Origin of the sequence: Methylobacterium iners (genome assembly GCF_022179305.1) — a bacterium.
In the GTDB taxonomy this organism is placed as follows: domain Bacteria; phylum Pseudomonadota; class Alphaproteobacteria; order Rhizobiales; family Beijerinckiaceae; genus Methylobacterium; species Methylobacterium iners.
Genome location: NZ_BPQP01000006.1, coordinates 57246 through 114235 on the forward strand (window position 1 = coordinate 57246; position 56990 = coordinate 114235).

Genomic DNA, 56990 nt, shown 5'->3' on the forward strand with positions numbered 1-56990 from the left:
CGAGCTCCACGGACTGCGGGAGCTCCGGTCATGCCCGTTCGGTGTTGCGCGATGATGTGAGCAGGTTTCCGGCAGAAACAATGCGCCCGATCGGAGCACCGACCCTGGTCTGGGTTGCGGTGCTCCGGCCTCGTCACACGTCATGCGCGGCCGCGAACGGCCCTGCGTCGCGTACCCGGCCTGCGCTCAAGCCGCCTGTCGCGTCTTGCCCAAAAGCTTCCGGTTCACCAGCATCTCGGCGATCTGCACGGTGTTGAGCGCGGCGCCCTTGCGCAGGTTGTCCGACACGCACCAGAACGACAGGCCGTTGTCGACCGTCGAATCGGCGCGGATGCGCGAGATGTAGGTCGCGTCCTCGCCGGCCGCCTCGTGCGGGGTCATGTAGCCGCCGGGCTCGCGCTTATCGACGATCAGGATGCCCGGCGCGGCGCGCAGGATCGCGGTCGCCTCCTCGGGCGAGATCGGGTGCTCGAACTCGACGTTGACCGCCTCCGAATGGCCGATGAAGACCGGCACCCGCACGCAGGTCGCCGTCAGCTTGATCTTGGGATCGAGCATCTTCTTGGTCTCGGCGACCATCTTCCACTCTTCCTTGGTGGAGCCGTCGTCCATGAACACGTCGATCTGCGGGATGACGTTGAAGGCGATCCGCTTGGGGAACTTCTCCATCGTCATCTGCCCGGCCGTGAAGACGGAGCGGGTCTGCTGGAAGAGCTCGTCCATGGCGTCCTTGCCGGCGCCGGAGACGGATTGGTAGGTCGCCACCACCACGCGCTTGATCTTGGCGACGTCGTGGAGCGGCTTGAGCGCCACGACGAGCTGCGCGGTGGAGCAGTTCGGGTTGGCGATGATGTTGAGCTTGGAGAAGCCGTTGATCGCCTCCGGGTTCACCTCGGGCACGATCAGCGGCACGTCCGGGTGATAGCGGAAGGCCGACGAGTTATCGATGACGATGCAGCCCTGCTGGCCGATGCGGGGCGACCATTCCTTCGAGGTCTCGCCGCCGGCCGACATCAGACAGATGTCGGTGTCGGAGAAGTCGTAGGTGTCGAGCGCCTTGACCGTCAGAATCTTGTCGCCGAACGAGACCTCCTGGCCCTGGCTCCGCCGCGAGGCGATCGCCACGACCTCGTCGGCCGGAAAGGCGCGCTCGGCCAGGATGTCCAGCATCTCGCGGCCCACATTGCCCGTGGCACCGACGACGGCGACCTTGTAACCCATCTCACCCACTCCGCTTCGCACGCATCGGACCGAAGGTTTCCGGGCCTCGATCCGACACGACAACAATGCTCTCGCCTCGATGCCGAGCGACGCTCGCCTTCGAGCGGGATCGGGCAGCATGAAGCATTCGATCTTGGGGCATCGCGCCCGCGCCGAACCTGGCGGATCAGGGAGGCGGCACGGTGTCCACCGCGGCCCCGCATCCGGGTCCAGGCCTTCCCGTCGCCCGACACGCGACATGGGACCTTCGACGGCGCGGAGCAAGACGCCGCGCTCTCGCGGCTGTCAAGGGTGCAGCCGAAGGCGGGGTTCAGCGCTGGCGCAGGGCGAGGGCCGCCGACACACCGGGACGCGAAGGCAGTTCGGGTGACCCTCGTGCTGTGAGACGCCGGGGACCGGCATTGTCCTACATCCCAGGTGGTTCCGCGGCGTCCCGCGTCACCCCTTGCCAGCCATCCCTCCGGCGCCACCGGCGCGCGGAGCCGACGGCGCGTGCGGCACCGATCTCCCGCCGCAACCCAGCGCCGCGACAGCGGCCGAAACCTTTCATTTACCGCAAATCGGGAAATGCCCGCGCCGCGCCGCCCTTCGAAACCGGATCGCCGCATCCCCCGGGCGATGGTGCGGCCAAGGCCGGCCAAGCCGGCGCGCCGCGGCTGACGAGATGATGCATCGAACCATCGAGACCGAGACCGACGCCGCGGAAGGTGCCCCGTCGCGCGGGCTTCTGGCGAAGGCCGGGGCTCCCCGCCTGCTCGGCCGGGTGGTCGCGGCGGCGGGTCTGATCGGCGTTCTGAGCCTGCTCGCACTCGAAGGCACGCCGCCCGGGCAAGTCGCTCGCGCCGTGCCGGAGCCCGTCACCACCGGCGCCTTCGTGCCCTCGTCGGCGGTCGTGCGCCCGGCAATACCGCTGGCGGCCTCCGCGCCGCGCTACCGCATCGACGACGCGCAGGCCTTCGAGCCCGTGAGGCTCGGGCCGAGCCGCCTCGACCCGACGACGGGCCTGCGCGAGGACGTCCTGATCCAGGGCGCGTTCGACGCGATCGAGGCCCCGTTCATGCGCCTCACGGTGACGCACGGCCTGGCCGCCGGGGCGGCGCCGAAGCTGTTCCTCACGCTCGTGCGCCGCGCCGCGGACGGGCACGGCCTCGCCGTCGCCCGGACCGGCCAGCGTGGGCGCCTCGAGACGAAGTTCGGTCCCGTCGAGACCCTCGAGGCGACGCTCGCGGGGGAGGGGCACAGGATCTGCACGGCGTTCGCCGGGATCGGCACCGCGCCGATTCGGATCGACGGCTGGCTCTGCGCGCCGCTCGGCCAGCCGCCGGAGCCGCGCGCCGTCGCCTGCACCCTCGACAAGCTCGTCCCGAACGGCCAAGCTGAGCCGTTCGTAGAGGTTGCGTTCAAGACCTACGAGACCCGGCGCGATCCCCTCTGCCGCGACACCTCCGCCCCGCCGGTCGGGGCCGGCGAGGGTGCCCTCCGCCGCACACGAAAAATTGAGGCGCAATTGCGGCAATCCGCGCAAGCTCGGCCATAAGTCGGGAACAACGGCTCCGCTAAGACGTCTTCTCACCAACGCCGCGGGCCTCCCTCGGGAGGGCTCCAGGCTTCCTGATCTTCAAAGAGGTGCCCCATGCGCTCTGCCACCCTCGCCCTGATGGGCGCCCTGACCCTCACCGCTGTCGGCATGAACACCGCCGCCGAAGCCCAGGGACGCTACGCGCCGGCCGGCTACCGCGTGAGCGAGCCGCTGCCGATCCGCATCCGTCCCCGCAGCTGGCTCGACGCCGGCAACGTGGTCGAGCGCGGCAACGGCTCGGTGCGCAACCCGGCGACCGATCCGCAACTCATCACCGCGAGCTACCTCGCAAACCCGCCCTACGGCCGCAACGACCGCTTCGGCGGCGGCATCCTGCCGGATCCGATCACCAACGGCCCGTTCATCGGCGCGCGCTCCAGCGCGATCCGGAACGTGGACTTCTCGGGCATCGACGTGATCGACCCGACCTCCTACGTGTCGCGCTACGGCGCGCCCTACTAGGCGCGCGGCCCACGGTCTCCACGCATGAAGAGGGCGCCGGCTTGAACCAGCCGGCGCCCTCTTCGCGTTCTCAGGGCCTGCGTTGCGGAAAGCTCAGACGATGCGGGCCGCGAGCGCCGCGACGATCACGTCGCCCATGGCGGCGGTCCCCACGGCCTGCGCGCCCGGCGCCGCGATGTCGCGGGTCCGGGCGCCGCCGGCGAACGCGTCCTTGATCGCCCCGTCGAGTAGGTCGGCCGCCTCGCCGAGGCCGAAGGAGTAGCGCAGCGCCATCGCCAGCGAGCCGATCATCGCCAGCGGATTGGCGAGATCTTGGCACGCGATGTCGGGCGCCGAGCCGTGCACGGGCTCGTAGAGCGCCTTGCGGCTGCCCTTGGCATCGACGGCGCCGAGGGAGGCCGAGGGCAGCATGCCCAGCGACCCCGTCAGCATGGCGGCCACGTCGGAGAGCACGTCCCCAAACAGGTTGTCGGTGACGAGCACGTCGAACTGCTTGGGCCTGCGCACGAGCTGCATGGCGCAATTGTCGGCGAGCACGTGCTCGAGCTCGAGCTCGGCGTAGTGCGCGGCATGGACGGCCGTCACGACCTCCTTCCAGAGCACGCCCGACTTCATCACGTTGTGCTTCTCGGCCGAGGCCACGCGGCCGGAGCGCTTGCGGGCGAGGTCGAACGCGACATGCGCGATCCGCTCGATCTCGCCCGTCGTGTAGACCTGCGTGTCGACGGCCCGCTTCGTGCCGTCGGGCAGGACAGTGATCTCCTTGGGCGCGCCGAAATAGACGCCGCCTGTCAGCTCGCGGACGATCATGATGTCGAGACCCTCGACGAGCTCCCGCTTCAGGGCCGAGGCGTCCGCGAGGGCCGGGTAGCAGATGGCGGGCCGCAGATTCGCGAACAGCCCGAGGTCCTTGCGCAGCCGCAGGAGACCGGCCTCGGGCCGGTTGTCGTAGGCGACGCCGTTCCATTTTGGCCCGCCGACGGCACCGAGCAGGATCGCGTCGGCCGCGTCCGCGCGCGCCAGCGCCGCGTCCGTCAGGGGCACGCCATGCGCGTCGATGCTGGCGCCGCCGACGAGGTCGGTCTCGGTCTCGAAGCGGGCGATCCCGGCCCGGCCGAGCGCGTCGAGCACCTTCGACACCTGCGCCATCACTTCGGGACCGATGCCGTCGCCGGGCAGGAGGAGGAGGTTGTAGGTGGTCATGGAGTTACTGAGCCCATCTCGACAATCGGGTAGTGGCGTCCGGCCTGTCGCCTCGCGCTTCCCTCCCCGCAAGGGGGAGGAGAGATCGCCTCACACCTTACGCGCCACGGTGAACCGCGCCGCCTCGCGAAGCGTCTCGGCCTTTCCGCCCCAGGCCGCGACGGCCTCCTCGCAGAGGCCGACGAGACGGTCGCATTCGGCCCGCGCCCCGTCGAGGCCGAGCCGGTCGACGAGGGTCGCCTTTCCGGCGTCCTTGTCCTTGCCCGTCGCCTTGCCCATCGCCTCGGGCGAGGCCTCGCGGTCGAGGATGTCGTCGGCGATCTGGAAGGCCTGGCCGAGCGCGAGGCCGTAGCGCTGCAGGGCCGCCCGCTGATCCGCCGTCGCGCCACCGACGAGGGCGCCGGCATCGACCGAGAAGGCGAGGATCGCTCCCGTCTTCATGGCCTGGAGCCGGAGGGTGTCGTCGACGTCGAGGGAGACGGGGCCGAAGCGCCCCTCCGCGCCGAGGTCGAGGATCTGGCCGCCGACCATGCCGCCGAGCCCTGAGGATCGGGCGAGGCCGAGCACGAGGTCGGCGCGGATCGCGGGGTCGGGCTGCCAGGCGCGATCGGCCAGGATCTCGAAGGCCAGCGTCTGAAGCGCGTCGCCGACGAGGATGGCGGTCGCCTCGTCATAGGCCTTATGGACGGTCGGCTTGCCGCGGCGCAGGTCGTCGTCATCCATCGCCGGCATGTCGTCGTGGACGAGGGAGTAGCAATGGACGAGCTCGATCGCCGAACCGGCCGCGAGAGCGCCGGATTCCGAGCCGCCGAGCATGCGGGCGGTCTCGACGGCGAGGAAGGGGCGTAGCCGCTTGCCGCCGCCTAGCACGGCGTGGCGCATGGCCTCCATCAGGCGCTGAGGCCGCGCGATCTCGCCGGGCTGGACCTCGTCGCTCAGGCGCTCGGCCAGGAAGGCCTCGACGGCGTCCGCCACGGCTGCAAGTCTGTGGGAAAATGCATCATCGCCGGCGGGCACCTTGACCGGAGCGTGCGTTCCTTGCGTTGAGGTCATCGTCAATGGCGCCTTCGGGCTTGTCGGATCACGTGGGAGGGCGGCATTCAGGAGGCGCAGGAGGACGCCGCACCCCTCGCCAGGCGCGGGCCGCATGCGCTGAAGCCCCCCGGGCGACCGCGCCGAGGCTGGGGCGTGCGGCGGGTCGTGAGCCTGATCATGCTCCTGCCCGTCATCGCCCTCGCCCTCACGCTTGCCCTGGCGCTCGTCTATAGCGCGCTGACCCCGCCCTCAACCCTGATGCTCGGCCGATGGTTGACGCTGCAGCCCGTGGCACGCAGCGCGGTAGGGTTCGAGGCGGTGTCGCCCTTCCTCGTCCAGGCCGTCATCGCCTCGGAGGACCAGCGCTACTGCCTGCATAACGGCGTCGACTGGGACGCCCTGCGTGAGGTCGTCGACGACGAGGAGGGGCCGAGCCGAGGCGCCTCGACCATCACCATGCAGACGGTGAAGAACGTTTTTCTCTGGCCCGGCCGCTCGTTCCTGCGCAAGGCGCTGGAGATTCCGCTCGCCGTCGCGGCCGACGCGGTCTGGGGCAAGCGCCGCACCATGGAGATCTACCTCAACGTCGCCGAATGGGGGGAGGGCGTGTTCGGGGCGGAGGCCGCGTCCCGGCACTGGTTCGGCAAATCCGCGCGCGACCTGACCCGTGGCGAGGCGGCGCTGCTGGCGGCCACCCTGCCGAATCCGATCGCCCGCAGCGCCGGAAAACCCTCGCGCGGCGTGAAGGCGCTGGCCGGCCGCATCCAGTCCAGGATGGGCGGCGTCTCCGGCCTGATGGGCTGCATGCGCTGAGGCTTCGTGCCATAGAGCCCCCGCGATGGATGGGGCAGGGCGCAAGGCATGGACGACGCGAGAACCTTTGAACTCACGCTGGAGCGGATCGCGCTCATCCGCCGGATGGTGATTGCCTGGAACGGCACCGAGGTCGGGGCGCCGATCGTCCACCCGGACGCCCCCTACGGCAGCAGCGACCGGGACGGCGACATCTTCAACGTCACCGGCGACGACGAGGGCGCGGACGAGGAGCACCGGGCGCTGGGCGATGCGCTGGCCTTGTTCCTGCAGAACGCCACGCTGAAGCCGGGTCGCTACGCCTACCACAACACCCTGGCGAAGCTCCCGGAGAGCGACGTCTTCGATGTCTTCCGCGACGAGGAGACGGGGGTCACGCCCGAGCACATCACCTTCGACGTGACCGACGAGCACCTGAGGCTGATTCCCCATCTCAGCCTCACCTGGGACGACGAGTACGAGGTTCCGGGCGTCGATCCGAAGCGGCCCTACGGCCACATGACCTGGCACACGGTCGAGATGGCGGTCCATTTGGGCGAGCCTCCGGACAAGGATGCGGAGGGCCGCGCCATCATGTCGGAAGAGTTCGAGCTTCGCCTGCGAAACCTGCATCGCGAGATGCAGCCGGCGCTCCAGATCTTCCTGCGCTACGCCGATCTCGGGCCCGGCGCGTTCCGGCAGCCGGCGGGGAGCGCTGGCTGGGAGCCGGTTTGACGAGTGAGAGCTGCCCGCTTTCACACCTAACCTTGTCATTCCGGGGCTGCGAAGCAGAGCCCGGAACCCACAACCGCTGACGGTCTCCCAGCCTGCCACGGCGGCGGCTCTGGATTCCGGGCTCGCCTGCGGCGACCCGGAATGACATCGAGGGCGGCCCAACGGCGAGGATCATCGCCGCCGATGCGTGTCGTTACCCTGCCTCCGGCGTCTCCGCGATGATCGCGGAGATCGCGTCCAGCAGCGTGGTGTCCTCGCCCGCCATGGCATCCATCGAAGCCATCCGGCGCAGTACCGTCGCGGTGATCGCCTCCTCGACCGTCGCCTCCGCGAAGGCGAAGTAGATCGTGGCCGCCTCGCCGTCGCGGTGGCAGCGCCCTTCGATCTGCGCGAGCTGGATGGCGCTGTGGCGCATGTCGTGGATCACGAGGGCGCGCGGGCGCTCGCCGCCGGGCATCTCGTTCCGGTGGAGCGAGATCGACTCGCTCACCGTGAACACCACGACGTCGAGGCCGCCGGTCTGGAAGGCGATCCGCGTCGCCTCGTTTTCCTCACCGCTGCGGATTCCGTCGATCCGGCCCGCGCGCCAGCCGCGGCGCTCGAAGGTTTCGACGAGGGCGGTCGCCGTCTCGAGGAACGCCACCGAGACCGCGATCTGGAGCCCGTCGTCGAGGAGCGTCTCGGCGAAGTCGGCCGTACCCGCAACCCGGAGCAGGCTCGCCTTCTGCCGGAATCGGAGGTCCGCCGCCCAGCCGGTGGGGCGTCGGGTGCTGCCGCCGGCCAGACCCCATTCCCGCCGGAACTCCCGCCAGGTCGCGTCGTAGAGCCGCCGCTCGTCCCGCGAGAGCGCGGTGGGCGCGAGTTCGCGCAGCACCTCGGGCCATCCGGCGATGTCGGCAGGCCTGCGCCTCATGCCGATTGCCCGCTCGCCCTTGTAGAGGAGGTCGGCCATCACCGCGCAGTCGCGCGCGTTCGCGGTCCAAGACCAGTTCGTCCAACGGCCCCTGGCACGTCCGATGCCGAGGCGCTTCATCAGTTCGCGGAACTCGGCCAGGGTCCCTGCCGGCGTCCCGGCGGCGTGGCCGAGCAGCGCGCCGAGATAGGACAGCTCGTGGGGCGCCTGGCCGGCCGTCGCGCTCATGTAGATGGTGAAGGCCGCGCCATCCGCGATCTGCCGGCAGACGAGGCTCTGCTGCGCGTAAGGGTTTCGCAGGCGGTGGCTCTCGTCGAAGACGACGAGGGCGAAGGCGCGCTTCGGACGGCCGTGGCGGGCCAGCTCGTTGTTCTTCGCCCGCGTCGAGCGTCGGCTGCTGGCGGGCGGCGGCGCCATCAGGGACTTTGTGCGCTCGTAGTTGACGAGGGTCACGGACTTCGCCGCCAGCCCGGACAGCGCGATCGTCCGGCGCCATTGCGGCATCGCACCCTTGGGGCAGACGATGAGCACCTCCTGCTCCGGCATCGCGGCCAGCGGGGCCCAGACGGAGAGCGTCTTGCCCAGCCCCGTCATGTCGCCGATGAGAAAGCCCGGCCGTCCGGCGGCACGGGCCGCGAGGATCGCCCGGCAGGCCTCGACCTGATGCGGGCGCGGGATCATCGGCGGAGGCATGGCGACGGCGTTCATCGGGATCGGAGCTACTCTCGTGGTCGTCGGCGCTGGCTCGCGCGGATCTGCGGCTCTCGCCATCGCCTGAACCGGAGGATGACGGAAGTGCGGGACTGGACAACCGGCCCGCAACCCGCATGGATGCGGCGCGATCCCCCCGGGGGCGCGTGCGGAGCCCGTCATGACCCTCGATACCGAGGTTTCCTCCCTCCGGCAGGTCCCCCTGTTTCGGGGGGTCGAGCCCGCCCGCCTGAAGCTCCTCGCCTTCACGAGCGAGCGCGTTCACTTCGAGGCCGAGCAGCCCTTCTTCGCCCGAGGTGATGCGGCGGATGCCGCCTACCTGATCCTGGAGGGCGCCGCCGCCGTGACCATCGACGGCCCGGCGGGGCCGTTCCGGCTCGCCCTGCTCGGCGCGAACGCCCTGGTCGGGGAGATGGGCATCCTGGCCGACCAGCCGCGCTCGGCCACGGTCACGGCCGAGGTCGCGACGACGGCCCTGCGTATCGACCGGGCCGTGTTCCTCGAACTGCTCGCGCAGTTCCCGCCGATCGCCATCGCGGTGATGCGCGAACTCGCGCTTCGCCTGGAACAGACGAACCAGCAGCTCGCGGCGCAGCGGCGCGACTGAGGCGTCACGGCTCCGGGTAGGTGATGAACTCGATCACCGATCCGTCCGGATCGCGGAAATAGACGCTGAGCCCCGCTCCGGCCGCGCCCTGCCGCTCGACCGGGCCGAGCTCGACCTCCACGCCGTGAGCGGCGAGATGTGCCACCGCGCCCTCGATCGGTCCCGACCAGCGGAAGCAGAGATCGCTGCCGCCCGGCATGACGGGTTTTCGGGCCAGCGGCTCGACGGTCTTGCCGGGACCGTGCACGTTCAGCTGCACGCCGCCGAAACGGTAGGCCACGCCGGCGCCGACCGGGATCACCTCGGCGCCGATGACGTCGCGATAGAAGGCCGTCGCGCGGTCCCAGTCGGAGACGTGGATCACGCAATGGTCGAGGTGGACCGCCGGACCGAGCTGCGCCAGCGTCGCCTCCACCTCGGCGACGGGCAATGTCTCGGTGTCGGCCACCGGTGTATCGACCATGGCTCCGCTCCGTCTCCCGCCAAGGTACCGAAATAGGGCGGAAGCATCGCCGCAGCGAGGCGGGACCGTGACGATTGCCGCGGGCCCGCGGATGCCTTGAGCCCCTTCTGCGGCCCAAAGGTCACAGCCGATCGGGTCGCGAAACGCTACTCAAAGCCATGTTCCGTCGCCTCAAGAATGCCCGCGGTATCCCCATGACGACCCGCCGTCTTCTCATCGGCCTCCTCGCCATCGCCCCCCTCGCGGCCTGCCAGACCCACCAACCGATGGTCGCGGCCGTCGACGACGAGTCGGCCTGGTACATCGGCACGATGCCGGACAAGCCGCACGACGTGCCGCTCGTCGACACGAACCGGCTCGACGCGAAATATCGTCGTCAGGTGGTCCGCTACACGGGGCCGGAGCGGCCCGGCACCATCGTCGTCGACATCGACGACCGCCAGCTCCGGCTCGTCCAGAACGACGGCACGGCCGTGCAATACGGCGTCGGCGTCGGCAAGCTCGGCTTCTCGTGGAAGGGCCAAGCCACGGTCGGCCGAAAGGGCGTCTGGCCGGATTGGCGGCCGACCACGACGATGGTCTCGCTCAACCGTGACCTGCCGCGACTGCGGGAGGGCGGCGTCGACAATCCGCTCGGCGCCCGTGCCCTCTACCTGCACCAGGGCGGGAGGGACATCCTGTTCCGGATCCACGGGACCAACGAGCCCTGGAGCATCGGCGAGCAGATGTCGTCCGGCTGCATCCGCATGCTGAACGAGGATATCGTCGATCTCTACGAACGCGTGCCCGTGGGAACGACCGTTCTCGTGAAGCGCAACGGTCGCTATCGGGTCTGAGCCGGCGGCGCGCAGGGCACCGCCGGCGCGATCGCCTCAGCGCGACTTCTGGTAGAGCTTCGAGGCGATCTCGAACATCTCCTCGGGCGCGTATTCCGGCGCGAAGGCGGGGGCCATGCCCTGCAGATCCGGAACCCGGCCGCCATCGGGAGCGCCCTCGACCACCTCGAGTTCGCCGGGCGGATCACCGGGCAGCGCCATCTCGCCATTGCCCCAGATGCCGGCCATCTCTTTATAATCGCTCGGTGAATTGGTGTAGAGGATGCGGTGCTTGCCCTCGCCGAGGTACTTCCGGCACTCCGGAATCTTGTCGAGGTTGATGTTGGGGGTGGGCAGCATCTTCTCGATCTCGACGCCCGTGAGCTTCTTCAGCACCAGAGCGTAGGCGTGGGCATGGACCGAGCCGCGCACCAGGAGATAACCGCAGACCTCGCGGCCGACCGCCTCGGTCATCGTCTCGTAGGTCCGCAGCTTGTGCACGCGGGCGCCGCACTCGAGATGGAAGTTGAAGAGCATGTCCATGATGACGTTGCCCGTCGACGTGACGTAGCTGCCGTTCCACGGAATCCCGTTGCTGTCGGTCGGGAAGCCGCCGCCGCCGCGTGAGATGAAGGCTGCGGCATCGCGCATGTTCTTCATGTCCTCGAAGGGAGCCTTCGAGATATCGGCACCGCCCGTCTCGTCGCCGTCCGGACCGTTGTTGAGCATCGCGACGCCCGTCGTCACCAGCTCGACGTGGCCGAGCTCCTCGGCGGTGATGCTCGCAACCACATTGTAGATCGAGCGAAGCTTTGCCTTGCTGCGGAAGTTAAAACTCTGAAACATATAGTTATTCAGAGTCGACATCTCACCGTATTTTCCGCCGAGAAGTTCCTGAAGCGCGGAGCCCGCGTTCGGATCTTGCTTCTTTGGCATGGGAAGTTCGGTCAGAAGCTTATCTGTGCGAAGGAACATCGGGACTTTCCTCGTGAGCCGCGAGTGGACTCCGCGACCAATCTTTTCGGGAAGGCGTTGTTCCTGGTAATCGCCCGGCTAAAACACCTGCTTTCAGGTCGAGCGGCGGAGCGGGCGGCCCTCGGCAGCCCGCTCCGCGTGTCGGGTGAGGGGCTTAGCGCTCAGGCGGCCTTGCCGCCGGCACCGCCCTTCACGTTTATGCGCTCGGCGATCTTGCTGAGAAGCGCGTCGGTGCGCTTCTCCTCCTGAAGGGTCTCGTCGAGGAGCTTGGCCGCGTCGGCGTAGCCGAGTTGACCCGCCCAGGTCTTCAGGGTGCCGTAGCGGGCGATCTCGTAGTGCTCCACCGCCTGCGCGCAGCCGACGAGGACCGCGTCGGCGGCGGGAGTCTCGCCGAAATCCTCGAGATCCTCTTCCATCTCCGCGGTCAGCCCCTGCATCGCCTCGCAGGTCTTGCCGCGGGCGGTCTTGCCGATGATCTCGAAGACCTGCTGCAGGCGCTCGACCTGATGCGCGCTTTCCTCGGCATGGGTCTCGAAGGCCTGACGCAACTCGTCGGATTCGGCGGCCTTCGCCGATTTCTTGAGCGCCTTCACCGATTGCCGCTCGGCGTAATAGACGTCCTTCAGGGTCTCGTGGAAGGCGTCGTGAAGCGTCTTTTCCTTGGCCATGATCGCTCTCCTTCGGTGTCAGGTCGAACGCGCACCGCGGCTCGATCGGATGTCCCTGCGGGCTGCTCTCCGGGCGTCGGCCAGCCGGTGCGCCGTCGGGGATCGAACCGGCCCTGCCGCGCGAAGTTCCGGTCTGCCGCCAGAGTCCTGTGGAAGGGCATTCGAGGCGGCGTCGGGCCGGATCGGCTGTTGCAAGCGGCGCCGCCAGGCGCGACAGGGAGCCTCCTTCGACAGAGGCACGTCATGACCATCACGCTCTCAAGCCTTCAGCCGATCATCGCGCTCGCCGCCGGCGTGCTCATCCTGATCATGCCCCGCCTGCTCAATTACATCGTCGCGTTCTACCTCATCGCCGTCGGGCTGATTGGCCTGGGCGTGTTCCGCGCCCTATCTTGAAGCTCGGCTGCCGGCGATCAGGTGCCGACGGCCGAAGGTGAGGGGCGTCGCACCTTTTGATTGCGCGGCCATGTTCATCTTGCGTTGCAACATGACATGATCCAAGCCGCGCCTGGAGAGCTGTGACGCTCGCATCTCTCGTTAGAAAAGCGGACGGACGATGATGGCGAAGTGGGTCTATTCCTTCGGTGACGGCAAGGCCGAGGGCCAGTCGTCGATGCGCAACCTTCTCGGTGGCAAGGGCGCCAACCTGGCCGAGATGTCCAATCTCGGCCTGCCCGTCCCGCCGGGCTTCACCATCACGACCGAAGTCTGCACCTGGTACTACGATCATGGCCGCCAATACCCGGCGGAGCTGAAGGCCGAGGTGCAGGCCGCCCTCGACGCCGTCGGCGCGCTCACGGGCCGGGGCTTCGGCGACGCGGCGAATCCGCTGCTCGTCTCGGTCCGCTCCGGTGCCCGCGCCTCGATGCCCGGCATGATGGACACCGTGCTGAACCTCGGCCTCAACGACGTGACCGTGGAGGCGCTCGCCAAGGGCGCGGGAGATCCGCGCTTCGCCTACGATTCCTACCGCCGCTTCATCACCATGTACTCGAACGTGGTGCTCGGCGTGGAGCACCACGCCTTCGAGGAGGCGCTGGAGCACTACAAGGAAGCTCGCGGCGTCAGCCTCGATACCGAGCTCGGCGCCGAGGATTGGAAGACCCTCGTCGCGACCTACAAGAAGATCGTCCGCGACGAGCACGGCTCGGACTTCCCGCAAGACCCGGAGGATCAGCTCTGGGGCGCGATCGGCGCCGTGTTCAATTCCTGGATGATCCCGCGAGCCAAGAAGTACCGCGAGCTCAACAACATTCCCGAGAGCTGGGGCACGGCGGTGAACGTCCAGGCCATGGTGTTCGGCAACATGGGCGACACCTCCGCCACCGGCGTCGCCTTCACCCGCAACCCCTCGACCGGCGAGCGGGCGCTCTACGGCGAGTTCCTGATCAACGCGCAGGGCGAGGATGTCGTCGCTGGCATCCGCACGCCGCAGGACATCACCGAGAAGGCGCGGATCGAGGCCAAGTCCGACAAGCCCTCGATGGAGCGGGCGATGCCCGAATCCTACGCCGAGCTGGTGCGGATCTACGGGCTCCTCGAGACCCATTACCGCGACATGCAGGACATGGAGTTCACCATCGAGAATGGGAAACTCTGGATGCTCCAGACCCGCAACGGCAAGCGCACCGCGAAGGCGGCGCTGCGCATCGCCGTCGATCTCGCGGCCGAGTGCCTGATCACCCAGGAGGAGGCGATCGGCCGGATCGAGCCCGCCGCCCTCGACCAGCTGCTGCATCCGACCATCGATCCCAAGGCCGAGCGAAAGGTCATCGCCTCCGGCCTGCCCGCCTCGCCGGGCGCCGCGACGGGTGAGATCGTGTTCAACTCGGAGGATGCCGAGGCCGCCCGCAAGGCCGAGCGCAAGTGCATCCTCGTGCGCGTCGAGACCTCGCCGGAGGACATCCACGGCATGCACGCCTCGGAGGGCATTCTGACGACCCGCGGCGGGATGACGAGCCACGCGGCCGTCGTCGCACGCGGCATGGGCAAGCCCTGCGTCTCGGGCGCCGGCACGGTCCGGGTCGACTACAAGGCGCGCACGCTCACGGTCGCGGGCACCGTGCTCAAGGCCGGCGACAAGATCACCATCGACGGCTCGACGGGCCAGGTCCTGCTCGGCGAGGTCGCGATGCTGGAGCCGTCGCTGTCGGGCGAGTTCGCCACCCTGATGGGCTGGGCGGACAAGGTCCGCACCATGAAGATCCGCGCCAATGCCGACACGCCGACCGATGCTCGCGCCGCGCGCAACTTCGGTGCCGAAGGCATCGGGCTGTGCCGCACCGAGCACATGTTCTTCGAGGGCGACCGCATCCTGGCCGTCCGCGAGATGATCCTCGCCGACGATGCCGAGGGCCGGCGCGCGGCGCTCGCCAAGATCCTGCCGTACCAGCGCCAGGACTTCGTGGAGCTGTTCACGATCATGTCCGGCCTGCCGGTGACGATCCGCCTGCTCGACCCGCCGCTGCACGAGTTCCTGCCCCATACCGACGAGGAGGTGCAGGACGTCGCGCGGAGCACCGGCGTCTCCGAGGAGAAGCTGCGCCGGCGGATGACCGAGCTGCACGAGTTCAATCCGATGCTCGGCTTCCGCGGCTGCCGCCTGGCCATCGCCTTCCCCGAGATCGCCGAGATGCAGGCGCGCGCGATCTTTGAGGCCGCCGTGAAGGCCGCCAAGGATACGGGCGCTCCGGTGACGCCGGAGGTCATGGTGCCCCTCGTCTTCACCAAAATGGAATTCGACCTCGTCAAGGCGAGCATCGACGCCATGGCGAAGGCGGTGACCGAGGAGACCGGCAGCACGGTCGACTATCAGGTCGGCACCATGATCGAGCTGCCGCGTGCCGCGCTGCGGGCCGGCGACATCGCCGAGACGGCGGAGTTCTTCTCCTTCGGCACCAACGACCTGACGCAGACCGCGCTCGGCATCTCGCGCGACGACGCGGCGACCTTCCTCGGCCCCTACACGCAGCGGGGCATCCTGTCGGCCGACCCGTTCATCTCGATCGATCAGGAAGGCGTCGGCGAACTGGTGCGGATCGGCGTCGAGCGGGGCAGGGCGGTACGACCCGACATCAAGCTTGGCATCTGCGGCGAGCACGGCGGCGATCCGGCCTCGATCGAGTTCTGCCAGTCCGTGGGGCTCGATTACGTCTCCTGCTCGCCCTACCGCGTGCCGATCGCGCGGCTCGCCGCGGCTCAGGCCGCCCTGGCCAAGAAGGCCTGAGGGCGACAGGCGGCGATCAGGAGGACAGGCGCCGGAGCGCGTAGTGAGCGTGCTCCGACGCGACGTTCGTCCCCCGCGCTTCGATCCAGGTGTCGAGATCGCGCCGCGGCATCGGCCGGGCGAGGTGGTAGCCCTGTGCGATATGGCAGCCGTAGCGGGTGAGCAGCAGGGCGTCGTCCATGCTCTCGACGCCCTCCGCGACGACCTCGAGGCCGAGCGCCCGGCCGATGCCCAGAATGGCCTGGACGAGGACGCGGTTGCCCTCCTGTACGGCCATGTTCGTGACGAAGCTGCGATCGATCTTGATCCGCTCGACGTGGAGCGCGCGCAGCGAAGCCAGGGAGGAATAGCCGGCCTTGAAATCGTCGATGGCAATCCGCAGGCCGAGCGCGGACACGGCGTTGATCTCCCGCGTCGCGCTCTCGCCGGCGAGCGCGGCCTCCTCGGTGATCTCGATCTCCAGCGACCGGGCGGACACGCCGAACGCGACCAGACGCTCGGCGATCCGCTCGGCCAGGGGATAGGACCCGAGTTCCTGGGGAGAGACGTTGACGGCGACGGTCACGTCCGGATGGCCCTGCGATTGCAGGTCCCTGATCAGGCGACAGGCTTCCGAGACCACGTGGAGGGTGAGGGCTTCCGACTGACGCGTCGAGACCGCGGCGGCCACGATGTCGGGCGGTGCGATCCATCCATGGCGCTCGTGCTTCCAGCGGATCAGCAGCTCGACCCCGACGATGCTGCGATCCGACAGCGACAGCTGCGGCTGGCACCAAGCCTCGATCTCGCCCTCGGCCAGCGCATTCGCGAGGTCGAGTTCGATGTCGCGGCGGATCGCGACGGCGTGCTGAAGCGAGCTGTCGAACCGGTAGAAGCGCTGCCGGCCGCCCGCTTTCGCCGCGTAGAGTGCAAGATCGGCCCTCAGCATGAGATCCTGCGTGGTCCTGCCATGATCAGGAAAACAGGCGATGCCGATGCTGACCCCGATGCTGGCGCTGCGCCCGCCGATCATCAGCGGGCGGGTGACGCGATCGAGGATGCGGCTGGCGACCTCTTCGGGCGGCGTGCCGTCATCAATCAAGATCGCGAACTCGTCACCCCCAAGCCGACTCGCAAGCGCATCCTCGCCCACGGCCTCGCGCAGCCGGTCCGCCACCTGAACGAGCAGGTCGTCGCCGGAGCCGTGGCCCAGCGTGTCGTTGACGAGCTTGAAATTGTCGAGGTCGAGCAGAAGGAGGGCGCCGCGGCGGTCGTTCACCTCGCCCAGGCGATCGGCGATGCCTTGGGAGAAGGCCGTGCGGTTCGACAGGCCGGTCAAGGCGTCCTGGCTGGCAAGAATGCCCAGCATCTCAGCCTTCGCCTCGATCTCGGCCTTGGCGCGGGACAAGGCGGCGGCAAGCGCCGTGGCCGCATGCTTGGTCCGGCTGCCCTCGCAGAAGGTCCGCTCGGCGAGCAGCGCGGACCGCGCCAGCATGAGGGTGAAGAACACGGTGACGACGGCGAAGAGCAGGCTCATCGAATCGCCGATGAGGAGGCGCCCGGCTGCCGTGGACATGAGGATCGGCAGGGCGAAGGCCATCGAGGTCAGGGCATGTGTCGGTGACAGCGCGACGGCGCCCGCAGCCAAGCCGCTCAGCACGAAGAGGAGGATGCTGGGATGCTCGGAATTGATCGCGTCGCACAGCATCGGGAGCGCGGCCCATGTCAGCCCGGCGAACGCGGCGCCCGCGGCGGTGAGGGTGAGCGCAAGGTCCGGGCGATCCTCCACGACGCCGGCCTCAACCGCGTGTCGGAGAACGAGGTAGCGGCGGAGACTGACGAGGACGAGAACCAAGAGCCAGCCGCTCACGATCGCAGCAGGGAGCAGGCTTGCCAGTATCGGTGTTGTCACCGCCGCGACCACGACATTGGAGGGCAGCGCCGACTTCAGTTGGGACCGTACGGTCGCGACGGACTGATCACGTCGTACTTGACGATCGACGTCTCCGGACGACCCAGGCTGGGGTTGCTCGATCTTCATGCGTCCATGCGTTCGAAAACAGCATCAAAATAAACATAGAGCAATAAAGGAAGCATGAAGCCGAATGCGCATTGGCGGCATCCGAGCCTCTGGTGTTGGACAAAAAAGCCGGTGCAGAAAAATTCAGGGCCGGGCTGAACCGATGCCGAGGCCACACGTTAGGTGCTAGGGAGATCCCGCGACGCTTGCTCGCGTGGAACCTGCGAGCGGCATCATCGAGCGGGTATGGCGGCCATGAGCGACCTAAGCCAGACTCCGTTCTTCTCCATCACGGCAACAGCAAATCCCGGTGTTCCGAAGGTCGCGGAGCAGGCCTATCTCGGGCTCGTCGCCAGTCTCGGTGGCCTCGTCGCGGCGGCACTCTTGATCTTCGCGGTCGCCACGCAGAGCGCCGCCGATGCCGAACGCATTGCTGGGGCCGAATCGGGAAGCGTGACGACGCTGGTCGCAGCCTTTGCCGCGACGCACGGAAGGCCGGGCGGGCGATAAGCCTCCGATCACGACCCGATTATTCGGTTCGTTTAACCCGGCTTCAACCTTACGCGACGAAAACTGGAATGTGACCTGTCGGCCACCGCGACGCGGAGGAGGGCGATAGGCGACATCCTGGGGCGAGTCGGGTCGTGCGTACGAGACGGGTTCGAAGGAAGTCCGGTCTGCGCTGGCTCAGCCAGGCCGTTGCGCCCTGGGCTACGGCGATCGGGGTTCTCGTCTCGCTGACGGCCAATGCCGGGACCCACCCACCAGCCACCCTGACGTCTCAGGCGTGGTCCGTTGCCCGAGCCACCGCGCCTCTACCCCTCCCGCCGCTGGCGAACGGCTCCACCCCGCGGGCGGAGCGCCACGAGCCGAGTTCGGGTATGGAAGGGGAGGCTGAGGCCGGCTTGGTCCCCGCATCGCCCAGGGACACGATCACGACATCCGACGGTTCGACCCCCGCCGTTCCTCGCGCCGTGGCGCTCTCCTCGACCACGCCGGCGCCCGCCGACGCGACGCCGATCGAGGTCGCCGCTGCCAGCCTCTTCATCCCGGGCTTCTCGCCCAAGCCGGACCGCAGGGATGAAGCGCGCCCCGAGCCCCTGGCGGATACGCGCCGTCATTACGCCGACCTCATCAATCCGGACGCCATGGACCGCGAGCAGCGCTGCCTTGCCGAGGCCGTCTATTTCGAGGCGCGTAGCGAGCCGGAGGACGGGCAGGCCGCCGTCGCGCAGGTCGTGCTCAACCGCGTGAAAAGCGGGCTTTATCCAACCAACGTATGCGGCGTCGTCTACCAGAACCGGCACCGCTACATGGGTTGTCAGTTCTCCTTCGCCTGCGAGGGCAAGTCCCTGCGCATCACCGACGGCCCGTCGTGGCAGACCGCCACCCGCATCGCCAGCGCCGTGATCGAGGGCCGGACCTACCTGAGCGAGGTCGGGGGCGCCACGCACTACCATGCGGATTACGTCAAGCCGGGCTGGTCGCGGCGCCTGACGCGGAAGGACGTGATCGGTCGACACATCTTCTACCAGCTCAAGCGCGGGCAGACGTAAGCGCCCCGCTGCAGCCGTTCTTACGACTTCCTGAAAATGAATACCTAAGCACTTCACTGCTTAAGTGGTTTAAGCATAGGGTTAATTTTACCCTAATCTGCAATAGAGCTTGCACCTCGAGCAACTTCGCGGCCTCTACTACGTCGAGATCAGCGCCAGCACGCGGCGCGTTCGTCGTAATCGCGTTTCAGCCCGAGGAAGTCGCCATGGCCGCACCGGTCGCCCGTCTCACCATTCTCTCGGCCGCCCTGGCCGGCAGCCTGCTCGCCTCGGCCGCGCAGGCCGGCGGCTGCGGTGGCAAGGAGTGCTACCGTCACGTCTCGACGCCGCCCGTCTACGGCTCGGTCTCCGAGCGGGTCCTGGTCCGCCCGGCCACGACGGTCTATCGCCACACGCCGCCGGTCTACGACACCGTCTCGGAGCGCGTCCTCGTTTCACCAGGCGGCCGGGTCTGGCAGACCAAGCGCGACCATCACGGCCAGCTCGTAGGCTGCTGGGTGAACATCCCGCCGCAATATTCCGTGCGGCACCGCCGCGTGCTCGTCGAGCCGGGTCGTGCGATCCCGGAGGTCGTTCCCGCGGAGTATGCCAGCGTTCGGCGGCGCGTGCTCGTCGAGCCGGCCCGTGCAGGCTGGGTGCCTGCCGGCCACCACCATGCCGGCGGATACAGCGGGCGCTACGCCAGCTACGACGAGGGCATCGGTTCAATTCCCGATGCGGTGGGCATCACGGGTGCGAGTTCATTCGACATCGGAGTCGGCCTCGGCTTCTACAAGGGCAGCATCTACGACGGCTACTGAGCTCCGATCGGGGATTAGTCCGGCTCCGGACCGAGGAGGTTCGGAGCCGTCTTGATTCGCAGGCTTCGCGCCACACCTCCCCCGGACGCGGGGAGGTACCGATGCCAACGTTCAAGGCCTGGGTGATCGAGAAGGCCGAGGCGGGCCAGTCGCTCAGCTTCCACGACTTCGACGAGGCCGATCTAATGGACGGCGACGTCACGGTCCGGGTCACTCATTCGGGCCTGAATTACAAGGACGGGCTCGCCATGACCGGCCACTCGCCGGTCGTGCGCCGCTTCCCGATGATTCCGGGCATCGACTTCTCGGGAGTCGTAGAGGCCTCCGACCACCCTGAGTACCGCCCCGGCGATACCGTGGTTCTGACCGGCTGGGGCGTCGGCGAGACGCATCTCGGCGCCTACGCCGAGAAGGCGAGGGTGAAGGGCGACTGGCTGGTGCCGCTGCCGGAGGGCCTGAGCCCGGCCCAAGCCATGGCGATCGGTACCGCGGGCTACACGGCCATGTTGTGCCTGATGGCGCTTGAGCATCACGGCGTCACCCCCAAGGACGGGCCGGCTATCGTCACGGGCGCCTCGGGCGGCGTCGGCTCGGTGGCGGTGGCGCTGCTGGCGCGCGCCGGCTGGCACGTGCTGGCTTCCACAGGACGCGCCGACGAGGAGGACTACCTGAAATCGCTCGGCGCCGCCGAGATCGTCGACCGGGCTCAACTCTCGGAGTCGGGCAAACCGCTTGCCAAGGAACGCTGGGCAGCCGGGATCGATGCAGTCGGCTCCACGACGCTCGCGAACCTCCTCGCCGCGACGAAGGCCGATGGGGCGATCGCGGCCTGCGGACTCGCGCAGGGGATGGATCTGCCGAGTTCCGTCGCGCCCTTCATCCTCCGCGGTGTCTCGCTCCTAGGGATCAACAGCGTGACGACCCCGGGCAGGAAGCGGCGCGAGGCCTGGGCGAGGCTCGCCAGCGAGCTCGACCTCGACAAGCTTGCTGCGATGACGACGACGGTCAGCCTTCTCGAGGTCGGTGGCCTTGGGGAGCGCATCCTGGCCGGCGGTACGCGGGGTCGGACGGTGGTTCAGGTGGCCTGAGTCGGAACCTGCTCCAAAATCCGGCATTCGTTCACCTATGAGCCAAGCCTTCGTTCGCGAGCGGGAGGGCGGAGAGGTTTTCGAGGACCTCCCCGATCGTCCCATCTCACCTCACACCAACTTCGTCACACCCGAGGGCCTTGCGCAGATCGAGGCCGAGGTCGCGCGCCTCCAGGCGGAGGCAGCGTCCCTTAATCCGGAGGCCAAGGCGGACACCGCACGCGTCTCGCGGGACCTGCGCTACTGGACCAACCGCCTGGGCACCGCCCAGCGCGTCGATCCGATCGAGGGTGAAGCCGTGTATTTCGGTTCGAACGTGACGATCGAACGAGAGGACGGGAGCCGGCAGACCTTCCGCATCGTCGGAGAGGATGAGGCGGAGCCGAGTGCCGGCTCGATCTCATATGTCTCACCGATGGCGCAGGCGCTCACCGGAAGGAGCCGCGGCGACACCGTCGAGGTCAACGGCCACGAGATCGAGATTGTGGCGGTCGAGGCGAGCCGCCCGGCGGCCTGACGTCGAGGCCTGCCGCGCGCAAGAAAAAAGGCCCGGATCACTCCGAGCCTTTGAAGGAAAAAGGCCATTGGGGGCTGAACTGGCCTTCGTGATGGATCAACGGGCCAGCGCCGGCGTAAGTTCCCCGGCTTTTCCAAAAAATTTTAGCGCGGCGCCGCGGCCCTGCGAAGGCGGTCGTTGATAGCCTCCCCGAGCCCCGATCCCGGGACGGGCGCGACCGCGATGACCGAGGCGCCGGAGGCGTCGAGACGGTGCAGACCGGCGAACAGGCGGGCGGCGGCCTCGACCAGATCGCCGGAGGGGCTCAGATTGAAGTGAGCCCGAGCCTCGCTCACGCCGCTCGCATCCGCCGGGCCGAAGAGGAGCGCCGCCTCGCCGGGTTCGATCCGTGTCGCGTTCAGGCGAATCGCGGCGCGGGGCGCGTAATGGGATGCGAGCAGTCCCGGCCCGACGGGCCGCTCCGAATTGTCGGCTTCGTCCGGGGCGGCGCCGAGCACGCGCGCAAGATCCTCGCGCGTTACCCCGCCGGGTCGGAGCAACCGGACCCGGCCGTCGAAACAGGCGACGACCGTCGATTCGAGACCCACGCGGGTTGTGCCACCGTCGAGTATTGCCGCGATACGCCCATCAAGGTCCGCGAGCACGTGCTCCGCGGTCGTCGGGCTGACCCGCCCGGAGCGGTTGGCCGAGGGCGCTGCGATCGGGCGGTTCGCCCGCGAAAGGATCTCACGGGCGATCGGATGGTCGGGCACGCGCAGGGCGACGCTCTGAAGTCCCGCGCGTGCGAAGTCGCAGACGGAACCATCGGACGAGGCCGGTACGACGAGCGTCAGAGGGCCGGGCCAGAAAGCCTCGGCGAGGCGCTCGGCCGCGGCGTTCAGCACGCCCTCGCGTCTCACTGCCGCGAGATCCGGCAGGTGCGAGATCAAGGGGTTAAAGCGCGGCCTTTCCTTGGCGGCGAAGATCTTTGCGACCGAGACCGGGTCTGTGGCGTCGGCTCCGAGCCCGTAGACGGTCTCCGTCGGAAATGCGACGACCCCGCCGGCGCCCACCAAGCGCGCAGCCTCCGCAATTCCCGCCGCATCCGCGTTCAGCCTCGCCGTGGGGATTGACCCGAGATGGTTCATATATAAACTATCTCTCGTCGTGACGGGCCCTGCGGCCGGTCCTATTTACGCTCGCATCCGCCGCGCTCCGGCCTCGCGCCGATCCGGCGCGGGCGTCATACACCGGCCCAGACCAACACCGAAGCGTCGCCTGAGACGACGCGGGAGGAATCATCGATGTCCTATCGTGCGCCCGTGGCCGAGATGGCCTTCGCGCTCCGCCACGTCGCCGGGCTCGATCAAGCGATCGCATCGGGCGCCCTCGGCGATCTCACGATCGAGGACGCGGAGGCGATCCTTCACGAGGCCGGCCGCGTCGCTGATTCGGTGATCGCGCCGCTGAACAAGGTCGGGGACCGGCACGGCACGCCTTTGCACGACGGGGTCGTCACGACGCCGCCGGGCTGGAAGGCGGCCTACCGAACCTGGATCGAGGGCGGCTGGAACGGGCTCAGCGCGGAACCGGACTATGGCGGCCAGGGCCTTCCGCTCCTTATCAATGCCGCCTGCAACGAGATGTGGAACGCGGCAAGCATCGCCTTCGGCCTCTGCCCGCTCCTGACCGCCGGCGCCATCGAGGCCTTGACCGCTCACGGCTCCGAGGAGCTGAAGGCGCGCTACCTGGGAAAGCTGGTCTCCGGCGAATGGACCGCGACCATGAACCTGACGGAGCCGCAGGCCGGCTCCGACCTCTCGCTGCTGCGCAGCCGCGCCGAGCCTGCGGGCGACGGCTCATACCGGATCACCGGCTCGAAGATCTACATCACCTACGGCGAGCATGATCTCACGGACAACATCGTCCATCTCGTCCTGGCGAGACTGAAGGACGCGCCGGCAGGCACGCGGGGCATCTCGCTGTTCCTGGTGCCGAAGTTCCTGCCGGACGGCAGCCGCAACGACCTGCGCTGCTCCGGCATCGAGCACAAGCTCGGCATCCACGGGTCGCCGACCTGCTCGATGGCCTTCGGCGACCATGGCGGCGCCACGGGCTGGCTGATCGGTGAGGAGAACCGGGGCCTGGCCTGCATGTTCACGATGATGAACTCGGCCCGCCTGAATGTCGGTCTGCAGGGCGTCGGCATCGCCGAGCGGGCCTACCAGCAGGCGCTGACCTATGCCCGCGATCGGCGCCAGGGGCGGACCACCGGTGCCGAGACGACGAGCCCGATCGTCGAGCATGCCGACGTCCAGCGCATGCTGCTCACCATGAAGGCCTACACGGCCGCCGCGCGCGGCATTTGCTACGTCACCGCAGAGGGGCTCGACGCCGCGCACGGCCCGGAGGGCAAGGCCGGGAACGATCGCGCCTCGCTGCTCACGCCCGTCGCCAAGGCCTTCGCGACCGACATCGCCAACGAGGTCACCTCGCTCGGCGTCCAGGTCCACGGCGGCATGGGCTTCGTCGAGGAGACGGGCGCCGCCCAGCACATGCGCGACGCACGCATCCTCGCGATCTACGAGGGCACCAACGGCATCCAGGCGATCGACCTCGTCACGCGCAAGCTGCCGCTGAACGGCGGCGCCACAGTCCAAGCCCAGATCGCATCGATGCGTCGGGCTGTCGAAGGTGTCCTGAAGGACGCCGCGCCGGCCTTCGGCCACACGGCCGCCCGCCTGCGCGCCGCGATCGAGAGCCTCGACCGGGCGACGAGCTTCCAGCTCAAGGCGCTGGGCTCGAACCGCCCGGACGCGGCGCTCGCCGGGGCGACCCCCTACCTGCGGCTGTTCGGGCTTGCCCAGGGCGGCGCCTGCCTCGCCCGCGCAGCCCTGGCCTCGAGCGCCGCGCTCAAGGCAGGCGAGACCGACCCGGCCCATGCCGCCCGGATCGCCCTGGCGCGGTTCTACGCCGAGAATCTGCTCGTCGCGGCGGGCGGACTGGAGGAGAGCGTGATCGACGGCGGCGCCTTCACGGAAGGCGCCGCGCTGGCGCTGGCGAGCTGATCGCCGACCAGCGGCGACACGAACGCGGCTCAAGTAAGCGCGACTCTCTCCTCCCCCTTGTGGGGAGGAGTGGGAGGTGGGGGTGGCTGGGCGACCCTGCTGCGGAGGCTAGCGGAACCATCCCCACCCCGGACCCCTCCCCACAAGGGGGAGGGGAAGAACGGCGAGGAAACGATGAGCGAGCACGTCACGATCGAAGATCTCGCCGGCGGTGTGAGGCTCATCGGCTTCGCGCGCCCTGAGAAGAAGAACGCGCTGACCGGCGCCATGTACGATTCCATGCGCGAGGCGCTCACGGGCGCGGACGGGTCCGATGCCGTCGGTGCCATCGTCTTCGCCGGCACGCCGGGCATCTTCACGGCCGGTAACGACATCGCGGATTTCGCCGCGGGTGCCGCCAAGCCCTTTACCGATGCGCCGGCCCTGCACTTCATCCGTCAGCTCGCGCGCACGAAGACGCCGATGGTCGCGGCCGTGGACGGCATCGCGGTCGGCATCGGCACGACGCTGACGCTTCATTGCGACCTCGTCTATGCGAGTCCCGCTGCCCGCTTCCGGATGCCGTTCGTGGAGCTCGGCCTCGTGCCCGAGGCGGCGTCCTCCTATCTGCTTCCGCGCCGGGTCGGCCTCGCCAAGGCAACCGAGATGCTGCTCCTCTCGGAGACCTTCGACGCCGACGAGGCGGTACGGCTCGGTCTCGCCAACGCCGTGATCCCGGCCGAGATGCTGGTCGAGCACGCCGTGGCCAAGGCCGCGAGGCTCGCCGCCCTCCCGCGCGGCGCCGTCGCAGCCTCGCGCGCGCTGATCCGAGGTGACCAGGAGGCGATCGAGGCGGCGCTCGAAGCCGAGGCCGTGGCCTTCGAGAAGCGCTTGCGTTCTGCCGAGGCGCAGGCGGCCTTCATGAGCTTCCTGAGCCGCGGCGCGAAGCCCGGCACGGCCGCGTGACCGCGCCGAACCTCGCCGGCAAGGTCTGCCTCGTGGCCGGCGCCTCGCGGGGCGTCGGCCGGGGGATCGCGCGGGGCCTAGGCGAAGCCGGCGCCACCGTGATCGTCACCGCCCGTTCGAGCGAGACGGGTCCGCGCACCGAGAGCCGGCCGGAGACGATCGAGGATACCGCGCGCGCGGTCGACGCCGCCGGAGGCGAGGGTCACCACTACATCTGCGACCACACCAGCGAGCGGGCGGTCGACACCCTCGTACACTGGGCGCTGCGGCGCTTCGGGCGGATCGACGTCGCAGTCTCGAGCGTCTGGGGCGGAAACGAGGGCTACGACGGCACCCGCTATCCCGACGGCGCGGAATGGGGCACGCCCTTCTGGCGACGCTCCGCCGAGCCCTTCGCAGGCTTCCTCGGCGTCGGCCCCTATGCCGGTCTGCTGCTCGCCCGGGCCGTGGCGCCCGCGATGGTCTCGGCGCGCCAGGGGCTCCTCGCCTTCGTCTCCTTCGACACGGGCGGTTACCTCGGCGACATCTACTACGACCTCGCCAAGGCGGCGACGAACCGGCTGGCGCTGGCCTGTGCCGAGGAGCTGCGCCCGCACGGCGTCACCGCGCTCGCCCTCTCGCCGGGCTATGTCCGCACGGAGCGCGTCCGCGACGCCGGCCAGGAGTCACTCGCCACGGAGAGCCCGCTTTATGCCGGCCGCGCAATGGCGGCGCTCGCCGCCGACCCGGCCGTGACGGCGCGCGCCGGCCACATCCTGCACGCAGGCGACCTCGCCGCGCAGTACGGCTTCACGGATTCGGACGGCACAAGGCCCGGCCGCTTCCAGCTCGGATCTTGAGGAGGACACCATGACTGGATCGCTGAAGGGCAAGACCCTGTTCATTACCGGCGCCTCGCGCGGAATCGGCCTGGCGATCGGCCTGCGCGCTGCCCGTGACGGGGCCAACGTCGCCATCGCCGCGAAGACCGACACGCCGCACCCGAAGCTCGAAGGAACGATCCACACGGCCGCTGCAGCGATCGAGGCGGCGGGCGGGCGCGCCCTGCCGCTCCTCGTCGACGTCCGCGAGGAGGAGAGTGTCGTCTCCGCGATCGAGCGCACCGCGAGCACCTTCGGCGGCATCGACATCGTCGTGAACAACGCCAGTGCCATCTCGCTGACGCCGACGCCGCTGACCGAGATGAAGCGCTTCGACCTGATGCACCAGATCAACACGCGCGGCACCTACATGGTCTCCAAATACGCGATGCCCCATCTCGCCAGGTCGGAGAACCCGCACATCCTGATGCTGTCGCCGCCCCTCGACATGCAGGAGAAGTGGTTCGCGCCCCACCTCGCCTACACCATGGCAAAGTTCGGCATGTCGCTGTGCGTGCTCGGGCTGGCCGGGGAGCTCCGGAAGAAGGGCATCGCCGTCAACGCGCTGTGGCCGCGCACCACCATCGCCACCGCGGCCGTCCAGAACCTGCTGGGCGGCGAGGCGCTGATGCAGGCGAGCCGGACGCCCGAGATCATCGCCGACGCGGCGCATGCCCTGTTCCTGAAGCCGTCGCGGGAGATCACCGGCCGCTTCCTCATCGACGACACCTTCCTCGCCGAGCAGGGTGTCACGGACTTCACACAATACCGCGTCACACCCGGAATTCCTCTTGCGCCGGACTTCTTCGTGCCGGATGCGAGCGAACCGCCTCCGGGTGCTCTCGATTGAGAGCGGCCCATTCCTGAGAGCTGCCCTTGATCTTCACCCATCATCCGGTTTCCGAAACAGGGAGCGTCGTTCTCGAACGCCGCTCCCTCGAACTCCAGGATACGATCCACGACGATACGCTCTGGCTCGACATGGTCCGCCCCACCCGCGAAGAGGATCTCAAGGTGGAGGCCTTCCTCGGGATCACGGTGCCGACCCGTGAGGAGATGAAGGACATCGAGCCGTCCGAACTCCTCTACGTGGAGGACGGCGCCCGCTACATGACGGGCCGGGTGCTCTCGAAGGTCAGCGATTCCGAGGAGCCGGGGCTGGCTGGCATCACCTTCATCCTGAAGGGCAACCGCCTCGTCACGGTGCGCTACGAGGAGCCGCAGGCCTTCCGTATGTACACGCTGCGGGCGGGCCGCGCGACGGGCAACGGACCGGCCGCCGCGCCCTCCGGCGAGACCATCCTGGCGGGGCTCATCGAGACGGTAATCGACCGCGCGGCGGACGTGCTCCAGCTCCAGGGCGAGCGCATCGACAGACTCTCGGGCAAGATCTTCGAGGTGAAGGAGGATCCGAGCGCCCGCAACACGGCCCTGCAGGACACGCTGCGCGCGCTCGGCCGCCACGGCGACCTCATCTCGAAACAGCGCGAGAGCCTCGTCTCCATGGAGCGCATCCTGCTCTCGCTCTCGGCGACCTACCGGACGGCCAAGGCGCCCCGCGAGCTGCGCGAGGACGTGCGCTCGACCCTGCGCGACCTCCAGTCGCTCGAGGAGCACGCCACCTTCCTGTCCTCGAAGATCCAGTTCCTGCTCGACGCGACGCTCGGTCTCGTCAACCTGGAGCAGAACAACATCATCAAGCTGTTCTCGGTCATGGCGGTGGTGTTCATGCCGCCGACGCTGATCGCCTCGCTCTACGGCATGAACTTCAAGGCGATGCCGGAGCTCGAATGGCAGTACGGCTATCCGATGGCCGTGGTCATGATGATCGTGGCCGCGGTGCTGCCCTACGTGTTCTTCCGTTGGAAGAAGTGGCTGTAGATGTGCGGCCGCTTCTTCATCAGGCAGGCGCCCCACCTCTTCCGGGAGTTCTCCGGCTATGCCGAGCGCCCGAACTTCCCGCCGCGCTACAACGTGGCACCGACGCAGCCCGTGCCGGTGGTGTTCGCGGATGGTGGCGAACGGCATTTCCGGCTGATGCGCTGGGGGTTCTGGCCGAGCTGGCTCAAGGACCCGAAGGACTTTCCTCTCGTCATCAACGCGCGGGTCGAGACCGTCCAAGAGAAGCCGACCTTCCGCGGCGCGCTGCGCCACCGCCGCTGCGTCTTCCTCGCCGACGGCTTCTACGAATGGCGCCGCGAGGGCACGGGCCGGGCGGCGAAGCGGACGCCCTTCATGATCCGCCGCACCGACGGCGCGCCCATGGCGCTCGCCGGCCTCTGGGAGAATTGGCTCGGCGCCGACGGCTCCGAGATCGACACGGCGGCCATCGTCACGACGGGCGCCAACGGCGTGCTGGCCGGCGTCCACGACCGAATGCCGGCAATCCTCTCACCGGAAGCTGTGGATCGATGGCTGGACGTCCGCGGCGTCGAGCCGGGCCCGGCTGCCGCCCTCTGCCGGCCCTGTCCGGAGGATTGGCTCGCCATCGATCCCGTCAGCGCACGGGTCAACGACGTGCGCAACGACGATGCGGACCTGATCGAGCCCCTCGGCCAGCCCCAGCCCGCGGCGCCAATCCGCCGCCAGCCGCCGGAGGATGCGCCGCGGTCGAGCGACGAGGATGCGCAGGGCATGTTGTTCTGAAGGCTGAGCCTAGGTCCGTCGCCGACGAGCCGGCTCGCGGCGGAAGACGCCGACGACCTCCACGTGGCCCGAGTACTTGAACTGGTCGACGGGCGTGACCTCGTCCAGGCGATAGCCGCCCGCGATCAGCGTGGCCGCGTCGCGGGCGAAGGTGCCGGCGTCGCAGGCGACGCCGATCACCAGGGGAACCTTCGATTCGGCGATCCGCGTCGCTTGGGCGCCGGCGCCCGCCCTCGGCGGATCGAACACGATGGCGTCGTAGGTATCGAGCTCCAGCGGCAGCAACGGGCGGCGGAACAGGTCGCGCCGCTCGGTCGTCACCCGGCGCAGGCCCGGGGTCGCGCGGAGGGCGCGGTCGAGGCTCGCCAGCGCCGCGGCCTCGCCCTCGACGGCATGCACGTCGCAGATCCGCGCCATGGCGAGGCTGAAGGGGCCGCTGCCGGAGAAGAGGTCGACGACGCGCTTCACGCGCTTGTCGAGGGCGGCGAGCACCCGCTCGGTCAGCACCGCCTCGCCCCGGGCGGTGGCCTGGAGGAAGCCGCCGGCGGGTGGGACCAGCCGCGTGCCGCTTGACGCGATCGCCGGCGGGCGGCGCTCCACCACGACATCGCCGTGGAGCGAGAGCCTTGCGAGGTCGAACTCGCCGGCGAGCCGCACAAGGGCGGCGCGAACGCCCTCGCTCACCGGACCGTGGCCGCGCAGGTCGACGTCGAGCCCGGCCTCGGTCGCCGTGAAGGCCGCGTCGAGCGGCTTGCGGCCGTGACCCAGGGGTGCGGCCAGCGCTTCGGCGATCCCGGGCGCCGGGTGCAGGGCGGGAACGGTGATCGGGCAATGATCGATGCGCACGAGGTCGTGGCTGCGCGCCGTCATAAGCCCGGCGCTCGCCCGGCCCTCCTCGGCGCGGACATGCAGCGTCAGCCGCCGCCGTCCGGCGCCATGGGCGTCGACGAGGCGCGGAAGGGACGTCTCGATGCCGGCTTGGGACAGCGCCTGCGCCACGAGCCCGCGCTTCCAGGCGGCGTAGGGCTCCGACGCAAGGTGCTGCACGGCGCAGCCGCCGCAGCGACCGAAATAGGGGCAGAACGGCTCCGTCCGGTCCGGGGAGGGGGTCTCGATCGCGGCCAGCCGGCCGCGCCCGCCCTCGCGGCGGATCGCGACGCGCTCGCCGGGCAGGGCGTAGGCCACGGCGGTCCCGTCCTCCGCGATGCCGTCGCCCCGCGCGCCGAGCCGGCAGATTTCCACGCTTTCCGTCTCGCTCACGACGCCGCGCCCCGGCGCGCGCCGATCAGGAATTCGCGGTTGCCATCACCCCCGGTGACGGGGGAGGGGATCAACCCCAGGATCGTCATGCCGAGACCTTCGAGGCAGGCGCGGATCTCGGCGCAAACGGCCTCGTGAACCTCCGGTTCACGCACGATCCCGCCGCGGCCGATCCGGTCGCGGCCCGCCTCGAACTGGGGCTTGATCAGCGCGGCGAGCGTGCCGCCCTGTGCCATCAGCGGAACGAGGGTCGGCAGGACGAGGCGCAATCCGATAAAGCTGACGTCGACCGCGACGAGATCGGGCGGGGATGGGATCGCGTCCCGTTCGAGGGCGCGGGCGTCCGTGCCCTCTAGGCTCGTGACGCGCGGGTCCGTCCGCAGGCGGGCGTGCAGCTGGTCGCGGCCGACATCGACGGCGTAGACATGGGCGGCACCGCGCCTCAGCAGGGCGTCGGTAAAGCCGCCGGTCGAGGCGCCGATGTCGAGGCAGACCCGGCCCGCCGGGTCGAGACCGAACGCGTCCAGCGCCGCCGCAAGCTTGAGCCCGCCGCGCGAGACGAAGGGATGGGGCGCCTGCGCCACGATCCGGATTCCAGGCTCGAGTCGGTCGGAGGGCCGCGTCACCTTCCGGCCATCGGCGAGGACGAGGCCGGCCGCGATCGCCGCCTGCGCCTGCGCACGGCTCTCGAAATGACCGGCCTCGACCAAGAGGCGGTCGGCCCTCACCCGGTCCCGCGTCGTCTCCACCCTGGCTCCTCCCGAACACATCGCGCCCGAACCACCACGGTGGTTCGGCGGTTCGTCCGCTATCGGGCCCATCCGAGGACCACCTGACGCGGTACGCCGAGGCGTGATAGCCTTTTCGGCCCGCTCGGGCGACCTTCGGGCCGGCGCCGGGTCAACGGAGGAAACAGATGAGCGAGCCGCGGGAGATCGAGTTGAAACTGGAGGCGTCCGGACCGGATATCGCCGCCCTTGCGACTCATCCCCTTCTGCAATCGGCCGAGGCCGGACCAGCGGCGATCCTCACCTCCACCTATTTCGACACCGCCGGCGGAGACCTGCGCGCGAACGGATTGACGCTGCGGGTCCGGGTGCAGCGCGGGGACCACGTCCAGACGGTCAAGGCGGCGAGCGTCACGGCCGGGCTGTTCGACCGAGCCGAGTGGGAAGGGCCGGTCGAAGGGCCGCTGCCGGACCTGGCGGCCCTCGCGGAGACGCCGGCGGCGAAGATCCTCGACAAGGCGAAGGACGCGGAACTCGCCCAGCTGTTCGCCACGGTGGTCGAGCGCACGACCCGCCGCATCAGCTATGGCGCCTCGCGGATTTCGGCGACCCTCGACCAGGGCCGGATCGAGACCCCGGCTGGCGACGCGCCCTTGTGCGAACTGGAACTGGAGCTCGAGGAAGGCACGGCCGGCGACCTCTTCGCCCTGGCGCAGGCGCTGGCAGAGACCGCACCGCTGCGCCTCGGCGCGCTGAGCAAGAGCGAGCGCGGCTTCGCGCTCACCGACGAGACCCTGCGCCGGCCGAGAAAGGCCGGAGCCGTGACATTGGAGGAAGGCGTCAGCGCGGGCGAGGCCTTCCGGACCATCGCGCTCTCCTGCCTGCGGCACCTGCGCCTCAACGAGGACGTCTTCCTGCACAGCCGCGACCCGGAGGCGCTCCACCAGATCCGCGTGGCCCTGCGCCGCCTGCGCTCGGCCTTCACGCTGTTCAAGCCGATCGTCGCGGAGGATCCGGCGGCCGGTCAGCTGCGCGAGGAGATCAAGCGGGTGACCGAGCCGTTCGGCCAGGCGCGCAACCTCGACGTTTTCCTCTCGACGACCCTTCCGGCCGAGGTGAAGCGGCGCCCCGACGAGGCCGGCCTCGACGAGCTGCGGCAGCGGCTCGAGGTCGAGCGCGAGCGCGCCTACGAGGCCGTGCTCAACACGCTGCAATCGCCGGCTTGGCGCGCCCTGATCCTCGACCTCGTGACCTGGCTCGAAACCGGTCCCTGGCGGAAGGGCCGCGCGCCGCGCGAGCGCGACGCGCCGGCGGGGGACTACGCGGCGAGCGTCCTGGAGCGGGCCCGCCGCCGCATCAAGAAGCGCGGACGCCGCCTCGATACCCTAGAGCCGGAGGCACGCCACCACGTGCGCATCGAGGCGAAGAAGCTGCGCTACGGCGCCGAGTTCTTCGCCTCGCTCTATACTGGCCGGAAGGCGGCCAAGCGCCACAAGGCCTTCGTCTCGGCCCTCTCCGACCTGCAGGACCACCTCGGGGCGCTGAACGACCTCGCGACCGCTCACGAGGTCGCCGCAAGCGTGGTCTCGGGCGAGGACAGCGCGACCGCCGCCTTCGCCGCCGGCCTCACCGCAGCGGACGGGGAGGGGAATGTCGAGGCGCTGCTCGAAGCCTCGGCGGAAGCGCACGAGGAGCTGATCGACGTGAAACCCTTCTGGCGCTGACCGGCAGCAGGATCAGTTCAGCTTGACCAGCTCGACCCGGCGGTTCTTGGCCCGGCCGTCCTCGGCATCGTTGCTCGCGGTCGGCGCCATCATGCCGGCGCCTGCCGCCTTCAGGCGCTTCGGATCGATGCCGTGGCTCGCGGCCAGCACCTTGATCACGGCCTCCGCGCGCCGGCGCGAGAGATCGAGGTTGTACTCGTAGGCGCCCTGGTTGTCGGTGTGGCCGACGACGATCACCGCGAGCTTCGGGTCCGACCTCATCAACCCGGCAATCTCTTGAAGCGTGGCGTTCGATTCGGGCTTCACCTCGGTCTTGTTGGTGTCGAACAGGATGCCGTAGAGCGCGATGCGCCCGCTCGCGCCGATAATGCGGGCCATCTCCTCCGCCTTCACCGTGGTCATCATGCGGTCGCGGGGCTTCGGTTCGACGAAGTGCACGACCGCGACGGTGCGCCCATTGAAGGCCTTGCAGTATTGCGTGTCCACGACCTGGTAGGTGTGGACCGTCAGGTAGGCCTCGCCGTCGGGATGCGGCATCTGCGCGGAGAAGAAGCGCTGGCCCGTGATCGACGTGGTCATCGCGCACGACCCGTTCGAGAAAGCCGGGTCCTTCAGATCGCGCTCGTGCACGAAGTACATGAGCAGGCTCGAATCGCTGCCGCCGCCGGAACTCGAACGGCGATGGTCGCCGCCGCAGCCCTCCTCCTTGCAGGAGAACAGCACCCTGCCGCCCACGGCCTCGACCTCGTCCTGGTAGTTGCGCAGCACTTCGAGCGGCGAGCGCTCGGAGGGCAGGAGGTAGGTCAGCCGGGTGCGCGCGCCCTCGACCTCTCGCTGCTCCTTCGGCCGGAAGGCGCGGTTGTTGGAGACGTCGCGCTCCGGGGTCACTTCGAGCTTCGAGAGCGGCAGCCGGAAATCCGTGTAGGCGACGCGGTCGTAGCTGACGATGAAGGAGCCGTCGTAGCGCTTGAGCAGCGGGCTGTCCTTGGCGCCGGGAATGTCCTTCGTCGGGATCGTCGCATCCGCCCACGCGACGGCGGGACACAGCGCAAGGCAGAGCACGAGACAGCACTGGCGCAGCCACATGACGGCGAGATCCTTCCGGAGAATCGCTGAGCGCGCGAACGGTATCCCGGGCAGGGAAAGCTCGGCAAGCGGCCAAGCTTCAGGGGTCCTGCCGATCCGCATCCCCGCTCTGTCCGGACCGGGTAACGGCGGCCCGCGCGCCGATCCTGGCGCGATCGAGGCCCAAGGCGAGGCGGCCCCGCCAAGTCCGCGCCCCGGTCAGCGCGCCGAGGACGACGCGACGGTTGCCGAACCGTGCCTTGAAGCCCTCCTCCCCGCATAGGAAGTCCACCTCTGCGATGCCGTGGTCGAAGGACCAGCGCGCGTAGTCGGTCATCAGCAGCACGCCGGGCGACGCCCGCCCATGGGCCGGATCGTGGGTGATGAGATACACCCTCGTCGCTCCCTGCTCGACGAAGGCCACGGCGCCGGCGACGATCGTGTCCCCGCATTCGAGAACGAAGAGCCGCAGGTGGCGGCTCGCGGCCATCACGCCGACGAGGTGACGCAGCGCAGCGGCATCGTCGTCGAGGAGCGGCGGCGCGAGCCCCGCCGCCGTCGCCCATCCGCGCTTGAGATCGGCCAGCCGGTCGATCACGGGGCCGAGCGGCTCGTCATCGGCGATCAGCCGGAAGCGGATCGGGCCGCTCTCTTCGAGAAGCCGCCGCTTGCGCCGCAGATCCTTGCGGACCTTCCCGGACAGCCCGTCGAACCATCTCTGGCCGTTCCCAGCACCCTCGATGCGCAGGCTCACCGTGTCCCGGCTGCCTGGGCGCAAGCGGACGGGACCGGCCGCATCGATCAGTCGACGCGACGCCGCATCCGGCAGGAGGTGGCTGAGATAGGCGAGGTCGAAGCGGCAGGCGCGGTTCAGGGCAAGCCAGAGCTCGCCGACCAGGGTGGATGCCTCGGCTCCCGGCGCCAGCAGCGCGTCGCAATAATCGGTCTGGTCCTTGGCCGCCCATTCGAGCACGCGCAGGCCGTGCCAGCGGGTCACGACGAGGGGTAGAACGCCTTCGAGCTCTCCGCCGCGCCAGCACAGGGCGATCGCGAGCTCGCGGCGCGGGTGCGCGGGCGCCGTGCTCCACCAGGCCTCGATCCACGCATGACCCTGGAAAAGCGAACCGCCTGCTCTCTTCCACAGCTGGTCCCAGGCGTCGCCGACCGCGCGCAAACGCTCCGGGCAGCGGACGATCTCGAAGGTGCGAGCGTCCTCAGACCCCGGAACGGCCGCGAGGGCCGAGAGCGCGCCACCATCGAACATCGGGTTCTCAAGCCGTCGCGAGGCGGTGGGACGCCGGCACCGGTGCCCCGAGCCCACGGATGAGGTCGTCGTAGGCGTCGACCATGTCGTCGAGCGGAAAGCGCGAGGCGAGGCCCCTGGACCGGGCGGTGAGCGCCTCCGCGATCCCCGGCTCGTTCAGCACCCGGCGGACAGCGGCGGCGAAGGCGGCGGGATCATCGGCATCCACGAAGAGCGCGCAGGGCGCGCCATCGACGGCGAGCACCTCCTCCAAAACCGCCAAACGGTTGGCGACCACGGGCAAGCCGACCTGCGCCGCCTCGATCGCGGCGAGGCCGAAGGTTTCGGAGATGGATGGAAAGACGAAGACGTCGAGGGCGGCGAGAAAGTCGCCGACAGCAATCGGGGCAAGCTCCCCGACGAAGTGCAGCCGCTCGCTCCAGCCCTTCTCCTGCGCCAGCGCCTCCAGGCGCGCGCGGTCCGGTCCCTGGCCTGCGACGGCGAGGTGCCATTGCGCGTCCTCGCCGAGCAGGGCGACGGCGGCGCCGATGTTCTTAAGGGGATGCACCCGGGAGACGCAGCCGAGGAGCCTAGCCCCAGCTGGCAGGCCGTAGCGGGCGCGGGCCTCCGCCTTGGAGAGCCCGCTCGTCTTGTCGGCGAAACCGTGGTCGATATGGACGACGCGCCGCCGGTAGGCCTCCGGGTAATGCGCGAAGTGCTGGGCGGAATCGTGCGAGTTCACCACGATCCGACGATAGATGCCGAGCGTGCCGGCGATCTTGTCGAGGACGCGGACCTTCGGCGGGGTCTGGTCCGTCGTGGAGTTCTGGTTGGCGATGACGTCGCGCACGCCCGCGAGACGGGCTGCCGGGCCTCCGATGACGTTGCCGTAGTGCTGGAAGCACAGCACGACGTCCGGCCGCTCGCGCCGGATCTCGGAAACGAGGCGCCAGAGCAGGCGGGCAAGGCCGAACGGCCCCCTCGGCCGGGCCGGCGCGCAGATCACGACCTCCGGATGTCCGTCGAAGGCGCCGGTCTTCCGGTAGAAGAACAATTGCCGCGTGGCGTAGCCGCGCGTCGCCAGGGCGCCCTCGAGCAATCGGGCGATCTCCTGGGCCCCGGCGTTCTCCGCCTGCGGCTGGATCAGCAGCAGCTTGCGGCCGGGCACGGGACGGCGCGCCGGGCTGGCGTCTTTCTGCATCATCGGGCGGGTCTTTCCTGGCCGGTGAGGAAGATCGTGACGGCCGGGTCGACGGCGACCCGCGTCCGACAGGCGTGATTGACGGCAATGGCGCAGGCGCAGGCGCAGGCCGCGCTGGCGAGCGCCGCACCGAGCAGGCCGAAGGAGGAGGCGAGCAGCACGACCGCCACAGCGCGGGCCAGCACGAAGCCGGCCAGGAGCCGCGTGTAGAGGCCCTCGTTGCCGGTGAGGCGCAGGACGGCGGGCGCCGGCCCCCCCAGTGCGGTGACCGCCGCTCCGACGGAAAGAACCATCAGGGCGAGATAGCCATCCGTGAAGGCGGGCCCGAAGAGGCTCAGCAGCGGCTTGCCGGCGATCAGCATGAGCCCGAAGCCGCCCGCGATCAGGAACGCGGTCACGCCGCTGACGAGGCGCAGGCTGCGTCGCAGCTGGCCGCGATCGTCGACGCCTTGGAGGCGCGCGATCTCGCGGGTCGAGTAGTTATGCAGCCCGGTGCCGATGATGGCGAAGACGTTGGCGAGTCGGGAGGCCGCGAAGTAGAGGCCGGCCTCGCGCGGCCCCAGGGTGAGGCCGATCAGAAAGACCTCCATGTACTGGTTCGCGCCCTCGAGCACGCCGCCCGCCCAAAGCCGCGCGGAGCGGGACGCCCAATCGGCGATGTCGCGCAATGCGCCGGCCCGGCCTGGCAGGCCCGCCAGGGCGCGGCGGAGTGAGACGACATGGAAGGCGAGGCTGAGGGCGATGCCGGCCGCCGCCCAGCCGAGCAGTTCAGCGGCGCTCAGCGATTTCTGCTGCAGGAGCGCTGCTCCAGCCGCCGCGATGACGACGAGGCGCCAGGTGATCTCCCCGTGCAGGTCGCCCTGCGCGAGGCCGACGAGGGTGCGCGCGGCATGGGAGGACACGATGAGGTAGGAGGCGAGAACCACGAAGATTGCGGCGCAGGCGATGAAGGTCCCGTCCTGCCCCGTCGCGGCGGCGGCCACGACCACGAGTCCAGCGGCGGCGAGCGGCAGCACCAGGGTGACCCGCATCGCGTGCCGCAGGTCGGTTCGTGCCCTGTCGTAGTCGCGGGCCGCGACGTTCCGGCCCCAGTCCCGCATCAGGATCGTCTCCTGGCCGAAGACCGCCGTCACCGCGAGGAAAAGGAGTGCGCTGAACCAGATCGTGAAGGTGCCGAACGCGTCCGCACCCATCGCGCGCGCCGCGATGGCGAGCATGGCGAAGGCCAGGACCGAGCCCAGGCCCTTCAGCGCGAGCGCCACCGCCACCGCGGAGGTTTCGGGCCGCTGGGATAGCCCCCGAAGGCGCAGGAGCATCTCAGACACCGTCACCGCGTGTCGACGTGGAACAGAACGGTGGGCGCGCCCCGCGCAGTCTCATATCGGCCCATGCCTATCTGCCTTCGCTGCATCGATGCGATCCCGTTCCGTCATCCATCCAGGGCGTGCTCCGAATGAGACCGCCGGCCGAGCGTGGCACGAGACGCGCTGGATGAACGGCGTTTCAGCAAAAAAGGGGCCGGACCCTCGCGAGTTTATCTGCCGGAGGTTAAGGCGCGAAACGTATCATTTCGGTACGTCCCAAAATGAACGTGCTTTGACGCAAGATCGTGCCAGTCCGAGAAAGATCCAACCGAGCGGTATTTAAGGATAACACTGGCTTCTCGTTCTCGATCAGCACGAGATGATGTAGAGCTTCCTCCGAAGACAAGACAGTATTACTTAAGCACACGTTTAACGAGTCCGGCCTGTCTTTTGCAACACCGGTTCGACGAGCGTTCTGTGCAGATGCTTGTGTCAATACGGTCTTCCGAGGCGCCGAATTCATGTTGATGCACCGCGAGAGCCTTCCTCTCATTCCGCCGATGTCGAGCGTGACTCGAAACGAGCCGGCCGACGGGCTGATCGATCTTCGCAGCTGGCGATCCTTCGTCCTTCGCCACGGGCGCCTGATCGGGACGATCGCGGGTGCGATCCTGCTGGCGGCCGTGCTGGCCCTCGCGGTGATGGAGCGGGCCTACACCGCGACCTCGGTCCTCCTCGTCGACCCGCGCCAGTCCAAGCTCGCCCCGACGGAGGCCGTGCTCGCCGGGATCGGGAACGACGCGCTCGCCGTCGAGAGCCAGGTCGAGATCCTCGAATCCTCGGTCCTCGCCCGGCGGGTCATCGCGGAGCTCGGCCTCGCCGAGCAGGGTGAGCTCGCCCGCAACTCGGTGATCGAGACCCTGCAGGATTGGGTCGGCCTGCGCACGGCCGACGAGGAGAAGGCGCTCGACAGGGTCGTTTCCCGCTTCCAGGAGCGTCTCAAGGTCCGCCGGCGCGGCCTGACCTACGTGCTCGAAGTCTCCTACACGGCCAACGACGCGGCGCTCGCCGCGCGGGTCACCAACGCCTTAGCCGCCGCCTACCTCGCGGATCAGGTCGCCACGAAGCTTCAGGCCACGACCCGGGCGTCCGGCCTGCTCGACGGGCGGCTCGACGAACTGCGCAAGCGCGCCCAGGACGCGGAGCGGGCCGTCTCGGCCTTCAAGAACGAGAACAATATCGTCGACGCCGGCAGCGGCGGCACCCTGCTCGAGCTACAGATCTCCGAGCTCAACCAGCAGCTTGCCACCGCCCGCGCCCGCTCGGCGGAGACGGCGGCGCGCTTCGCCCAGGTGCGCCGTGCCGTCGAGAGCGGCGCCGGCGCAGCCGGCCTGCCGGAGGCGCTGCAATCCCAGGTCATCGGCGGATTGCGGACGCAATACGCGCAGCTCTCGGCCCTGCAGGGCGAGCTGAACACCACCCTCGGTCCCCGCCACCCCTCCGTCGGCAATATCGGCTCGCAGCTCAAGGATGTCGGCGCGCTGATCGACAAGGAGCTCGGCCGGGTGATGGCCGGGGTGCGCAACGAGAACGAGACCTCGCTGAGCCGCGAGCGCTCCCTGGAGGCGAGCCTTCGCACCCTCACGAAACAGGCGGTCGCCACGAGCCAGGCCCGTGTTCGCCTCGCGGAACTCGAGCGCGAGGCCGCGGCGAGCAAGGCCATCATCGACCAGTACCTGCTGCGCTCCAAGGAGATCCAGGAGCAGCAGACCCTTCAGACCGCCGACGCGCGGGTGCTCTCGCCGGCCTCGCCGCCGCAGAAGCCGAGCTCGCCCAAGACCGTGCTGGTGCTGTTCCTGGCCCTCTTCGTCGGCCTCGGCGGCGGCGTGGCGGCGGCGGCGGCCCGCGAGAGCTTCGACGGGCGCCTGCGCTCCGTCCGCAGCGTCGAGGAGGGCCTCGGCCTCTCGGTGATCGGCGTGCTTCCCTCCGCGAGTCCGATGGGGGGGTCCGCGCCACGGCGGCCCTCCCTGTGGTGGCGCTTCAACCCGCCGGCGGCCGATGACCGCGAGGCCTTCGCCGACGCGGCGCGGGCCCTCGGCGGCCAGGTCCGGCAGCACCTCGCCAAGTCGGGCGGCCGGACGCTCCTCGTCACCTCGACCGGCATCGGGGAAGGAAAGACGACCGTCGCCGAGGCGCTCGCCGAGACTCTGGCCCGCCGCGGCGGCTCGGTCCTGTCGCTCAGCCTCGACCTGCGCAAGGCCGGCGGCAACGACGAGGGCCGCTTCGACCGCCCCGGGCTCCTCGACGCCTTGCGCGAGGGCAAGCCCATCGAGGCGATGATCCAGCGCACGTCCGACGACCGGCGCAGCATCCTGCCGCTGGGTCGCGCGAGAGGGTCCGCCGAGGCGGCGGAACTCCTGGAGGGTGCGGCCATGCAGACGATGCTGGGCCGGCTCCGCGAACGCTTCGACGTCATCGTCATGGACGGCGCCTCCCTGGCGCAGGGCACCGACCGCTACGTCGCGGGCGAGCTCGCCGACCGGATCGTGTTCGTCGTCGAATGGGCACGGACCGAGCGGTCCGAGGCGAGGGCCGCGCTCGGCGCCCTCGGATCGGCCGCCGGCAAGGTCGTCGGCGCCGTCTTCAACAAGGTCGATGCAGGTCAGTACGCGCTCTACGAGCGCCAGACCTGACCGCGCCCCGCCCCTCTGGTCTTCCGCAACCCGCTGTCAGGACGCGTATGAGTACATCGCTGGAGACCTGTTCAGATCCGGTCGAGGCTGCAACCGAGCCGGCCGGCCCGCGCGAACGCCACATCTGCCGCATCGGCGGCCTGCCGATCGCGGCGACCGACCGTGCCGAGGCGGCCGAGTTGATGGCCGCGCTCGCCCTCGGCCGGCGCGGCACGGGCCGGCCGCCGGCCTACATCACCTCGGCCAACGGGCAGGTTCTTTCCGTCTGCGCCGGAAACCCGGAGCTGCGCCGGCTGTTCGAGACCGCCGACATCATCCACGCCGACGGGATGTCCCTCGTCTTCGCGGCGCGCCTGCTCTCGCGGCAGCCTCTCCCGGAGCGGGTGGCGACGACCGACCTGTTTCACGACGTGGCAGGCCTCGCCGAACGCTACGGTCTCAGCTTCTACCTTCTCGGTGCCACGCCCGAGGGCATCGCGCGGGCGACGAGCGCCGTGCGGCGGCAATATCCGAACCTGCGCATCGCGGGCAGCCACCACGGCTACACGGCGCCGGAGGACGAGGCGGCCCTTGTCCGCTCCATCGCCGCCGCGGCGCCGGACATCCTCTGGATCGGCATGGGGGTGCCCCGCGAGCAGCGTTTCGCCGTGCGCTGGCGCGAGCAGCTCGCGGGCGTCGGCGTCATCAAGACCTCGGGCGGGCTCTTCGACTTCCTGTCCGGTGCCAGCCCGCGCGCGCCGCGCTGGATGCAGAGCTGCGGGCTCGAATGGCTCTACCGGATGCTCAACGAGCCCGGACGGCTCGGCCTGCGCTACCTGACGACGAACCCGCACGCCGTCTACATCCTGCTGCGCCAGACCCGCTGACCGAGGACCCTGTCCGTGTCCTCCACCTCGCTCCCTCTCAGCGCGGCCTACGCCCCACCGGACCATGCGGCCGATGCCGCCCGGAGCGGGACGCGGGGGCGGCAGGCTCTCGCCCTCCTGAAGCTGGCCCTCGTCGCGAGCTGCTTCCTCGGGGTCGGCAATTACAGCCCGGCGATCGTTCCGCCGGAACTGGGCGCGCTCACGCAGGTCTTCTCCATCCTGATGTGGGTTCTCATCGCGGCCGCGAGCTTCGGCGTGCCCGCGCGCCTGCGCCTCGGCCCCTGGACCGACCTCGCGCTGGGCCTTGCCTTCTACGCCTTCGCCATCCTGTCGGTGCTCTGGTCGGACCTCCTCGCCGCGAGCTTCCTCAAGAGCGGGGCCCTCCTCGTCACGACCTTCGCCGCCTACCGGCTCGCCCGCAGCCTTTCCCTCGACGAGATCGTCGGCTGCGTCCTCGCCGGTCTGACGATCCTCTGCACCGCTTCCGTGGCCACGGTCCTGGTGCTGCCCGAGATCGGCATCGTCCAGACCGGGATGCATGAGGGCCAGTGGTCGGGCCTGTTCGAATCGAAGCAATCCCTCGGGGCGGTCGGCGCCCTCGTCATCTTCTTCGCGGGCTACCGCCTGATGACCCGGCGTCGGTGGCTGCCCTTCCTCCTCACCGTCTCCGTCGCCCTGGCCTGCGTCGTCGGATCGGGCTCACGCGGAGCGGGCGCGACGGCGGTCGCGGCGATCCTGTTCCTCTACGTGGTGCAGGGGTCGCCCCGGCTCGGGCGCCTGATGGCCTTCGGCCCCGTCGCCATGACCCTCGTCGCCTGCGCCCTGCTCGGCCACCTCTACGCGACGGACGGCCACTACTTCGTGGCCTTCGGCGAGCCGATCGACCTCACGCAGCGGACCTTCATCTGGCATCACGCCCTGGAGCGCGTCGATGCGAACCCGCTCCTCGGCTACGGCCTCAATGGCTTCTGGTCCGTCGACACGATCCTGCACGCCTTCATGCGCGAGCACGGATGGGCGCTCGACAACTACCATAGCGGCTACCTGGCGATCCTGACCGAGACGGGCCTCGTCGGCATGGCCCTCTACCTCGCCTGGATCTTCATGTTCGGCGCTCGCATGGCGAGATGGATCGGCCGCGACGCGCTGCCGCCGGCGCACCTGAACCTCATCGTCGCCTACATGAACCTGATCTTCTTCTTCAACGTCACCGAGACCTTCTTCCTGCGTTCCACGAATCTCATGGCGGTGATGATGGCGGCGTTCTTCTTCGTGAGCGCCCAGGCCCTCGATAGACGCCGGGCCGCCTGATTGATCCGCCTGTTCCTCGCTCTCGCCCTCCTGATCGCCACCTACGGCGCCGGCACGGCCGGGACCTCCCCGGCCGAGGCGACCGCGCGGCGGATGGGACGCGGCGTGAACATCCTGGGCTATGACGGCATCTGGGACGGCCATGCCGACGCGCCGTTTCGCACCAAGTACTTCCGCCTGCTGCGCGAGGCCGGATTTCAGCATGTCCGGATCAACTTCCACGCCTTCCGCCATATGGACGAGGCGAACCGGATGGATCCGGCCGTCCTGGCCCGCCTCGACGGGGTCCTCGAGCACACGGTCGCGGCCGGCCTGACTCCGGTCCTCGACGTGCACGACTTCGCAGCCTGCCAGCGCGACCCCGAGGGCTGCGCGATCCGACTCAAGGCGTTCTGGACCGAGATCGCCAAGCGCTACGCCAGGCGCTTCCCGAGCGCCGTCTACGAGATCCTGAACGAGCCGGGCGGCGCCATGACACTCGCGCGCTGGACGGCGCTCCAATCCGAGTGCCTGCGCATCATCCGCCGACACGATCCGAACCGTACGATCGTGGCTGCGCTTCTCAACGTCGAGGCGCCGCTCGCCGCGCGCGTGCCCGCGCTGCCGGCGGTGGACCGCAACATCATCGTCGCCGTCCACTACTACCAGCCGATGCGCTTCACGCATCAGGGCGCGCCCTGGCTGCCGGCCCTCGCAGGGATCGCCGGCATCGACTGGGGCAGTCGGGACGACGCGGCCCGGGTGACGGCGGATTTTGAGGCGATCGCGTCTTGGGCGCGAGCGGAGGGCCGGCCGGTCTATCTGGGCGAGTTCGGCAGCTACGACCGCGCCCCGACCCAGGCCCGCGCGCGTTACGCCGCCCACCTCGCCCGGACGGCGGAACGCCTCGGCTGGCCCTGGGCCTATTGGCAGTTCGACCACGACTTCGCGATCTTCGATACGAACACCGAGACCTGGGCTCGCCCGCTCCTCGACGCCCTGGTACCGCCCGGCAAGCCGGTTCAGCGCTGAGCGCGCGCTTCAGGCCGTGGCCTCCAGGAAGGCGCGCCATCCGCCATGAGCCGTCACCTCGCGGGCACCGACCACGGCGTGGGCCTCGCAGAGGAAGCCGGCGACGGCGCTGCCGTCCTCGAGCGTCACCTTGCCGACGCCGAGCGGCGCCGGGATCGCGGCGACGAAGGAGCCGAACGCGGCAGGCGAAAGGCCCCAAAGCTCGACGGCGAGGCCCGGCCCCTCGAAGCCCGGTTCCCGCACGAGGCCAGGCTTGGCCGGCTGCGTGCCGGGGAGCGCGTAGAGCCGGTAATCCCGCGCCGTGCGGGTCCGCGCCAGGAGCGAGCCGTTGAGATCCGTGAGCTGATGGTTGAGGGGCAGCCCGGAGAGATGGGCGCCGACGACCGCGATCGGGATCGTATGTGTGTCCGGTGATGCGATCCGGCTCGCCTCCGGCAGCGCCGTGTCGCGGTCGGCGCCCATGCCGCAAGTCGCCGCCCGGTGCAGGGCGTCGGCGAGGGGCGCGAGCGCGTCGTCGCTGAAGCCCGGCCCGACCAGGGTCACTCCGCCCGGCAGACCGTCGGGACGGAAGCCCGCCGGGATCGCGATGGCCGCGAGACCCAGCAGGTTGGCGAAGTTGGTGTAGTGCCCGAGCCGGGCGTTGAGCTGCAGCGGGTCGGCACTCATCGCCGCGACGCTGTAGATGGTGGGCGCCGTCGGGAGCAGCAGGAGGTCCACCTCCGCGAAGACGGCCTGCGTGCGCCGGCGCAGGGCCTCGAGGGCGTAGCGTCCGCGGAAGGCATCGGCCGCGCTGTAGCCGCGGGCGGCCTCGATGATCGCGCGCACGCTTGGGTCCATGGCGCCCGCATGCTCGGCGAAGAACTCTTCGATCGTGGCCAGGCGCTCGGCCACCCAGGGACCCTGGTAGAGCAGGGCGGCGACCTCCCGGAACGGCGCGTAGTCGAACGGCACCGCTTCGGCACCGAGAGCGGGCAAGCGTGCGATCGCCGCGTCGTAGAGCGCCTCGGTTTCCCCGTCGCCGTAGAACTCGCGATCGGCCGGGTTCAGCACGCCGACGCGCAGGCCCCTTGCCGGCAGTGCCCGAGGCTGCGCCCGCCGCGAGAACGGATCCGCCGGATCGAAGCCCTCCATGACCTGCCGCACCGCGACCCCGTCGGCGACAGTCGCTGCGAAGATGCTGATGCAATCGAGGCTGCGGCAGGCCGGGACGAGGCCCGTCGTGCCGACGAGGCCCGGTGTCGGCTTGATTCCGACGAGGTTGTTGAAGGCCGCGGGCACCCGGCCGGACCCCGCGGTGTCGGTGCCGAGCGCGAAGCTCGCGAGCCCCGCCGCGACGGAAACCGCCGCGCCGGCGCTCGATCCTCCGGAAATGTGCTCGGGATTGAAGACACTGCGCGGCGCGCCGTAGGGCGAGCGGGTGCCGTTGAGACCGGTCGCGAATTGGTCGAGGTTGGTCTTCCCCGTCACGATGGCGCCGGCCGCCTTGAGCCGGGCGACGGCGTGGGCATCGGCCTGCGCCTCGTAGGCGAAGGCGGGGCAGGCGGCCGTCGTCGGCACGCTGGCGACGTCGATATTGTCCTTCACCGTGAAGGGCACGCCCCAGAGCGGCAGCGAATTCGGCTCGGGGTGGCGGGCCATCAGGTCTTCGGCCGCCGCGCGCAGGGCCGCCCGAGGCATGGGCGTGATGAAGATCGCCGGGTCGGACGCCGCCTCCATGCGGTCGGCGACGACCTCCGCGAGATCGATCGGCGTCACGCGTCGCGAGGCGTAGAGGTCGCACAACGTCGCGAGATCGAGGATGAGCGGCAGCATGGTCAGGTCTCCTCGATCACCGCGACGAGATCGCCGCCACGCAAAGTCCGGCCGGGTTGCGCGCGGATCTCGCGGATCCGTCCCGCGATCGGCGCCGGCACGGCGACCTCCATCTTCATGGATTCGAGGATCGCCACGGCCTCGCCGGCCTCGACCAGGTCGCCCACGGCCTTGACCACTTTCCAGACGTTGCCCGGCACGCTCGTCGGGGCGCCGACGCAGCCGGCGGGCACCGCGTCCTCGGCGGTCGCCGGCCCCGCCTCGTCCGCGACGAAGCTGTCCAGCCCCTCGTCCTTCCAGCGCTGCCGCTCCGCCTCGAAGGCGTTCTGCTGGCGCAGCTTCGCCGCGGCGATCTCGGTGGCTGCGGCTGCGAGCTCGGCCCGGTGCTCGGCATAGGAGAAGCGGCCGGGCTCGATCCGGACGGGATAGGCGCCGTGCGGGAAGGCGGCCCGCGCCTCCGTCAGCTCGTCGTGCGAGACGGGGTGGAAGCAGATGCGGTCGAAGGGCCGGAGCAGCCAGGGATGGCCGGGCACGAAGGCCTGCGTGGTGCGCCAGGTGTTCCAGATCTGGATGGTCCGGCCGAAGAGCTGGTACCCGCCAGGCCCCTCCATGCCGTAGATGCACATGTAGGCGCCGCCGATGCCGACGGCGTTCTCCGGCGTCCAGGTCCGGGCGGGATTGTACTTCGTCGTCACGAGGCGGTGGCGCGGGTCGACGGGCGTGGCCACGGGTGCGCCGAGATAGACGTCGCCGAGACCCATCACGAGGTAGCTCGCATCGAAGACGATGCGGCGCACCGCCTCCTCGTCCGCGAGGCCGTTGATCCGGCGGATGAACTCGATGTTCGAGGGGCACCAGGGCGCGTTCGGGCGCACCAGCTCCTGGTACTTGCGCATGGCGAGTTCGGCCTGCGGATCGCTCCAGGAGAGCGGCAGGTGGACGATGCGGCTCTCGACGCTGACATCGTCGACGGGTCCAAGCCCGGCCTCGATGTCTTGCAGGATGCCGAGGAGGCGGGGCCGTGGCAGCGCAGCTCCGTCGTAGTGGATCTGCAGCGAGCGGATGCCCGGGGTGAGATCGATGAGCCCCGGAAGCCGCGCCTCCGCCACCGCCTGCGCGAGGAGATGGACGCGCAGGCGCAGGCCGATATCGAGGGCCATCGGCCCGTACTCGACCAGCAGGTTGTCGTCGCCCTGGCGGCGGTAGACGACCGAGACCGGGCCGGATTCCTTGCGGGCGAGGATGGGGGAGCCAGCCGCGGGGCTCCCTCTCCCAGGGGGGGAGGGTTGGGGTGAGGGGCGTGGACTCTCCGGATAGGGCACGCCCCTCACCCTGTCCCTCTCCCCATAGGAGAGGGGACCCGTGCTCGTCCCATCGACGTCATCGGGCCGCGCCACCGGAACGAACCGCACCCGATCCCCCGGCCGCAGCTGGCCCATCTTCCACAACTCATCCCGCGCGATGACGGCGGGGCAGACGAAACCGCCGAGGCTCGGACCGTCCGGCCCGAGCAGGATCGGCATGTCGCCCGTGAAATCGAGGGCGCCGACGGCGTAGGCGTTGTCGTGGAGGTTCGAGGGGTGGAGCCCGGCCTCGCCGCCGTCCTGGCGCGCCCAGCGCGGGGTCGGTCCGATCAGGCGCACGCCCGTGCGGGCCGAGTTGAAATGCACCTCGTAGGCTTCCGAGAACAAGTCCGCGATGTCCGCGTCCTGGAAGAAGTCCGGCGCACCGTGCGGGCCGTAGAGGACGCCGATCTCCCACTCATGGGTGAGGGGCGCCGGCTCGGGTGTCGTGGGCGCGATCTCGGGCGCAGCGCCGAGATGGAGCACGTCGCCAGCCTTCAGCACGCCGGTGGCGTGGCCGCCGAAGGCGCCGAGCGCGAAGGTGGCGCGCGAGCCGAGCACCACCGGCGCGTCGAACCCGCCTCGCACCGCGAGGTAACTGCGCTGGCCCGGCCCCTCGATCGCGCCGATGGCGAGCGTCTGGCCGGCGCCGACCGGGAAGGCGCACCCGTGCGGCTGGGGCACGCCGTCGAGGCGCGCGCTCATGCGGGCCCCGGCCAGCGCGACGATCGCTTCGGCATGGAAGCGCAGGGTCGGCCCGGAGACGGTGAGTTCGAGCGCGGCGGTGTCGCCGGGATTGCCGACGAGGGCGTTGGCGTCCCGGAAGGCGCGGGCGTCCATCGGCCCGCTCGGCGGCACGCCCACGTGCCAGAGGCCGAGGCGGCCGGGCAGCTCCTGCAGGCTCGATTGTGCGCCGGGCAACATCACCTCGACGCTGCGCGGGCGGTAGGGAAAGTCGCGCAGGGCCGTCGTGGCCACGCGGCCGCTCGCCAGGAGCTCGGATTCCGCGATAGCGCGGAGATAGCCGAGATTGGTCTCGATTCCTGACACCGCCGTCTCATCGAGCGCCGTGCGCAGGGCCGCGATGGCGGCCGGGCGGTCGGCGCCCGTCACGATGATCTTGGCGAGCATCGGGTCGTAGAAGTGCGTGACCTCCGTGCCCGTCGCGATCCAGCCGTCGACCCGGACCCCCCCGGGGAAGCGCACCTCGGTGAGGCGCCCGGCGCTCGGACGGAAATCCGCGTGCGGGATCTCCGCATAGAGCCGCGCCTCGATCGCCGCGCCGCAGGGCACGAGGGAGGTGGCCGCCCCGATGACGTCCTCGCCCACGGCCTGCCGGATCATCCATTCCACGAGGTCGACGCCGAAGACGGCCTCGGTGACGGGGTGCTCGACCTGTAGGCGCGTGTTGACCTCCAGGAACGAGAAATCCTCGCGGACCGGGTCGTAGATGAACTCGACGGTGCCCGCCGAGGCGTAGGCGACGCTCTGGCCGAGCGCGACGGCCGCCGCGTGAAGCCGGGCGCGCACCGCGTCCGGGAGACCCGACGCCGGCGTCTCCTCGATGACCTTCTGGTTGCGTCGCTGCAGCGAGCAGTCGCGTTCGCCGAGCGCAACGACGCGGCCGCCGCCGTCGCCGAAGATCTGCACCTCGACGTGGCGCGCTTCCGCCACGAAGCGTTCGAGATAGACCCTCGCATCGCCGAAGCTGGCGCGGGCCATGCGCTCCACCGCCGCGAACTGCGCGGCAAGTTCCTCCGCGGAGTGGCACAGGCGCATGCCGATGCCGCCGCCGCCCGCCGTGCTCTTGAGCATCACCGGATAGCCGATCGACTCGGCCGCCCTCAGCGCCGCCTCGGCATCGGGCAGCAGGTCGGTGCCGGGCAGGAGCGGCACGCCGCTCTGCCTGGCGAGGTCGCGGGCCGTGTGCTTGAGGCCGAAGGCGCGCAGGTGCTCGGGTCTGGGCCCGATGAAGGCAATCCCTTCCGCCGTGAGGCGTTCGGCGAAGGCGACGTTCTCGGAGAGGAAGCCGTAGCCGGGATGGACGGCCTCCGCGCCGCTCGCCCGGCAGGCGGCGACGACGGCCTCGACGTTGAGGTAACTTTCCGTCGCCGGGGCCGGCCCGAGGCGGACGGCCTCGTCGGCTTCCAGCACGCCGGGCGTGAAGCGGTCGGCGTCGGAATAGACGGCGACGGACGCGATACCCATTCGTCGGCAGGTGCGCACGATCCGGCGCGCGATCTCACCCCGGTTGGCGATCAGGATCTTTCGGAACATGGCCCTAAGCCTTGTCCCAGAGCGTCACGCGGATCGGTGTCGGGTTGAAGCCGTTGCAGGGATTGTTGATTTGCGGGCAGTTCGAGATGACGCAGATCACGTCCATCTCGGCCGTGACCTCGACGTAGTCGCCGGACCCCGAGACGCCGTCGACGATGGCGAGGCCTCCGTCCTGATCGATCGGCACATTCATGAAGAAGTTGATGTTCGGCGGGATGTCGCGCTTGGAGAGCCCGTATTTCGCGACCTCCAGGGCGAAGTTCTCGCGGCAGGCGTGCAGGTATTTCGTGGCATGGCCGAAGCGGACGGTGTTGGCCTCGCAGGAGCAGGCGCCCGCGGAGGTGTCGTGCCGGCCGCAGGTATCGGCCGTGACGGTCGCCAGCACCCGTCCCTCGTTGGAGACGAGCTTCGTGCCCGTCGTCACGTAGGCCGAGCCCTGGACGCGCAGGGTGTCCTGGGAGGAATAGCGCTCGCCCATGTCGTCGGCGCGGTAGAACAGGGTGTCGACGGCCTGGCAGCCCTCGGTGTCGGTGATGCGCAGCGTCTGGCCCTTGCGCACGAGGCCCGACCAGGGCGCCTGGGCGGAGACGACCTCGTCGAAGAGGGCGGCACGATCGCGGTTCGTCATGATGCGTCCTCCCCTCAGAAACCGATGGCGGCGTTGTTCTCGAAGCCGCGTACGGCCTCGATCGTCGCGGTCCGGCAGAGGTCGTCCGGGCCCGGGATTGGCGCCTTGAAGCGCGTCGCGGTCACGGGGTTCGGCGCGTAGTCCGGGGCCGGGTCGAGCGGGTGAGGGCAGTTCGAGAGGACGACGATGAGGTCGAGTTCGGCGCGCAGGTCGACGTAGTCGCCCGCCCGCCGCCCGGCCTCGTTCCAGGTGAACCGCCCCTCGGCGCCGACGCCGACGGGGGCGAAGAACGTGACGCAGGCGGGGATGTCACGCCGGCCGAGGCCCGCCTTCAGGGCGGCCAGCACGAGGTTGTCGCGGGTGTTGCGATGAGGACCGCCCGGGTAGCGGGCCGCGTTCGAGCCGACATTGGAGCCGCCGACCAGGGCATCGTGGGCACCGCAGGAATCCTCGATCAGCGAGAGCATCACCCGGCCCATGTCGGAGAACAGCACCCGGCCCTTGCGGAGGCTGGAGGTCCACTGGACCTTGACGGTGTCGGCATAGTTCAGCCGCTCCGACGTATCGGCGGCGTTCCAGGCGACCAGCGCGACGCTCGATGGGCCGTGATCGAGGGCGAGACGCAGGGCCTCGCCGGCATGGAGCTCGGTCGTCCAGTACCAGCCGCCGGGAATGGTCTCCGCGTGAAGGACGGCATCCTCGTCCAGCTTCAGGCCGAGCGGGGAGGGCGGCGGCAGGGCGCGGGGAGCGTGACCCTGGCCCTGTGCCTTCAGCGCCTCGTAGCGGCGCCGGTTCTCGGCGATGATGTCCTCGGTCGTCGTCATGCCCGTTCCTCAAGCTGTCCGCCGGGTCGTCCCGGCCGATGTTGAGATTCGATAGCGCCGGGTCGTCCCGGTGCCTCTCCTCCCCCTTGTGGGGAGGAGTTGGAGGTAGGGTGGCTGGGCGACCCTCGGCTGAGCCAAGCGGAACCACCCCCACCCCTAGCCCCTCCCCACAAGGGGGGAGGGGAAGGGCGCTAGAACATGTGGCTGTAGCGCTCGATCTCCCAGGCGCTCACGGTGAGGTGGTATTCCTCCCATTCGGCGCGCTTGTAGCGGATGAACTCGTCGCGGAGCGCCTTGCCGAGCGTCGCCTCGACGAGGGGATCGGCGGCGAAGGCGTCGACCGCCTCGGCCAGCGTCTGCGGCAGGAACTCGATGCCGCGCTCGGCGCGCGCGGCGTCGTCGAGGTCGTAGAGGTTGTCCTCGTTCGGCGCGCCGGGATCGATCCGCTCCCGCACGCCCTCCAATCCCGCCGCCAGCACGAGGGCGGCGGCGAGGTAGGGATTCACGGCGCCGTCGGCGTTGCGGCTCTCGCAGCGCCCGCCGCCGGCTGGCACCCGCACCGAGTTGGTGCGGTTGTTCGAGCCGTACGAGTTGAACACCGGCGCCCAGGAGAAGCCCGCCATGGCGCCCTGGCGCACGAGGCGCTTGTAGCTGTTCACGGTGGGGGCGAAGGCGGCGCAGAGCGCGCGACCGTGGCGGAGCACGCCGCCGATGAAATGGTAGCCGGTCTCGGTCAGCCCAAGCCCACGTGGGTCGTCCGCCGGCGAGCGGGCGAAGGCGTTCTTGCCCGTCTCGTAATCGAACAGCGACATGTTGAAATGGGCGCCGTTGCCGGTGCGGTCGGCGAAGGGTTTGGGCATCATCGTGGCGATCAGCCCTTCCTCCTTGGCGTAGTGCTTCGCCATCATCCGGAAGAAGGTGAGCCGGTCGCACATGGTCAGCGCGTCGGCATAGTTGAAATCGAATTCGAACTGGCCGCAGGCATCCTCGTGGTCGAAGGAATAGAGATCCCAGCCAAGGTCGTTGATCGTGGTCGCGACCTTGTCGAGCCAGGAGAAATTGTCGACGAACCCGCGCACGTCGTAGCAGGGCTTCACCAGCTTATCGTCGGCGACCGGCGTGTGCAGTGAGCCGTCGGCTTCCTGTTTGAGCAGGAAGATCTCGCACTCGATGCCGAGATTGAACCCGAAGCCCATCGCCTCGGCCTGTTTCAGGACGTTCTTCAGGGCGATGCGGGTGGAGAGGGGGTAGGGCTGGCCCTGAAAGGTCAGGTCGGCCGGCGCCCAGGCGAGCTTTCTCTCCCAGGGCAGCTGGATCAGCTGCGAGAAGTCCGGGACCGAGGCGAGCTCGTCCTCGTTCGGGGCCTGGCCGAGTCCGTCGAGGGCGTAGCCGGTATAGCGCTCGGAGCCCGCCGCCATCTGGGGCAGATGGTCGATCGGCACCACCTTGGCCTTCTGGGCGCCGTGGATGTCGACATAGGCGCCGATGACGTATTTCACGCCCTTCTCGCGCAGGTCCTGCTGCAGGGCTAGGATGGTCGGGTCGGTGGTCTCGCTGTGAGCCATCGGCTCAGCTCCTCTCTGCGGGCGCGTCGTAGGAATGGGGCAGGGGCGGGGTCTCGGAGAGCCCGCGCCGGATGAGGGCGGCGAGGTCCTCGACCATCCAGGCGAACAGGCGCTCTCCCTCAGCCGCGCTCGCCTGCGAAGGCCGGCCAGTGACGCCGTTCCGGCTGGTGCGGTTCACGGGATGAGCGAAGACGAGGCCCGCCGTCCGGTCGGGGTCGTCGGCCTCGGCAATGCGCTCCGGCCGGACCAGGGCGGGGGCGAGCGCCAGCATCAGGGAGGTCTCTGCGGCGTTCGCGTGCCAATCCTCGGCGTCGGCGAAATGGGCTGCGCGCACCCGCTCGCTGATGGTCGCCGAATTGACCAGCGCCACCATGAAGTCGTCGTGGGCGGCCCGCAGCATCTCCAGGGCGCAGCGCAGGGGCGCGGCGTTGGTGACGTGCGCGTTGAGGAGGAAGAGGCGGCGCACGCCGGACTGGTAGGCGCTCGTCCCGATCTGAACGACGACCTGGGTCATCACCAGCGGGTCGAGGGTGAGCGTGCCCGGCCATCGCCGGCTGTGGCCGAGCGAGCAGCCATAGTGGAGGGTGGGCAGCACCGGCACGCGGGTCTCGGCCGAGACCGCGTGGGCAAGCGCCTCGGCCAGGACGAAATCCATGCCGGTGCCGAGATGAGGGCCATGCTGCTCGGTTGCGCCGATGGGGAGGATCGCAGCTTGCGCGGCGGCCGCGAGGTCATCCGGAATCTCGTTCCATGTGCGCTCGGCCCAGAGAAGGGGTTGAACGGTCATGCGGAATCGTCCCGCTTCGTGAGCACGGCACCACCCCAGCTCCCCGCCGAACACCTGCCCGGGTCGAAGAGCCGGACACCAACGTTTCCTCCATCAAACGCCGTCATTCCGGGGCTGCGAAGCAGAACCCGGAATCCAGAACCGCCAGGGCTGTAAGCTTGAACACCGTTGGCGTTTATGGATTCGGGGTTCGCCTTCGGCGCCCCGGAATGACGGCGTTTGGCTAGATGTGAGCTTCGCGCAACGACCATGGCGAGTGGCGTCGTTAGGATCTCCGCCGGCCGGGGCGAGGCGATGCGCGCCGTCGTCGAGACTCGCATTGCCATCACTCGACCTCGTCCCCGGCCGGCGCCATCCGCGTGACCAGGCTCGGCGTGACCGGCTCGTCCTCGCTCTCCTCCTTCGGCGGATGGATCAGCGCGTCGAGCCGCGCCCGCGTCGCGCGGAACTCCGGGCCGAGCATCTGGTCGTGCGAGCGGGGCCGCGGGACCGGCACCTCGATCAGCTCGGCGACCCGGCCCGGATGGGCGCTGAGCACGAGGATGCGGTCGGCGAGGTGCACCGCCTCGTCGAGGTCGTGGGTGATGAAGACGATGGTGATGTCGATCTTGCGCCAGATCTCGATCAGGTAGGCCTGCATGCGGGCACGGGACTGCGTGTCCAGTGCCGAGAACGGCTCGTCCATGAGCAGGATGCGCGGCCGCGTGGCCAGCGCCCGGGCGATGGCAACGCGCTGCTTCATGCCGCCCGAGAGCTGGTGGGGATAGGATTCCGCGAAGGCCTCGAGCCCGATCAGCGCCAGCCATTGCCGGGCCTCGCGCTCGGCGGCGCGGCGGGGCTCGCCCTGCTCCTCCAGCCCGAAGGCGACGTTGCGCAGCACGGTCAGCCAAGGAAACAGGGTGTAGCCCTGGAAGACCATGCCGCGGTCGGCGCCCGGCCCTGACACGGGCCTGCCCTCGACCCGCACCACGCCCGAACTCAGGGTCTCGAGCCCGGCCAGGATGCGCACGAAGGTGGACTTGCCGCAGCCCGAGGGGCCGACGACGCAGAGGAACTCGCGCCGGTGGGTGACGAGGTCGATGCCCTGGAGCGCGACGGTCTCGCGCCCCTCCGGGTTGCGGAACACCTTGCCCAAGCCCTCGACGCTCAGCGCGACCGGACGGCCCTTCAGCTTGTCGAAGCGGGCGCGGACCGGCTCGCATTGCGTCCGGTAGTCGAAGGCGGGGGAAAGGATGCCGAGACTCATGCCTCGGCCCTGTCGTAGGGAAAGAGCCGGCGCCCGAGCCAGGCCAGCGCGAGGTCGGTGGCCGAGCCGACGAGGCCGATGATCAAGATCGCCGCGTAGACGTTCTCGAAATGCTGGTAGCGGGCCTGCTGCGTGATGAAGAAGGTGATGCCCGACGAGGTGCCGATCAGCTCGGCGACGATGAGGTAGGTCCAGGCCCAGCCGAGCAGGATGCGCTGGTCGCGGTAGAGCTGGGGCAGGATCGCCGGCACGATGACCCGGCGGATCAGGCGCAGGTTGCGGGCGCCCAGCGTCAGCGCCGCCTCGATCAGCAGCGGCTCGACCCGCCGCGTGGTGTTGGCGATGACGAGCACCTGCTGGAAGAAGGTGCCGATCACGATGATCGCGATCTTCGGGCCATCATAGATCCCGAGGATCGCCACCATCAGCGCCCCGAAGGCGGGGGCCGGCATGTAGCGCACGAACTCGATGACGGGCTCGGTGAGCCGCGCGAGCGTCGGCTGCGCCCCGCAGAGGATGCCGAGCGGCACGCCGACGAGGGAGGAGAGCGCGAAGCCCCAGAAGATGATCGTGATCGAGTGCCACAGGCTCTGCGGCAGGCGGATCGCGTCGCGCTGCGTCGGCTGCGCGGTCAGCGAGGTCCAGAAGGCAACCGCGACCTCGTGCGGCGCCGGAAGGTAGACGGGATTGGCGGGCTTGCCCGCCGGAGGCGCGGTCTTCGCCGCTTCGGCGGCGGCGACCTCCTCGGCGAAGGCGGCCTTAGGCAGGCGCATCCCCGGCTGCATCCAGGCGACGTCGCCGGGATCGCTGACCTCGACCAGCGGATGCCAGAGGAACGGCAGGTAGGAGAAGGCCGACCAGACCAGGACCGGCAGCAGGAACGACAGCAGGGTCAGCGCGACGCGCCGGCGCGGGGAGAGGGGCTTTGCCACGCCGACCCAGGAGCGGCGCTTCGCGCGGGTCTCTCCTCCCCCTTGCGGGGAGGAGCCGGAGGTGGGGGTGGCTGGGCGACCCGCCCGCTCACCAGGCGGAACCACCCCCACCCCGAACCCCTCCCCGCAAGGGGGAGGGGACGCGCTCACCCGGTCCTGGCGGATCTCGACCGTCATTTGCCCTGGGACACGGCCGGGTCGATGTAGCTCTTCACGTCCTGGGCGGTCTTGTAGACCTCGTACTTGACGTTGAAGGCGTCGGCGTAGCGGCTCGATCCGTAGAGCGAACCGAAGCCCTCGGCATCGACGAAGACCTTGTGGCCGTCGGCGAGCTTCATCAGCTTCGTGCCCTTGAGGAAGCGGGTGAAGGTGGCCGCGTCGATCCCGACCTTGCCCGCCATGATCGCGACCGCGTCGGCCTGCGTCTTCGGGTCCTCGATGTAGGCGACGACCTTGTCCCAGACGCCCACGAGCTTGATCCACTCGGCCCGCCGCGACGCGAGGCTCGCCGGCGAGACGGTGAGCACGTCGTAGATGAGGCCGGGCTCGTCGGCGGAGGTGTAGAGGGGCCTGGCGCCGGCCGCGCCGCGCATCGCCTGCCCGGCGATCGGCTGCCAGGCGCCGATGGCCGCGACGTCGCCGCTCGCCAGCACCTGCGGCGTCTCGTTGGTCTTGGCGTTGACGAGGGTGACGTCGGTCTCCTTCATGCCGAGCTTGGTCATGCCGTTGATGAGGAGCAGGTGCTCCACGAGCCCGACCTCGAGACCGACCTTCTTGCCCTTGAGGTCGGCAAGCGTCTTCACGCCCGGCTTGCCGACGATCATGTCGTTGCCGTTCGAGTAGTCGGTGAGCAGGATCATGACGTTCTTCGCGCCATTCCCGCCCATCACGAGGGCATCGCCGTTGGTGCAGGTGACCGCATCGAGCTTGCCTGCGGAAAAGGCATCCATGGAGGCGGAGTAGTCGAACCACTCGAACTTCGCCTCGACCCCGGCTTCCTTGATCCAGCCCTTCTCGATAGCGACCTGCCAGGCCACCCAGCCCGGCCAGTCGCTGTAGCCGATGCGCAGGGGCTCGGCGGCCTGGGCGATGGGGGCGGTCAAGAGACCGAGGGCGGCGAGACCGCCGAGGGCGGCCCTGCGGCCGGCGGATAGGATCGTGGTGAGGCGCATCTGCAATCTCCGGCGCGCGTAGTACGATCCACGAAAATCGTAATACCGACGCCTTCCCGACGATACAAGAGACGTGCCAGATTGCGGCTCACGCGGGGGAGAATGGGATGAGCGAGGGCGCGGGATCGGACGCGATTGACGTCGCGGTTGGGCCGGAGACACCGGACGGGCGACGGCGGCCGGTCAGCCGGATCAGCCTGTCGCTCTCCGAGGATCTTCTGAGCGAGCTCGACGCCATGGTCGGCGAGCGCGGTTTCGCCAGCCGCTCTCAGGCGGTCGCGACGATCCTGCATCGCTCGCTCGTCGAGCATCGCCACGAGGTCGGCGACCGGGTGATGGTCGGCACCATCACCCTGTTCTACGACCACCTCGCCCACGGCCTGCAGCAGCGCCTCGCCGACCTCCAGCGCCGCTACATCGCGGAGGTGATCTCCTCGCTGCACGTCCACCTGATGCACAACCAGACCTTGGAGGTGGTGCTGGTGCAGGGCCCCGCCGCGACGCTCCAGGCCATCGCCGACGCGATGATCACCGAGCGCGGCGTGATCTCGGGGCGGCTGGAGCTCGTGGCGGCACTGATGCCCCAGATCCACCCGTTCCGGCCGGAGGCCTGATCAGGCGAGGCCCCCGGCCTGGGTGACGAACCGCGCGACGTCGTCGGCGCCCTTGCCCTCGCGCAGCGACGCGAAGACGTAGGGCCGGGCGCCCCGCATGCGCCTGGTGTCGGATTCCATGATGCCGAGATCGGCGCCCACCAGCGGCGCAAGGTCGGTCTTGTTGACGATGAGCAGGTCCGAGCGGGTGATGCCGGGGCCGCCCTTGCGCGGGATCTTCTCCCCGCCCGCCACGTCGATGACGTAGAGCGTGATGTCGGCGAGTTCCGGCGAGAAGGTCGCCGCGAGGTTGTCGCCGCCGGATTCGATCAGGATGAGATCGAGCTTGGGAAACCGCCGCCGCATCTCGGCGATGGCCGCGAGGTTGATCGAGGCGTCCTCGCGGATGGCCGTGTGCGGACAGCCGCCGGTCTCGACGCCCATGATCCGCTCCTCGGCCAGCGCCCCGGCCACGGTGAGGATGCGGGCGTCCTCCTTCGTGTAGATGTCGTTGGTGATCGCGCAGATCTCGTGCGTGTCGC

50 protein-coding genes (1 of these 50 only partly in view) are annotated in these 56990 nt (G+C 69.5%); 25 read left to right on the plus strand and 25 right to left on the minus strand.

Annotated elements, in window-relative coordinates:
- Positions 1 to 186: 186 nt before the first annotated feature.
- Positions 187 to 1221, minus strand: coding sequence for an aspartate-semialdehyde dehydrogenase (locus MFF55_RS02100; RefSeq protein WP_238242422.1), 1035 nt, complete (start codon positions 1219 to 1221; stop codon positions 187 to 189).
- 664 nt (positions 1222 to 1885) lie between these two features.
- Between MFF55_RS02100 and MFF55_RS02105 the strand changes: the two genes are divergently transcribed.
- Positions 1886 to 2758, plus strand: coding sequence for a hypothetical protein (locus MFF55_RS02105; protein ID WP_238242423.1), 873 nt, complete (start codon positions 1886 to 1888; stop codon positions 2756 to 2758).
- Positions 2759 to 2854: 96 nt separating this feature from the next.
- Positions 2855 to 3262, plus strand: coding sequence for a hypothetical protein (locus tag MFF55_RS02110; RefSeq protein ID WP_238242424.1), 408 nt, complete (start codon positions 2855 to 2857; stop codon positions 3260 to 3262).
- 93 nt (positions 3263 to 3355) lie between these two features.
- On the opposite strand, the gene leuB is transcribed toward MFF55_RS02110, so the two are convergent.
- A complete protein-coding gene (gene leuB / locus MFF55_RS02115) occupies positions 3356 to 4465 on the minus strand; it encodes a 3-isopropylmalate dehydrogenase (protein ID WP_238242425.1) in 1110 nt (369 codons plus the stop codon).
- Between the two features lie 90 nt (positions 4466 to 4555).
- Entirely contained in the window at positions 4556 to 5518 is a 963-nt protein-coding gene (locus MFF55_RS02120; protein WP_238242426.1) for a polyprenyl synthetase family protein, read from the minus strand.
- Positions 5519 to 5677: 159 nt separating this feature from the next.
- Here MFF55_RS02120 and mtgA point away from each other — a divergent pair, with 159 nt between their 5' ends.
- On the plus strand, positions 5678 to 6313 hold the full coding sequence (gene mtgA, locus MFF55_RS02125; protein WP_238242524.1) for a monofunctional biosynthetic peptidoglycan transglycosylase: 636 nt from the start codon (positions 5678 to 5680) through the stop codon (positions 6311 to 6313).
- 48 nt (positions 6314 to 6361) lie between these two features.
- The gene (locus MFF55_RS02130; protein ID WP_238242427.1) at positions 6362 to 7027 is read left to right on the plus strand and encodes a hypothetical protein; all 666 of its coding nucleotides are present in this window, start codon (positions 6362 to 6364) and stop codon (positions 7025 to 7027) included.
- Positions 7028 to 7220: 193 nt separating this feature from the next.
- Here the strand turns inward: MFF55_RS02130 and MFF55_RS02135 are convergent, their stop codons facing one another.
- Complete coding sequence (locus tag MFF55_RS02135) at positions 7221 to 8648, minus strand: DEAD/DEAH box helicase family protein (protein WP_238242428.1); 1428 nt, start codon at positions 8646 to 8648, stop codon at positions 7221 to 7223.
- Positions 8649 to 8811: 163 nt separating this feature from the next.
- On the opposite strand from MFF55_RS02135, the gene MFF55_RS02140 reads away from it, so the two are divergent.
- Positions 8812 to 9258 (plus strand): Crp/Fnr family transcriptional regulator, encoded by a 447-nt coding sequence (locus tag MFF55_RS02140; protein ID WP_238242429.1) that lies wholly within the window; start codon positions 8812 to 8814, stop codon positions 9256 to 9258.
- 4 nt (positions 9259 to 9262) lie between these two features.
- Here the strand turns inward: MFF55_RS02140 and MFF55_RS02145 are convergent, their stop codons facing one another.
- Positions 9263 to 9706, minus strand: a complete 444-nt coding sequence (locus MFF55_RS02145; RefSeq protein WP_238242525.1) for a VOC family protein — start codon at positions 9704 to 9706, stop codon at positions 9263 to 9265.
- A 209-nt stretch (positions 9707 to 9915) separates the two neighbouring features.
- On the opposite strand from MFF55_RS02145, the gene MFF55_RS02150 reads away from it, so the two are divergent.
- Entirely contained in the window at positions 9916 to 10557 is a 642-nt protein-coding gene (locus MFF55_RS02150) for a L,D-transpeptidase (protein WP_238242430.1), read from the plus strand.
- A gap of 36 nt (positions 10558 to 10593) precedes the next feature.
- On the opposite strand, the gene MFF55_RS02155 is transcribed toward MFF55_RS02150, so the two are convergent.
- Entirely contained in the window at positions 10594 to 11511 is a 918-nt protein-coding gene (locus MFF55_RS02155; RefSeq protein ID WP_238242431.1) for a manganese catalase family protein, read from the minus strand.
- Positions 11512 to 11672: 161 nt separating this feature from the next.
- Positions 11673 to 12182 (minus strand): YciE/YciF ferroxidase family protein, encoded by a 510-nt coding sequence (locus MFF55_RS02160; RefSeq protein WP_238242526.1) that lies wholly within the window; start codon positions 12180 to 12182, stop codon positions 11673 to 11675.
- A 240-nt stretch (positions 12183 to 12422) separates the two neighbouring features.
- Between MFF55_RS02160 and MFF55_RS02165 the strand changes: the two genes are divergently transcribed.
- Together MFF55_RS02165 and ppdK are read left to right on the plus strand one after the other, a co-directional pair.
- Positions 12423 to 12575 carry a DUF3096 domain-containing protein gene (locus tag MFF55_RS02165; protein WP_238242432.1) on the plus strand — a complete coding sequence of 51 codons (153 nt, stop codon included), beginning with the start codon at positions 12423 to 12425 and terminating at the stop codon, positions 12573 to 12575.
- 163 nt (positions 12576 to 12738) lie between these two features.
- Positions 12739 to 15405 (plus strand): pyruvate, phosphate dikinase, encoded by a 2667-nt coding sequence (ppdK, locus tag MFF55_RS02170; RefSeq protein ID WP_238242527.1) that lies wholly within the window; start codon positions 12739 to 12741, stop codon positions 15403 to 15405.
- A 16-nt stretch (positions 15406 to 15421) separates the two neighbouring features.
- On the opposite strand, the gene MFF55_RS02175 is transcribed toward ppdK, so the two are convergent.
- Complete coding sequence (locus MFF55_RS02175) at positions 15422 to 17254, minus strand: putative bifunctional diguanylate cyclase/phosphodiesterase (RefSeq protein WP_238242433.1); 1833 nt, start codon at positions 17252 to 17254, stop codon at positions 15422 to 15424.
- Positions 17255 to 17659: 405 nt separating this feature from the next.
- Between MFF55_RS02175 and MFF55_RS02180 the strand changes: the two genes are divergently transcribed.
- The 5 genes from MFF55_RS02180 to greA all read left to right on the plus strand — a co-directional run bounded on the left by MFF55_RS02180 (position 17660) and on the right by greA (position 21365).
- Positions 17660 to 17914 carry a hypothetical protein gene (locus tag MFF55_RS02180; RefSeq protein ID WP_238242434.1) on the plus strand — a complete coding sequence of 85 codons (255 nt, stop codon included), beginning with the start codon at positions 17660 to 17662 and terminating at the stop codon, positions 17912 to 17914.
- A 134-nt stretch (positions 17915 to 18048) separates the two neighbouring features.
- Positions 18049 to 18960 carry a cell wall hydrolase gene (locus MFF55_RS02185; RefSeq protein ID WP_238242435.1) on the plus strand — a complete coding sequence of 304 codons (912 nt, stop codon included), beginning with the start codon at positions 18049 to 18051 and terminating at the stop codon, positions 18958 to 18960.
- A 206-nt stretch (positions 18961 to 19166) separates the two neighbouring features.
- Positions 19167 to 19760: a hypothetical protein gene (locus tag MFF55_RS02190; RefSeq protein WP_238242436.1), complete on the plus strand. Its 594-nt coding sequence runs from the start codon at positions 19167 to 19169 to the stop codon at positions 19758 to 19760.
- A gap of 101 nt (positions 19761 to 19861) precedes the next feature.
- Positions 19862 to 20848: an acrylyl-CoA reductase (NADPH) gene (gene acuI, locus MFF55_RS02195; RefSeq protein ID WP_238242437.1), complete on the plus strand. Its 987-nt coding sequence runs from the start codon at positions 19862 to 19864 to the stop codon at positions 20846 to 20848.
- A gap of 37 nt (positions 20849 to 20885) precedes the next feature.
- The gene (gene greA, locus MFF55_RS02200; RefSeq protein ID WP_238242438.1) at positions 20886 to 21365 is read left to right on the plus strand and encodes a transcription elongation factor GreA; all 480 of its coding nucleotides are present in this window, start codon (positions 20886 to 20888) and stop codon (positions 21363 to 21365) included.
- A gap of 143 nt (positions 21366 to 21508) precedes the next feature.
- Here greA and MFF55_RS02205 read toward each other — a convergent pair whose 3' ends face one another.
- Positions 21509 to 22492 carry an L-threonylcarbamoyladenylate synthase gene (locus MFF55_RS02205; RefSeq protein ID WP_238242439.1) on the minus strand — a complete coding sequence of 328 codons (984 nt, stop codon included), beginning with the start codon at positions 22490 to 22492 and terminating at the stop codon, positions 21509 to 21511.
- 156 nt (positions 22493 to 22648) lie between these two features.
- On the opposite strand from MFF55_RS02205, the gene MFF55_RS02210 reads away from it, so the two are divergent.
- The 6 genes from MFF55_RS02210 (at position 22649) to MFF55_RS02235 (ending at position 28863) form a co-directional block, all read left to right on the plus strand.
- The gene (locus tag MFF55_RS02210; RefSeq protein WP_238242440.1) at positions 22649 to 24412 is read left to right on the plus strand and encodes an acyl-CoA dehydrogenase family protein; all 1764 of its coding nucleotides are present in this window, start codon (positions 22649 to 22651) and stop codon (positions 24410 to 24412) included.
- Positions 24413 to 24586: 174 nt separating this feature from the next.
- On the plus strand, positions 24587 to 25357 hold the full coding sequence (locus tag MFF55_RS02215; protein WP_238242441.1) for an enoyl-CoA hydratase-related protein: 771 nt from the start codon (positions 24587 to 24589) through the stop codon (positions 25355 to 25357).
- 32 nt (positions 25358 to 25389) lie between these two features.
- Complete coding sequence (locus MFF55_RS02220; protein WP_238242528.1) at positions 25390 to 26196, plus strand: SDR family NAD(P)-dependent oxidoreductase; 807 nt, start codon at positions 25390 to 25392, stop codon at positions 26194 to 26196.
- A 10-nt stretch (positions 26197 to 26206) separates the two neighbouring features.
- On the plus strand, positions 26207 to 27067 hold the full coding sequence (locus MFF55_RS02225) for an SDR family oxidoreductase (protein WP_238242442.1): 861 nt from the start codon (positions 26207 to 26209) through the stop codon (positions 27065 to 27067).
- Between the two features lie 26 nt (positions 27068 to 27093).
- Positions 27094 to 28098: a magnesium transporter CorA family protein gene (locus tag MFF55_RS02230; protein WP_238242443.1), complete on the plus strand. Its 1005-nt coding sequence runs from the start codon at positions 27094 to 27096 to the stop codon at positions 28096 to 28098.
- On the plus strand, positions 28099 to 28863 hold the full coding sequence (locus tag MFF55_RS02235; protein WP_238242444.1) for an SOS response-associated peptidase: 765 nt from the start codon (positions 28099 to 28101) through the stop codon (positions 28861 to 28863). It begins immediately after the preceding gene.
- Positions 28864 to 28872: 9 nt separating this feature from the next.
- Here MFF55_RS02235 and MFF55_RS02240 read toward each other — a convergent pair whose 3' ends face one another.
- Complete coding sequence (locus MFF55_RS02240) at positions 28873 to 30123, minus strand: class I SAM-dependent RNA methyltransferase (protein ID WP_238242445.1); 1251 nt, start codon at positions 30121 to 30123, stop codon at positions 28873 to 28875.
- Positions 30120 to 30893 carry a TlyA family RNA methyltransferase gene (locus MFF55_RS02245; RefSeq protein WP_373874695.1) on the minus strand — a complete coding sequence of 258 codons (774 nt, stop codon included), beginning with the start codon at positions 30891 to 30893 and terminating at the stop codon, positions 30120 to 30122. The genes MFF55_RS02240 and MFF55_RS02245 overlap by 4 nt, the downstream gene beginning before the upstream one ends.
- Before the next feature lie 146 nt (positions 30894 to 31039).
- Between MFF55_RS02245 and MFF55_RS02250 the strand changes: the two genes are divergently transcribed.
- Positions 31040 to 32575: a CYTH and CHAD domain-containing protein gene (locus tag MFF55_RS02250; RefSeq protein ID WP_238242447.1), complete on the plus strand. Its 1536-nt coding sequence runs from the start codon at positions 31040 to 31042 to the stop codon at positions 32573 to 32575.
- 12 nt (positions 32576 to 32587) lie between these two features.
- On the opposite strand, the gene MFF55_RS02255 is transcribed toward MFF55_RS02250, so the two are convergent.
- The 4 genes from MFF55_RS02255 to MFF55_RS02270 form a co-directional block, all read right to left on the minus strand.
- Positions 32588 to 33661: an OmpA family protein gene (locus tag MFF55_RS02255; protein ID WP_238242448.1), complete on the minus strand. Its 1074-nt coding sequence runs from the start codon at positions 33659 to 33661 to the stop codon at positions 32588 to 32590.
- A gap of 79 nt (positions 33662 to 33740) precedes the next feature.
- Positions 33741 to 34904: a GNAT family N-acetyltransferase gene (locus MFF55_RS02260; RefSeq protein ID WP_238242449.1), complete on the minus strand. Its 1164-nt coding sequence runs from the start codon at positions 34902 to 34904 to the stop codon at positions 33741 to 33743.
- Between the two features lie 7 nt (positions 34905 to 34911).
- Positions 34912 to 36087 (minus strand): glycosyltransferase, encoded by a 1176-nt coding sequence (locus tag MFF55_RS02265; RefSeq protein WP_238242450.1) that lies wholly within the window; start codon positions 36085 to 36087, stop codon positions 34912 to 34914.
- Complete coding sequence (locus tag MFF55_RS02270) at positions 36084 to 37409, minus strand: lipopolysaccharide biosynthesis protein (RefSeq protein ID WP_238242451.1); 1326 nt, start codon at positions 37407 to 37409, stop codon at positions 36084 to 36086. The genes MFF55_RS02265 and MFF55_RS02270 overlap by 4 nt, the downstream gene beginning before the upstream one ends.
- Before the next feature lie 548 nt (positions 37410 to 37957).
- Here MFF55_RS02270 and MFF55_RS02275 point away from each other — a divergent pair.
- The 4 genes from MFF55_RS02275 to MFF55_RS02290 are packed head-to-tail and all read left to right on the plus strand — an operon-like array spanning position 37958 to position 43269.
- Complete coding sequence (locus MFF55_RS02275) at positions 37958 to 40081, plus strand: GumC family protein (protein ID WP_238242452.1); 2124 nt, start codon at positions 37958 to 37960, stop codon at positions 40079 to 40081.
- A 47-nt stretch (positions 40082 to 40128) separates the two neighbouring features.
- Positions 40129 to 40947 (plus strand): WecB/TagA/CpsF family glycosyltransferase, encoded by an 819-nt coding sequence (locus MFF55_RS02280; RefSeq protein ID WP_238242453.1) that lies wholly within the window; start codon positions 40129 to 40131, stop codon positions 40945 to 40947.
- A 15-nt stretch (positions 40948 to 40962) separates the two neighbouring features.
- Positions 40963 to 42258: an O-antigen ligase family protein gene (locus tag MFF55_RS02285; RefSeq protein WP_238242454.1), complete on the plus strand. Its 1296-nt coding sequence runs from the start codon at positions 40963 to 40965 to the stop codon at positions 42256 to 42258.
- On the plus strand, positions 42259 to 43269 hold the full coding sequence (locus MFF55_RS02290) for a glycoside hydrolase family 5 protein (protein WP_238242455.1): 1011 nt from the start codon (positions 42259 to 42261) through the stop codon (positions 43267 to 43269). It abuts the gene before it with no gap.
- Between the two features lie 9 nt (positions 43270 to 43278).
- Here MFF55_RS02290 and atzF read toward each other — a convergent pair whose 3' ends face one another.
- The 9 genes from atzF to MFF55_RS02335 form a co-directional block, all read right to left on the minus strand.
- Positions 43279 to 45081 (minus strand): allophanate hydrolase, encoded by a 1803-nt coding sequence (gene atzF, locus MFF55_RS02295; protein ID WP_238242456.1) that lies wholly within the window; start codon positions 45079 to 45081, stop codon positions 43279 to 43281.
- A gap of 2 nt (positions 45082 to 45083) precedes the next feature.
- A complete protein-coding gene (gene uca, locus MFF55_RS02300; RefSeq protein ID WP_238242457.1) occupies positions 45084 to 48701 on the minus strand; it encodes an urea carboxylase in 3618 nt (1205 codons plus the stop codon).
- A 4-nt stretch (positions 48702 to 48705) separates the two neighbouring features.
- Positions 48706 to 49329: an urea amidolyase associated protein UAAP2 gene (locus MFF55_RS02305; RefSeq protein ID WP_238242458.1), complete on the minus strand. Its 624-nt coding sequence runs from the start codon at positions 49327 to 49329 to the stop codon at positions 48706 to 48708.
- 14 nt (positions 49330 to 49343) lie between these two features.
- A complete protein-coding gene (locus MFF55_RS02310; protein ID WP_238242459.1) occupies positions 49344 to 50153 on the minus strand; it encodes an urea amidolyase associated protein UAAP1 in 810 nt (269 codons plus the stop codon).
- A 191-nt stretch (positions 50154 to 50344) separates the two neighbouring features.
- Positions 50345 to 51718 carry a type III glutamate--ammonia ligase gene (glnT, locus tag MFF55_RS02315; protein ID WP_238242460.1) on the minus strand — a complete coding sequence of 458 codons (1374 nt, stop codon included), beginning with the start codon at positions 51716 to 51718 and terminating at the stop codon, positions 50345 to 50347.
- Between the two features lie 4 nt (positions 51719 to 51722).
- Positions 51723 to 52505, minus strand: coding sequence for a creatininase family protein (locus MFF55_RS02320; RefSeq protein ID WP_238242461.1), 783 nt, complete (start codon positions 52503 to 52505; stop codon positions 51723 to 51725).
- A 325-nt stretch (positions 52506 to 52830) separates the two neighbouring features.
- Positions 52831 to 53751: an ABC transporter ATP-binding protein gene (locus MFF55_RS02325; protein ID WP_238242462.1), complete on the minus strand. Its 921-nt coding sequence runs from the start codon at positions 53749 to 53751 to the stop codon at positions 52831 to 52833.
- Positions 53748 to 54683: an ABC transporter permease gene (locus MFF55_RS02330; RefSeq protein WP_238242463.1), complete on the minus strand. Its 936-nt coding sequence runs from the start codon at positions 54681 to 54683 to the stop codon at positions 53748 to 53750. Before MFF55_RS02330 ends, MFF55_RS02325 begins: the two co-directional genes overlap by 4 nt.
- A gap of 173 nt (positions 54684 to 54856) precedes the next feature.
- Positions 54857 to 55855 (minus strand): ABC transporter substrate-binding protein, encoded by a 999-nt coding sequence (locus MFF55_RS02335; protein WP_238242464.1) that lies wholly within the window; start codon positions 55853 to 55855, stop codon positions 54857 to 54859.
- A 107-nt stretch (positions 55856 to 55962) separates the two neighbouring features.
- Between MFF55_RS02335 and nikR the strand changes: the two genes are divergently transcribed.
- Positions 55963 to 56469: a nickel-responsive transcriptional regulator NikR gene (nikR, locus tag MFF55_RS02340; protein WP_238242465.1), complete on the plus strand. Its 507-nt coding sequence runs from the start codon at positions 55963 to 55965 to the stop codon at positions 56467 to 56469.
- Here the strand turns inward: nikR and ureG are convergent, their stop codons facing one another.
- Positions 56470 to 56990, minus strand: the 3' portion of a protein-coding gene (ureG, locus tag MFF55_RS02345; protein ID WP_238242466.1) for an urease accessory protein UreG. The gene runs 94 nt beyond the window's last position; only the last 521 of its 615 coding nucleotides appear in the window; its start codon lies off the right edge, out of view; its stop codon occupies positions 56470 to 56472.

Coding starts and splice junctions, on each gene's coding strand:
- MFF55_RS02120 (WP_238242426.1), bottom strand. CDS start 5,518: ATGACCTCAACGCAAGGAACGCACGCTCCGGTCAAGGTGCCCGCCGGC.
- mtgA (WP_238242524.1), top strand. CDS start 5,678: ATGCTCCTGCCCGTCATCGCCCTCGCCCTCACGCTTGCCCTGGCGCTC.
- MFF55_RS02250 (WP_238242447.1), top strand. CDS start 31,040: ATGAGCGAGCCGCGGGAGATCGAGTTGAAACTGGAGGCGTCCGGACCG.
- MFF55_RS02320 (WP_238242461.1), bottom strand. CDS start 52,505: ATGACCGTTCAACCCCTTCTCTGGGCCGAGCGCACATGGAACGAGATT.
- MFF55_RS02110 (WP_238242424.1), top strand. CDS start 2,855: ATGCGCTCTGCCACCCTCGCCCTGATGGGCGCCCTGACCCTCACCGCT.
- MFF55_RS02155 (WP_238242431.1), bottom strand. CDS start 11,511: ATGTTCCTTCGCACAGATAAGCTTCTGACCGAACTTCCCATGCCAAAG.
- MFF55_RS02210 (WP_238242440.1), top strand. CDS start 22,649: ATGTCCTATCGTGCGCCCGTGGCCGAGATGGCCTTCGCGCTCCGCCAC.
- MFF55_RS02245 (WP_373874695.1), bottom strand. CDS start 30,893: ATGTGTTCGGGAGGAGCCAGGGTGGAGACGACGCGGGACCGGGTGAGG.
- MFF55_RS02105 (WP_238242423.1), top strand. CDS start 1,886: ATGATGCATCGAACCATCGAGACCGAGACCGACGCCGCGGAAGGTGCC.
- atzF (WP_238242456.1), bottom strand. CDS start 45,081: ATGCTGCCGCTCATCCTCGATCTCGCGACGTTGTGCGACCTCTACGCC.
- uca (WP_238242457.1), bottom strand. CDS start 48,701: ATGTTCCGAAAGATCCTGATCGCCAACCGGGGTGAGATCGCGCGCCGG.
- MFF55_RS02255 (WP_238242448.1), bottom strand. CDS start 33,661: ATGTGGCTGCGCCAGTGCTGTCTCGTGCTCTGCCTTGCGCTGTGTCCC.
- MFF55_RS02310 (WP_238242459.1), bottom strand. CDS start 50,153: ATGACGACGACCGAGGACATCATCGCCGAGAACCGGCGCCGCTACGAG.
- MFF55_RS02335 (WP_238242464.1), bottom strand. CDS start 55,855: ATGCGCCTCACCACGATCCTATCCGCCGGCCGCAGGGCCGCCCTCGGC.
- MFF55_RS02205 (WP_238242439.1), bottom strand. CDS start 22,492: ATGAACCATCTCGGGTCAATCCCCACGGCGAGGCTGAACGCGGATGCG.
- greA (WP_238242438.1), top strand. CDS start 20,886: ATGAGCCAAGCCTTCGTTCGCGAGCGGGAGGGCGGAGAGGTTTTCGAG.
- glnT (WP_238242460.1), bottom strand. CDS start 51,718: ATGGCTCACAGCGAGACCACCGACCCGACCATCCTAGCCCTGCAGCAG.
- MFF55_RS02325 (WP_238242462.1), bottom strand. CDS start 53,751: ATGAGTCTCGGCATCCTTTCCCCCGCCTTCGACTACCGGACGCAATGC.
- ppdK (WP_238242527.1), top strand. CDS start 12,739: ATGGCGAAGTGGGTCTATTCCTTCGGTGACGGCAAGGCCGAGGGCCAG.
- MFF55_RS02280 (WP_238242453.1), top strand. CDS start 40,129: ATGAGTACATCGCTGGAGACCTGTTCAGATCCGGTCGAGGCTGCAACC.
- nikR (WP_238242465.1), top strand. CDS start 55,963: ATGAGCGAGGGCGCGGGATCGGACGCGATTGACGTCGCGGTTGGGCCG.
- MFF55_RS02135 (WP_238242428.1), bottom strand. CDS start 8,648: ATGAACGCCGTCGCCATGCCTCCGCCGATGATCCCGCGCCCGCATCAG.
- MFF55_RS02305 (WP_238242458.1), bottom strand. CDS start 49,329: ATGACGAACCGCGATCGTGCCGCCCTCTTCGACGAGGTCGTCTCCGCC.
- MFF55_RS02165 (WP_238242432.1), top strand. CDS start 12,423: ATGACCATCACGCTCTCAAGCCTTCAGCCGATCATCGCGCTCGCCGCC.
- MFF55_RS02260 (WP_238242449.1), bottom strand. CDS start 34,904: ATGTTCGATGGTGGCGCGCTCTCGGCCCTCGCGGCCGTTCCGGGGTCT.
- MFF55_RS02265 (WP_238242450.1), bottom strand. CDS start 36,087: ATGATGCAGAAAGACGCCAGCCCGGCGCGCCGTCCCGTGCCCGGCCGC.
- acuI (WP_238242437.1), top strand. CDS start 19,862: ATGCCAACGTTCAAGGCCTGGGTGATCGAGAAGGCCGAGGCGGGCCAG.
- MFF55_RS02215 (WP_238242441.1), top strand. CDS start 24,587: ATGAGCGAGCACGTCACGATCGAAGATCTCGCCGGCGGTGTGAGGCTC.
- leuB (WP_238242425.1), bottom strand. CDS start 4,465: ATGACCACCTACAACCTCCTCCTCCTGCCCGGCGACGGCATCGGTCCC.
- MFF55_RS02130 (WP_238242427.1), top strand. CDS start 6,362: ATGGACGACGCGAGAACCTTTGAACTCACGCTGGAGCGGATCGCGCTC.
- MFF55_RS02235 (WP_238242444.1), top strand. CDS start 28,099: ATGTGCGGCCGCTTCTTCATCAGGCAGGCGCCCCACCTCTTCCGGGAG.
- MFF55_RS02180 (WP_238242434.1), top strand. CDS start 17,660: ATGAGCGACCTAAGCCAGACTCCGTTCTTCTCCATCACGGCAACAGCA.
- MFF55_RS02190 (WP_238242436.1), top strand. CDS start 19,167: ATGGCCGCACCGGTCGCCCGTCTCACCATTCTCTCGGCCGCCCTGGCC.
- MFF55_RS02150 (WP_238242430.1), top strand. CDS start 9,916: ATGACGACCCGCCGTCTTCTCATCGGCCTCCTCGCCATCGCCCCCCTC.
- MFF55_RS02140 (WP_238242429.1), top strand. CDS start 8,812: ATGACCCTCGATACCGAGGTTTCCTCCCTCCGGCAGGTCCCCCTGTTT.
- MFF55_RS02225 (WP_238242442.1), top strand. CDS start 26,207: ATGACTGGATCGCTGAAGGGCAAGACCCTGTTCATTACCGGCGCCTCG.
- MFF55_RS02100 (WP_238242422.1), bottom strand. CDS start 1,221: ATGGGTTACAAGGTCGCCGTCGTCGGTGCCACGGGCAATGTGGGCCGC.